The following is a 43,813-nucleotide window of genomic DNA, read 5'->3' on the forward strand; positions in this document are numbered from 1 at the left end:
GGTTCAAGCGCGCAAACGATGTCAGCCAGTTTTTCGGGATCGGATTCGTTCAACTCGATGTCGAAGCAGTCGATATTGGCGAATTTCTTGAACAGAACCGCCTTGCCTTCCATCACCGGCTTGGAGGCCAGCGCCCCAATATTGCCAAGGCCCAGCACCGCCGAACCATTTGTGACCACGGCCACCAGATTGCCGCGCGAGGTATAGTCGCGGGCGGTATCGGGGTTGGCCTTGATCTCAAGACAGGCTTCGGCGACGCCGGGGGAATAGGCGCGTGCCAGATCGCGGCCATTGGCCATCGGCTTGGTCGCGCGGATTTCGAGTTTTCCAGGTTTGGGGAACTTGTGATAATCCAGTGCGGCCTGTCTCAGGCTGGCTTTTGCGTCGTCTGACATGGCGTTTCTCCAATATGGTTTAATATTAAACCATTTTCCTTCCGTCAGGGAAAGTGCTGGCTGCCATTAATCATGCTTTGTCGGCTCTTGCAAATAATTCGGGGCAAAGACACTGTGACGGTCATGAATGATTTGCATGAAATACGGGCCGAAGTCTGCCTGTCCACAGCCGACCTGCGCGCCGACCTTGGCTTTTTCGGCGGGATACTAGGGATGCGGCTGGAAATGATCTATCCGGCTGATGATCCCGCGGTGGCGGTGTATGCGGGGCATGGGCTGCGGGTCAGGTTGCAGCAGGGTATCGGGGTAAACCCCGACTTGCGGATATTGACTGACGATCCGGGCTTTGCGGACGGCGCGACGGTGCTGACCTCGCCGGGTGGCACGCGGGTCGAGGTGCATCCGCTGAACCCGCCTTTGATCTTGCCCGAAACGGATCATGCTTTTGTCGTGCGCCGCCTTGCCGATCAGGCCCCTTGGGTGATCGGCCGTGCAGGGATGCAATACCGCGATCTGATCCCCAGCCGTCTGGGCGGATCGATCATCGCAAGCCACATCCGGATTCCCGATGGGGGCCCTGTCCCCGATATGGTGCATTTCCACAAGGTCGGGTTCCAGTTGATCTTTTGTTATCGCGGCTGGGTTGATGTGGTTTACGAGGATCAGGGTCCCCCGATCCGCCTGACCGCTGGCGATTGCTTTATCCAGCCGCCCGAAATCCGGCACCGCGTGCTCGAAGCCTCTGACGGGATCGAGGTGATCGAAATCGGTGTGCCTGCGGAACATATCACCGCGATTGATCACGATATGACCTTGCCGACCCCGCATCTGCGCCCGGATCGCGAATGGCACGGGCAGAAGTTTGTCTTTAACCAAGGGGCCAAGGCCGAGTGGCAGGCTGCTCGTCTGCCCGGCTTCATTTCGCGTGACACGACGATTGCGACCAATACCAAAGACGTCGCAGGTGTGAATGTGATCCGGCGCGGGGCGGGTGATCCGGTCTGGGCGCGTCATGATGCCGACATCCATTTTACCTTTGTGATGGAAGGCACGATGACGTTGGAGGGTGAAGGCAAAGACCCTTATGCCCTCGCCCCCGGAGATGCCTTCGTGATCCCGCCGGGAATGGCGACGCGCTATGCCGACCCTTCAGATGATCTGGAGTTGTTGGAGGTTGCTTTGCCCGGTGATTTCACGACAACCTGCTAGCCTCTTGCATCGGCGGGCGTCCCGTCACACTCTGGCAAGACACATTAGACGGAGCCCCAAATGTCCTTGATCGAAAGCGCCCGCGCTGTCCGTGAAAACGCCCATGCCCCCTATTCCAATTTCAAGGTGGGGGCCGCGTTGAAAGCGGCCTCTGGCGCGGTCTATGTGGGCTGCAACGTTGAAAACGTAGCCTATCCCGAAGGCACCTGCGCGGAAGCGGGTGCGATTGCAGCGATGGTGGCCGGTGGTGATACCACGATCACCGAAATGGCCGTGATCGCTGATAGTCCCAAGCCCGTCAGCCCTTGTGGAGGCTGCCGCCAGAAGATTGCGGAATTTGCCCAAGGCGATGTGGTTGTGACCCTGACAACCCTCGACGGTCTGACCTTGGAAACTACCGTGGCCGCGCTGCTGCCCGGAAGCTTTGACGCAGACTATATGGTCCGCAGCTAAGGTGGATGCCCGTGCGATCATAGCTCAGGTGCGGCGCAAGCAAACGCCCAGCCAGGATGCATTGGCGTGGTTTGCGCAGGGTCTTGCTTCGGGGGCCGTCAGCGACGCGCAGGCCGGGGCGTTTGCGATGGCTGTCGTGCTGAACGGCCTGACCGATGCGGGCCGCGTGGCGCTGACCCAAGGCATGCGCGACAGCGGCGATGTGCTGACATGGGATTTGCCGGGGGCTGTGGTCGACAAACACTCGACCGGCGGCGTAGGTGACTGCGTGTCACTGATCCTTGCACCGACCTTGGCCGCTTGCGGCGTTTATGTGCCGATGATCTCGGGTCGTGGCCTGGGCCATACCGGTGGAACCCTTGATAAACTCGAAGCGATCCCGGGGCTCAATATCAACGTCACCGAGGACCAGTTGCGGCAGGTAACGCGCGACGTGGGATGTGCCATCGTCAGTGCTACAGGACAGATTGCCCCCGCCGACCGCCGCCTTTATGCGATCCGCGATGTGACGGCGACGGTGGAAAGTGTCGATCTGATCACCGCCTCGATCTTGTCCAAGAAACTTGCTGCAGGGCTGGAAAGCCTGATTCTGGACGTCAAATGCGGGTCTGGTGCCTTTATGAAGACCCCCGACGAGGCGCGCGTCCTGGCGCATGCTTTGGTGGATGCGGCCAATGGGGCAGGCTGCAAGACTGCCGCGCTGATCACCGATATGAACGAACCGCTGGCCCCTGCGCTGGGCAATGCGGTCGAGGTTGCGGTCTGCATGGAGGTGCTTGCGGGCAATACCGTCGCGGCCCCCCGTCTTTATGATCTGACGGTGGCGCTTTGCGCGCAACTTCTTGTCATGCAGGGCCAAGACCCTGTGGATGCTGCCGACCGCGTGACTGTTGCCATCAGTTCCGGTGCCGCGATGGAACGCTTTGCGCGGATGATCACTGCGCTGGGCGGCCCTCCGGATATGGCCGAAGACTGGCATACCCATTTGCCCAAAGCCCCCGTTGTGGGCGAAGTGACGGCCCCAGCCGCCGGATACATCACGGCGATTGACGGCGAAGCCTTGGGGCTTGCCGTCGTCGGGCTTGGTGGCGGGCGCCGGGTTGAAACAGACCATGTCGATCCGTCTGTCGGTTTCACAGAAATGATCGGTCTGGGTGACAAGGTAGAGCGCGGTGCGCCACTTTGCGTCCTGCATGCCGCCACAGAGGATCAGGCGATGGAAGCAGCAATGGCTGTGCAGGCCGCGATCACGATTGGCGAGGCACCGGTCCTTGGCTCGCTGATCATTGAAGGGATCTCCTGATGCCGCGCGCATTCTTGATTGTGATCGACAGCGTTGGCATTGGCGGCGCGCCCGATGCGGATCAGTTCTTTAACGGTGATTTGCCCGATACCGGGGCCAATACGATCGCCCATATTGCGCGGGATGCGGGGCTGCATGTACCCACGCTTGACCGGCTTGGCTTGGGGGCGGCGGTAAAGCTCTCCTCTGGTGCAGAGGCACCGGGGCTGGGCGCTGTGCCGACAGGCGCATGGGGGGCCGCAACAGAGGTCTCGCCGGGCAAGGATACCCCATCGGGGCATTGGGAACTCTCTGGTGTGCCGGTGCCTTGGGATTGGCACGTCTTTCCTGACACGACCCCCGCCTTTCCCGCAGATCTGACAGCGCGCATCTGTGCGACCGCAGGCACAACCGGTATCTTGGGCAACTGCCATGCGTCCGGCACAGCGATTATCGCCGAACAGGGAGAGGCCCATCTGCAAACCGGCTGGCCGATTTGCTATACCTCGGCCGATAGCGTGTTGCAGATTGCCGCCCATGAAGAAAGCTTTGGCCTCGCGCGGTTGCTGGAGCTTTGCAAAACGCTTGCCCCCGCGCTGCATGAGATGAAGGTAGGGCGGGTGATTGCGCGTCCTTTCACGGGCGCTCCGGGGCATTTCACGCGCACGGCGAACCGCAAGGATTTCGCCATTGCCCCGCCAGCGCCAACGCTTTGCGACTATGTCCATGACGCGGGGCGCAAGGTTTATGCGGTCGGCAAGATCGGTGACATCTTCTCGATGCGCGGTATTGATGATCTGCGCAAAGGGCGCGATGCGGCCCTGATGGGCCATATCAATGATCTGGTGGAAGAGGCCGCGGATGGGTCTTTTGTCTTTGCCAATCTGGTCGAATTCGACAGCGAGTACGGGCACCGCCGCGATGCGGCTGGCTATGCCCGTCATCTGGAATGGTTCGATGCGGCCTTGGCCGACCTGCTGCCCAAGCTGCGGGAGGGTGATCTGTTGATCATCACGGCGGATCATGGCAATGACCCGACCTGGGCAGGGACCGACCACACCCGCGAAAGGGTGCCGGTGCTGGTACAGGGGATCGGGTCAAGACCGCTGGGCCAGCTTGCCTTTACCGATGTCGCTGCCAGTATCGCGGCCCATTTGAACGTGCCCTACGCGGGTGAAGGAAACAGTTTTCTATGACTTTCAAGAGCACACCCAAGATTGAACTGCATACCCATCTGGAGGGTTGCGCGCCCCCCGCCTTCATCAAGCAGCAGGCCCATGAAAAGCGGCTGGATATCAGCGGGATTTTCAACGCGGACGGCGGCTATGCCTTTCGGGATTTTGACCATTTCCTCAAGATTTACGAAACAGCCTGCACGGTGCTGCAATCGCCCGAGGATTTCTATCGTCTGACCTCTGCCGTCTTGGCTGAAACGGCCAGCCACGGCGTGATCTATATGGAGACCTTCGTCTCGCCGGATTTCTGCGGTGGTGGTGATCTGGCAGCGTGGAAAGACTATGTCGCCGCGATGGAGACAGCGGCAACCGAGGCAGAGGCGAAGTTCGGCATCACGCTAAAAGGGATCGTCACAGGCATCCGCCATTTCGGGCCAGAGGCCTGCAAGCCCGCCGCGAAATGCGCGGTTGAAACCTTTGGCGGGTTCATCACCGGCTACGGTATGGCGGGGGGTGAACTGGTGGGCCGTCCGCGCGATTACAGCTACAGTTTTGACATGGCCCGCGAGGCGGGGATGCCGCTGACCTGCCATGCAGGCGAATGGGGCGGGGCGGATATGGTCAAGGACACGATCCGCGATCTTGATGTTGTACGGATCGGGCACGGGATCGGGGCGATCAGCGACCCTGATCTGGTGTCTGAAATCGCCGAAAAAGGGATCGTGCTGGAAGTCTGTCCCGGATCGAATGTTGTCTTGAATGCCGTTAAGGGTTGGGGCGCGCATCCGATTGCAAAGCTGCGCGATGCGGGCGTGAAGGTCACAGTCTCGACAGACGATCCCCCGTTTTTCCACACAACGATGACCGCCGAATACGACATGCTGCATCGGACTTTCGGCTGGGATGATGCCGATTTCAAAGCCCTGAACGAAACCGCCCTTGCTGCCGCTTTTTGCGATGAAGAGACTCGCGCCCGCGTGGCCAAACGACTGGAGCCTGCCCAATGACCGAACACGTCACCCACGTCACCCATCCGCTGGTGCAACACAAGCTGACGCTGATGCGTCAGAAAGACACCTCGACCGCCGTCTTCCGGCAGTTGTTGCGCGAAATCAGCCAGCTTTTGGCCTATGAGGTCACGCGCGGGTTGCCGATGACAACCCGCCGGATCGAAACCCCGCTTCAGGCGATGGATGCCCCAGTGATCGACGGCAAGAAACTGGCGCTTGTCTCGATACTGCGGGCCGGCAACGGACTCTTGGACGGTGTGCTGGAACTGATCCCCTCGGCGCGTGTGGGGTTTGTGGGCCTCTATCGGGATGAGGAAACGCTGCAACCGGTCCAGTATTACTTCAAGGTGCCGACAGAGTTGGAGGATCGCCTTGTGATCGCCGTTGATCCGATGCTGGCGACCGGAAACTCTTCGGTTGCCGCGATTGATCTGCTCAAGAAAGCTGGTGCGACAAATATCCGGTTCCTGTGTCTTTTGGCGGCCCCCGAAGGGATCAAGCGGATGCAAGAGGCACATCCTGATGTGCCGATCGTGACGGCCGCGATTGACAGTCATCTGAACGCGCAGGGCTATATTGTGCCGGGTTTGGGCGATGCGGGCGACCGGATGTTTGGCACTAAGTAGCCGCCTTAAATGTTGCAGATGTTTTGCAGGCTGACCCAATCGCTGTCTGACAGGATCAGTGGCACGGGCTGGCCTTGCATGGGGTCATCGCCCAGTTCTGGCATGCTGCCGGTGCGGGCATCTGCCGCCGCCAGATAGGGGGACTGCGGGATACTCGCGGCCGCGAACAGGTTGCGCAGCAAATCCGGATCGGCCAAAGGCGCTTCTCCCTGCATCAGCGCTTGGGCGTTGTCCCGCAAGATGCTGCTTGGGATTTCGGCCGTCGTCAGCAAGCGGAATGTCACGCCAAGCCCCGCCTCTTGCAGAAGCCTTTCCAGCGGGTCCATGTGGATCACGGCGGCACGGCTGGCCAGAACAAAGCCTGCGGCGGCAGCAGGATCATCGGAGCCTTGCAAGACACCATAGTCCAGAACGATCAACCCACCGGGCAAAGCTACTGCCCCCTGTGCAAGCTGCGGCACCACAACAATTCGCATCGCTGTACCGGCCCCAAAAAGGCGCTGCGCCAAACGTGTCGCCGCTGCCGCAGCTTGGGGCGAGCGGCAAGGGGCACCCGTCTGGGCTTGCATATGCCCCAGCATCGCGGTGCCGATCTCTATCCGTTTGGGCAAGGGCACAACGGCGAGGGTCTGCCGGGTCAAGGCACCGGGTAGCCAGAAGATAGCAAGCGCAATTGTCGCCAGAATGACTCCGCCGGTCAGCCAATGACGCAGCTTTCCCGGTCGCGGGCGTGCTTTGGCTAGCGCTTTGCGAACTTCCTCGATGGCGTCGACCATCATCGTGTCGGCGATTTCCAGGACTTCGCTTGCTTCGTCATCCGGGGCATAGATTGCCGGAGATTCACCCGGATTTTGACGGATCAGCGCGGGGAGCGACCAATGGGCCAGAGGACGGCCCGCACCATCAGCAATCACCAAAGTCGCATCGCCAAAGGAAATCGTGACATCGCGCCGCTGTGCGTCGGTGCCAGCCCGCCACAGCGCATCGCTTTCCAATCGCACATATCGGTCGAGTGCTGTCATCTATTCCACTGCTCTTTTGGCGCAATGGTACCGCGCCCGTCGGCCAATGTCATGCCGGAAAGGAGGGGACACGCCTCTGGGCCGCTTGCCACGAAGATCTGTCAGAGCGTCTTGGCCAGCTTGCGCAACTCGAACTTCTGGATTTTTCCGGTCGATGTCTTGGGGAGTTCCTGAAACACAACCCGCTTGGGGCATTTGAAGCCGGCCAACCGCTCGCGGGTGAAGGCGATGATTTCGCTTTCATCGGCCACAGCACCATCCTTCAGTTCGATAAAGGCGCAGGGGACTTCGCCCCATTTGTCGTCAGGTTTGGCCACAACCGCGCAAAGGTTCACGGCCGCATGGTGCATCAATGCGCCTTCGACCTCGACCGAGCTGATGTTTTCGCCGCCCGATATGATGATGTCCTTTGCCCGATCCGAAATTTGTATGGACCCGTCAGGGTGCTGGATCGCAAGGTCTTCGGAATGGAAATAGCCACCGGCAAAGGCTTTTTCGGTGGCTTCAGGGTTCTTGAGGTAGCCCTTCATTACCGCATTGCCGCGCATGACAATCTCGCCTTGCGTCATGCCGTCGGGCGGCACTTGGCCCATCTGTTCATTGACGACGGTCACGTCTTCCATCATCGGCATGGCGACGCCCTGCCGCGCCTTGATCGCGGCCTGTTCCTCGTCGGGCAGCGCGTTCCACGCTGTATCCCAGATGCATTCGGTGACATGGCCGTATGTTTCGGTCAGACCGTAGACCTGTTTGACGTTGAAGCCCAGTTTGCCGATTGCGGCAAGTGTTGCAGGGGCAGGGGGTGCGCCTGCGGTAAAGACCTCGACCACATGGTCGAATGTGCGCCGCTCTTTGTCTTTGGCATTCACGATCAAATTCAGCACAATCGGTGCGCCGCCAAAGTGGGTGACGCCTTCGTCTGCGATGGCATTATAGATCGCCGCCGCCGAGATATCGCGGCAGCACACGACAGTCCCCCCCAAGGCAGGCATCATCCATGTGTGGTTCCAGCCGTTGCAGTGAAACAGCGGCACAATCTGCAAGTACCGCATGAACAGTGGCAGCTCCCAGCTGATCGGCGTGCCCATGGTCATCAGATAGGCGCCCCGATGATGGTAGACGACCCCTTTGGGTCGGCCCGTGGTGCCGGAGGTATAGTTCAGGGCAAGGCTTTCCCATTCGTCCTTTGGCAGAATCCACGCGAAATCAGGATCACCGGTTGCCAGAAAATCCTCGTAGTTTTGTTGCTCGCCCAAGGCATGCACACCGGCGGCATCATCGGGGACTTCGATGATCAGCGGCGCTGGTCCTTCCATGAGGTCAATCGCAGCCATCGCCAGCGGCAGGAATTGGCTGTCCACGAGCGCCAGCTTTGCTTCACCGTGATCAAAGATATAGGCCACCGTATCGGGATCGAGCCGTGTGTTGATCGTATTGAGGACCGCACCGCAGGCGGGCACGCCGAATGCGGCCTCTGACTGTGCGGGGACATTGGGCAGGAGCGTCGCGACAACGTCGCCCGGGCGAACGCCCACCTTGGCTATGGCCGAGGCCAGACGCGACACCCGCTGGTAATACTTGGCGTAGGAGTAGCGGGTCTTGCCATACACAACCGCCTCGCGATCCGCAAAGACAAGTGCAGCGCGTTGCAAATGCGACAAGGGCGTCAGGGGTACATAGTTTGCTGCCCGTTTGCCCAAACCCGTCTCATCGCGCATCCAACCCATAATGTTCCCCTTACGCAGCATCACTTTGAGGCTTGAGTATTGCGCCATGTTCGTGACTTTGGAAGCGAGAATTCTGTCCAAGGACCCATTGATGACACAAGACACAGCCCCGGGCCGCGCGGCCCTCTCAATTCTGGCTGGCATGGCCACATTGGGGTTAAGCGACAACTTCGTGCCTTATGTCTCGCATGACAGTTCCCTGTGGCAGTTCCACCTTCTGCGGGGGGCGATGGCGCTTTGTGCCTTGGCGATTATCGCGGCTTTGGGTTCCGGTGTGATCTGGCCCAAGCGACCCGTGGCGGTCTTGGGGCGCAGCGCATTGCAGGCCACGTCAATGCTGATCTATTTTGGCTGTCTGGCGATCCTGCCGATTGGTGTGGTCGTGGCCGGTCTGTTCACGTCTCCGCTGTTTGTGGCGCTGATTGCGGCGATCTTTCAGGGCAAACGTATCGGCGGCCTGCATGGTTTTGCCATCTGCGTTGGTTTCGTCGGCGCACTTTTGGTGATCCGCCCTGATCCTGCCGCACTCGACCTTGTGGCGTTCTTGCCGATCTTTGCCGGGTTGCTTTACGCAATCGGGGCTGTTGCCACCCGCGCGTGGTGCGAAGGCGAAGGGACACTGTCGCTGAGTGCTGGCTTTTTTCTGATGCTCACTGTTATGGGCGCGGTTGGCTGTCTGCTTTTGCCTGGCTCTGGATCGGGGCCTGATGGATTTGCGGCGCGAGGGTGGATGCCGCTCAATACCGATCTTCTGTTCTGGATTGCGGTCCAAGCGGTTGGGGCGCTCCTCGGGATTGTTTTTCTGTTTCGGGGCTACCAGATCGGCGAGGCAAGCCAGGTCGCCGTCTATGAGTATTCGTTGCTGATCTTCGCCAGCGGTTGGGCGTGGTATTTGTGGGGGCAGGCGGTGCCGCCGCTTGGGTTATTGGGGATGGGGCTGATCATCATGTCGGGTGCATTGATCGCAACGCGGCGCAAGATGTGATTGCCTTGCGTGAAATTGGTTAGCTTAAAAGCTAACTTTTGACTGCGCAGACCGTGTAAAGAAATCTCTTTGTGTACGCTGGGTAGTTTGCGGTGCAAGCATCTGATCTTGTTTGGAATATACGCAATCAGGGTTTGCTTTGCACTGCGTGCGTGGTGGCGCACCCCGTGACGGGATGCGCCGCTTTGGTTCAGGCCGCCTTTGCCGCTGGTCCGAAACGCTTGTAGAAATCTTGCCCTTTGTCGGCCATATCACGCAGCAGATCAGGGGTCGCGAAGCGCGCACCGAATTCTGCGGTCAACTGGTCACAGCGTTCGGCGGCATAGGGTGCGCCGATCATGTCCAGCCAGCTGAACGGCCCGCCGGACCACGGCGCAAAGCCCCAGCCAAGGATCGCGCCGACATCGCCTTCGCGGATGTCTTCCAGCACGCCTTCTTCCAAGGCGCGTACCGCCTCCAGGACTTGTGCAAAGAGCAGGCGATGCTGCACGGTGATCAGATCAGGCTGGGTATCGGCAACGGGGTATTGCGTGGCCAGTCCCTCCCAGAGCCCTTGCCGTTTGCCTTTGTCGTCATAGGCGTAAAAGCCTGCGTTCGATTTCCGGCCAAGACGTTTCTGGTCGTACATCCAGAACAGTACCTCATCCACTTCACCGTCAGGATAGGCGTCGCCCATCGCGGCCTTGGTCGCTTTGGCGATCTTGACGCCGAGATCGACCGAGGTTTCATCGACCAGTTGCAGTGGTCCCAGCGGCATGCCAACCAGCTTGGCTGCGTTTTCGATCAACGCGGGTTCGACCCCTTCCTTCACCATCCGGATTCCTTCGTTGATGTAGGGAATGATGCAGCGGTTGGCATAGAAGAACCGCGCGTCATTGACGACAATCGGCGTCTTGCGGATCTGGCGCACATAATCGAGCGCTTTGGCGACGGCCACATCGCCGGTCTTTTTGCCCTTGATGATTTCCACCAGCAGCATCTTGTCGACAGGCGAGAAGAAGTGGATTCCGATGAATTTTTCAGGGTCGTTCGACGCCTTCGCCAACTGTGTGATCGGCAGGGTCGAAGTATTGGTCGCAAAGATGCAGTCAGGGCCGGTAACGGCTTGTACCTTGGCCGTGACCTCTGCTTTGACGGCGGGGTCTTCAAAAACGGCCTCGACGATCAGATCGCAGCCCGCGAGGGCGGTATAGTCGGTCGTTGCGTTGATCAGCCCAAGCACGGCTTCTTTCTTGTCGGTTGTGGCTTTCTTGCGGGCGATGCCCTTGTCCATGTAATCAGCGGTATAGGATTTGCCCTTGTCGGCGGCCTCTTGTGTGCTGTCGATCAGGACGACATTGATCCCCGCCAAAGCAGAGACCAAAGAGATGCCCGCCCCCATCATGCCCGCGCCGATGACGCCGACCTTTTTCACCTTCTGGTCTGGTGCGTCGGGGCGGTTGGCACCCTTTTCCAGCGCCTCTTTGTTGATGAACAAGCTGCGGATCATTGCACTGGATGAAGGGTTCATCAGGACATTGGTGAACCAGCGCGCCTCGATCTTGATGGCGGTGTCGAAGGGGACCAGCGCGCCTTCATAGACAGCCGAGAGCAGCGCCTTGGCCGCAGGATAGACGCCTTGGGTCTTGCCATTGACCATGGCCGAAGCACCCACAAAGGTCATGAAGCCGGCAGGGTGATAGGGCGCGCCGCCGGGCATTTTGTAACCTTTCTCGTCCCACGGTTTGACGATTGCAGGGCTGGACAGAATCCATGTTTTGGCGGCTGCCAGCAGTTCATCGGCAGGAACGACCTCGTCAATCACGCCAGCGCGTTTGGCTGCTTGGGGATCGTTCAGCTTGCCTTCCAGCAACAAGGGCGAGGCCCCCATAGCGCCCAGTTTCCGCGCGAGCCGTGTTGTCCCGCCAGCGCCCGGAAAAATGCCCACAAGGATTTCCGGCAGACCGATTTTGGCCTTGGGATTGTCGGCGGCAAAGATGCGGTGGCAGGCCAGCGGAATTTCAAGGCCGATGCCAAGTGCTGTGCCCGGCAGGGCGGCTGCAATCGGTTTGCCGCCTTTGTTGGTCTTGGGGTCCATGCCTGCGCGTTCGATCTTGCGCAGAACAGCATGCATGCCCATCAATCCGTCAAACAGGCCACGGGCGGGATCGTCGCCTGCACTGTCTTTCATGCGGGCGATGATGTTAAGGTCCATGCCGCCGGCAAATGACCCGTCCTTGCCGGAAGTGATGATGACGCCCTTGATGGTCTCGTCTGCCAGTGCCTGATCAATCAGCGCATCCAGATCGGTAAAACCTTGCTGGTCCATCACGTTCATGGATTTGCCGATCGTGTCCCAGACAATCGTGGCAACGCCGTCGGCGTCTGTGGTCATTGTGAAATCGGTCATCGTCTTCTCCTAAATGGGGAGGTTATTGATCGGCGCGCCTCAGCGGGCCATTTTCAGTTGCGCACCTTGGCGAAAGGCGTAAGCCTGCCAAGACGTTCCGGACACTGCATTTTCGGACGAGGTCACTTTCCAGCGCCCATCCAGATATTCCAACGTGACCCAGACCTCGTACGGTTCGCGCAAGGGTCCGCCTTGCCCGATCAGTTCGGTGATATGACTGCCGATGATCTTGTTCGGGCCAAACACAACAGCCGACGTGCATGTCCGTTTGAATTCGGTCACGCCCAGGCTGGTCAGGTAGTCACAGACACAATTGAAAGTCTCTTGAAGTTGCTCTGGGGTGTCGATTTGTTCGGTTCCCCCGAAGGTCGAGCAGACTTGCGGGACATGCAGATGATGATTGTAGATACTGAAGTCCCGTTCAGCGTAGGAACGGCGAATGTCGTCCAGCATAGCCTGATAGATGGCTACAGCATGATCTTCGGTAACGCTGTCCTGCAAGAGTTATACCCTTTCTATAATTGTCGCCGCACCCATACCGGACGCAATGCAAAGCGTGGCAAGGCCAGTGCCCTTGCCGGACCGTTCTAATTCATCAAGTAACGTGCCGATAATAATGGCACCTGTTGCACCCAACGGGTGCCCCATAGCAATTGACCCACCGTTCACATTCACGCGGCTGTTGTCTACACCAAAGGCTTGCATAAAGCGCAAAACGACAGAGGCAAAAGCTTCGTTCACTTCAAAAAGGTCGATATCGCTGATCGACATGCCGCTGTCTTTCAGGATTTTTTCCGTCACGGGGACAGGACCGGTCAGCATGATGGTCGGATCGGTGCCGATCTTGGCGGTCGCTTTGATCCGCGCGCGTGGTTTCAGGCCCATCGCCTCGCCCCATTCCTTGGACGCGACCAGAACGCCAGCCGCCCCGTCCACGATCCCTGAAGAGTTGCCCGCGTGATGGATGTGGTTGATCCGTTCCAGATGCGGGTATTTCATCAAGGCGACTTTGTCGAAACCGGGCATCACTTCACCCATCGCCTGAAATGCGGGGTTCAATGATCCCAGCGTCTGCATATTCGTTTCGGGGCGCATGTATTCGTCGTGGTCAAGAATAGCCAAGCCGTTGATATCGCGCACGGTGACGATGGATTTCGCAAAACGTTTGTCATCCCAAGCAGCCTTGGCCCGCTTTTGGCTTTCTACCGCCAATTGGTCGGCGTCGTCGCGGCTGAACCCGTATTCGGTCGCAATGATATCGGCGGAAATGCCTTGCGGGACGAAATAGGTTTCCATCGCGATGGAAGGGTCGACCGCAATCGCCGCCCCGTCCGATCCCATCGCCACACGGCCCATCATTTCCACGCCGCCTGCGATATAGGCTTGGCCCGCGCCGCCTTTGACTTGGTTGGCCGCGAGGTTCACGGCCTCCATGCCGGAGGCACAGAAACGGTTGATCGCAAGGCCGGGGATGGATTGATCGAGATCAGAGGCCAGAACGGCCGTCCGCGCAAGGCACCCGCCCTGTTCGCCGACTTGCGTAACATTGCCCCAGATCACATCCTCGACCGCGTGTCCTTCCAGCCCGTTGCGGGCCTTGAGTTCATTCAACACGCCCGCAGAAAGGCGCGCCGAGGTCACTTCGTGCAGGCTGCCGTCACTGCGGCCTTTGCCGCGCGGGGTGCGGATGGCATCATAGATGTATGCTTCGGTCATAGGGTCCTCCGGTTACGCCGTCACGCCAAAGGCGCGGGGCATCATATCATAGGGGTGTTTCCAACCGGGTTGGGCGGCGATTGCGTCCAGCCAGCGGTTGATATTGGGGTAATCGGCGCGGTCAAATGTGAACGGCTCTGGATAAAACAGGTATCCTGCGCAGCTCAGGTCAGCGACGGTGATATCGTCACCGGCAAGCCAAGCGTGATTGGCCAGTTGATGGTCCAGCGTTTTGAGTGCGCCGGCCAGACGCGCCGCCAGGAAGGCAATGACATCAGCGTTGCGCTTGTCCTCGGGCAGGTAATTCATCTGGAATCGGACCATCCCAGCGATGCTGGACATCTTGTGGTTGTCAAAGAACATCCAGCGTAAAACTTCGCGGCGGGCATCGGCGGAGCGGCCACCCATTTTGCCGGTCTTGGAGCTAAGGTAGTCAAGGATCACGCCCGATTGCGTCAGGGTCAGGTCGCCGTCTTGCAGCACAGGCGCTTCGCCCATGATGTTCAGTTCGCGGTACTCCGGGCTGCGGCTTTCACCTTTGAAGAAGTCAACGAAAACCGGCTCCCACTCCACATCCATCATGGAAAGCGCCATCGCGACCTTATAGGAATGGCCGCTTTCACCAAAGCAGTGCAGTTTCATGGTCATCGTACAGGCCTCCCAACCTTTGCGGGGGATGTCGCTATGTGGACATCCGATAAGGGCGCGCCCGAACAGGCGCGCCGTCGGGCAGCTTAGAAGTTTGCAGCCTGAAGCGCCATGACAGTCTCTCCTCCGGTGTTGATGCGTGTCAGGTGCAGCGCGGTCGCTGGCAGTTGGCGGGCCATATAGTAACGGCCGGTGGCGATCTTGGTCTCGTAGAATTCGGTATCAGATGCGCCGGCCTCCAATGCCTCCATCGCCGCTTTGGCCATACGCGCCCACATCAGTCCCAGGCAGACATGCCCCATCATATGCATAAAGTCATAAGACCCAGACAGCGCGTTGTTCGGCTTGGTCGCGTTCTGCATGAAGTACATGCCAGCAGCTTGCAGGTCTTTGGACGCGGCCTTGAGCGGGATCAGGAAATCCTTGTTCAGCGCCTCGTTGCCTTCATTTTCCTTGATGAAGGTTTTGATCATCTCGAAGAAGGCCATGACGTGCTTGCCGCCATCCAGCGCCAGCTTGCGGCCCACGAGGTCGAGCGCCTGCACGCCGTTCGCACCCTCGTAGATCATCGCGATCCGTGCATCGCGGGCGTATTGGGACATGCCCCATTCTTCGATATAGCCGTGGCCGCCGTAAACCTGCTGGGCGGCTGTGGCGTATTCAAAGCCCTTGTCGGTCAAGAAGCCCTTGATAACCGGGGTCATCAGCGAGATCAGGCCATCGGCGTCTGCGTCTTGGTTCTTGTGCGCACGGTCGATCAGATAGGCCCCCCAAAAGGTAAAGGCCCGCGCGCCTTCGACGAATGATTTCTGGTCCATCAGGTTGCGGCGGATATCGGGGTGTACGATCAGCGGATCGGCAGGGCCGTCAGGGTTTTTCGCCCCTGTCACATCGCGCCCCTGCAGGCGGTCGTTGGCATAGGCCACGGCGTTCTGATAGGCGGCTTCGGCTTGGGCATAGCCTTGCAGGCCCACACCCAGACGCGCTTCGTTCATCATCGTGAACATTGCGCGCATGCCTTTGTGTTCTTCACCCACAAGGAAACCCGTCGCTTCGTCATAGTTCATCACGCAGGTCGAATTGCCGTGAATGCCCATTTTTTCTTCGATCTTGCCTACGGACACGCCGTTACGCTGACCCAGCGAGCCATCGTCGTTGACCATGAACTTTGGCACGATAAAGAGCGACACGCCCTTGATGCCTTCCGGCCCGCCCTGAATTTTGGCCAGAACAAGGTGGATGATGTTTTCGGCCATGTCGTGTTCACCGGCCGAAATAAAGATTTTCTGGCCAGAGATTTTGTAAGACCCATCACCATTCGGCACGGCTTTGGTGCGCATCAGGCCCAGATCAGTGCCGCAATGCGGTTCTGTCAGGTTCATGGTGCCGGTCCATTCGCACGTTGTGAGCTTGGGCAGGTAGGTCTGTTTTTGTTCGTCCGATCCATGCGCATAGATGGCGGAATAGGCCCCGTGGGTCAGGCCCTGATACATGTTAAAGGCCATGTTGGCCGAAACAAAAGGCTCCTGCGCCGCCGTGTGCATCACATAGGGCAGCCCTTGGCCGCCGTACTCGGGATCGCAATCCATCGCGGTCCAGCCGCCGTCTCTCATCTGCTGGAAGGCTTCTTTGAAACCTGTCGGTGTGCGCACGACGCCATTTTCCAGCACGCAGCCTTCTTTGTCGCCGACCACGTTCAACGGATGCAAGACTTCAGAGGCGACCTTGCCGGCTTCTTCAACCACGGCGCCAGTGAAATCCCGGTCGAGGTCTTCGAACCCCGGAATGTCCTGTTCGCTGACCTTCAACAGGTCATGCAGCACAAACTGGATGTCTTTGGTGGGTGCGTTGTAGATCGGCATCTGGTGTCTCTCCGTTATGTCGTGGTGCGGCCCGTTCAGGCCGCGGCAGTTTTCCGTTTGGCCAGTTGGGCGAGCTTGTCAGCACCCCAGGCCATCTGTTCTTTCAACTCGCCAATCGCTTCTTCCAACTCGGCCTTTTGGGCTTCCATGTCGGCAAGGTGGCGTTCAGCCAGTTCGTAGGTCTTGGACAGTTGCGCCTCTTGGCCGTCGCCCATGTGGTAAAGGTCAAGCAACTGGCGGATTTCTTCCAAGGAAAAGCCAAACCGCTTGCCGCGCAGGATCAGCTTGAGCCGCGCGCGGTCGCGCTTGGTGAAAAGGCGCTTTTGGCCTTCGCGGATCGGGAACAGCAGTTCCTTGGCTTCGTAAAAGCGCAGCGTGCGTGGCGTCACATCAAATGCCTCGCACATCTCGCGTATGTTCAATGTATCGATCTTCATCAGTCCATTCCTTTGAGCGTGTTTCAATTGGCACGCATCTGCGGATGTTGGAGCTACCTTACAAGCAAAGGTGACGTTAACGTAAACGTAACGTGGCGTCACAGTGAAGTTGACGAAAGGTCAGCAAAGATGACGCAGGGTCAGGCGCAACTTTTGAACTGGGAAGATCAGCGGATTTTTCCCCGTAACCGTTCAAAACAAGGGCATTGCCGCGATACTGTGGGGTCGAAAGATCAGCAAGATGATCGCTCTCACGCGCCCATTTTGCCCAGTGAGTCGCTCAATTTGACAGGAAAGTGATGTCCGGGGCGCTGCGCAATCGGCCCTAGCCGAGCGTTTTGGCTGTTACATCCCGCAGCGACTTGAGTTCCGCCATCGTGTCGTCGAGCTGTTTTCGCTGTTCGGCCAATTCGAGCATCTGCCGGTCGGCAAGGGCCACCCATTCGCGCATCTGTGCTTGGGTGCCTTCATGTTCATAGATCAAGAGCCACTGGCGGATGTCTTCAAGCGAGAACCCGAAACGCCGCCCGCGCAAGATCAGTGTCATCCGGGCCAATTCTTTGGGGCCATAGAACCGTGCGCGCCCTTCCTTCTCGGGGCTGAGCAGCTCGATATATTCGTAATACCGCAACGTCCGCGGTGTGACGTCGAATTTCGCGCACATCTCTTTAAATGACAAACGAGTGCCCGGCATCATTCTCTCCCTTCCAGTAAGCGTAACCCTAACCACGCAATGGGGCAACTGGCGGATGATGTCTGAGCGGTGTTCATCCTCATAAAGTGAAATGGTGGCCAATCTCGGAAAACGGATATACCCAAGCGCAAGACAGTTCAGGAGTGCGCATGTCCGACCTATCAAAGACCCAACGTGATGCCATTGCCCGCAAGTTTATCGAAGCAATCCCGCATGCGCGCGAATTGGGCATGGAACTGACCGAGATTGGCGATGGCAGGGCTGTCATCGGCATGGACTATGACGCCCGTTTGGTGGGTGACCCCGAAACAGGTGTGATCCACGGCGGGGCGGTCTCTGCTTTGATGGATACCTGCGCGGGGGCGGCGGTCATGGCGCATCCTGCGGCCCCGATTGCCACTGCGACACTCGACTTGCGCATTGACTACATGCGCCCCGCAACCCCCGGTGACCGCATTACGGCAACCGCGGAATGCTATCATGTCACCCGCTCGGTGGCCTTTATCCGTGCCACAGCCGTCGATGCCGATCCCACACGCCCCGTGGCCACGGCAACGGGTGCGTTCACGATTGAAAGTGCAAAACCATGAACCGCCAACCCGAGCCTGTTCAGGTGATCAAGCAACGCCGCGACGCGACCTTGCAAAAGCTGGTAGCGGGTGTGCCCTATATCCAGTTTCTGGGCATCCAGATTGACCGTCGCGGAGACGAGTTGACCGCGATCCTGCCCTATGCGGACAAGCTGATCGGCAACCCGATGTTGCCCGCGATCCACGGCGGTGTGACGGCAGCCTTTCTGGAGGTGACGGCCATTGTCGAACTGAGCTGGGCGATGATCTGGGAAGATATGGAGGCCGGCAAGGTCAGCGAAGACGCCCCGCGCATTCAACTGCCAAAGACGATTGATTTTACCGTGGATTACCTGCGCTCTGGCCTGCCCCGCGATGCCTATGCCCGCGCAAGGGTGAATAGGTCGGGTCGGCGCTATGCGTCAGTCCATGTGGAGACATGGCAGGACAACCGCAGCCGATTGATGGCCCAAGCGACAGGGCATTTCCTGATGCCAGACCGCGATGGCTGATGTCGCTTTGCTCACCCATCGGCGGGTGCTGGCCATTGCGATCCCGATCGTTCTGGCCAATGCGACCGTCCCGATCTTGGGCGTCGTCGATACCGCCGTTGTCGGGCAGTTGGGCGAAGCCGCCCCGATTGGCGCTGTGGGTATCGGCGCGATCATCCTGTCGGCGGTCTATTGGATATTCGGTTTTCTGCGGATGGGCACGACCGGGCTGACCTCGCAAGCTGCTGGGGCAGGGGATCAGGACGAGGTGCAGGCCCTCTTGTCGCGCGCCTTGCTGATCGGGATTGCTGCGGGGCTGGTCATCATTGCCGCGCAAGTGCCGATTTTTCTGGGTGCGTTCTGGGTTTCGCCCGCCAGTGCAGAGGTCGAGGATCTTGCCCGCGACTATATGACGATCCGCGTTTGGTCTGCACCGGCCACTATTGCTCTTTACGGCATCACAGGTTGGCTGATCGCGCAGGAACGGACGCGGGCGGTGCTTGTGCTGCAAGTCGCGATGAACGGAGCGAATATCGCGCTCAGTTTCTATCTGGGCTTGGCGTTGGAATGGGGCGTGCAGGGCGTGGCCTGGGCCACATTTGCGGCGGAATGGGCTGGGCTCGCGCTGGGCCTTTGGTTTTGCCGCGATGCCTTTGCCGGTACCGCCTGGCGCACGGCGGCGCGTGTGTTCGATATCGTCCGGCTCAAGCATATGGCGGTGGTGAATACCGATATCCTGATCCGGTCAGTGCTTTTGCAGGCGATCTTTGTCAGCTTTCTGCTTTACGGGTCCGATTTCGGCGATGTGCAACTGGCCGCGAACCAGATCCTGATGCAGTTTCTGAATGTCACCGCCTATGCGCTGGATGGGTTTGCCTTCGCAGCAGAGGCGATGGTGGGCCAGGCGCTTGGCGCGCGCGCGCGGGCGGCCTTGCGGCGCAGTGCTGTGCTCAGCAGCCTTTGGGGTGCGGGTATTTGTGCGGTGCTGGCGCTTTGCTTTGCGCTTTTTGGTGGCATCGTCATTGATCTGATGACAACAGCCCCAGAGGTCCGCGACGCCGCCCGCATCTATCTGCCCTATATGGTGGCAGCCCCGATTGTCGGGGTCGCGGCTTGGATGCTGGACGGGATTTTCATCGGGGCGACCCGCACCAAAGACATGCGCAACATGATGCTGATCTCGACCGTGATCTACTTTGCGTCGGTGATTCCGCTGATGGCAGCTTTTGGCAATCACGGTCTTTGGGTCGGTTTGCTGCTCAGCTTTGTGGTGCGCGGGGTGACTTTGGCGTGGAAATATCCGGCATTGGAAGCGCAGGCTGACAACGCCCGTTCAGGTCCAGTCGCTGCGGCCTGATCCGACGGCCTCGGCCACATTGGCGAACCCGTCGCGTTTCAGCAGGGCATCAAGGCCAGACGCGATATCGCCTGCCAAGGAGATGCCGCCATAGACAAGAGCGGTGTAAAGCTGCACCGCCGCCGCGCCCGCGCGGATTTTCTGATAGGCCTGTTCGGCAGTGCTGACGCCGCCAACCCCGATGATCGGCAAGGTGGTCAGGCCCGACACCTGTGCCAAGACGCGCGTTGATTTCTCGAAAAGCGGCTGACCGGATAGCCCGCCCTGTTCGGCTTTGTGCGGCCCGTGCAGCCCGTCACGATCAAGCGTCGTATTGGTCGCGATGATCGCCGCGATGCCAGAGGCATTGGCGACTTCGGCGACCTCTGCAATCTCGTCACTGGTCAGGTCCGGGGCGATCTTCAGGAAGATCGGGATCGGGTTGGCGAGGCGCGCTTGCGCCTCCATCACGCCAGCAAGCAATGCTGCAAGCGCTGCCTTGCCTTGCAGATCGCGCAGCTTTTCGGTGTTGGGTGAGGACACATTGACGGTCGCGAAATCCACCACTGCTCCGCAATGGGCAAGGACCGTCGCAAAATCCGCGGATTTATCAAGGCTGTCTTTGTTGGCGCCAAGGTTCAAGCCGATCGCGGCACCTTTGGGGCGGGCGGCGAGGCGGGTCGCAATTGCGTCCATCCCGTCGTTGTTGAAGCCAAAGCGATTGATCGCGGCCTTGTCTTGGGCCAGCCGGAAAAGCCGGGGTTTGGGGTTCCCGGGTTGCGGGCGAGGGGTCGCGGCACCGACCTCGAGAAAACCGAAACCGGTGCGGGACAGGGCGTGCAAGGCCGTCGCATTCTTGTCGAAACCGGCAGCAAGACCGACTGGGTTAGGCAGATCGAGACCCGCCAATTTAGTGCGCAAACGCGCAGAGGTCACAGGCCCGCTGCGGGGGCCAAGCCCTGCATTCAGCGCCCTGAGCGCGAGACCATGGGCAGTCTCGGGATCGATCCGGCGCAAGGCGGTCAGCCCGATCTGTTCGAGCGCTTTCATGTCAGGTCGGGGAACTGGTGGATGCCGCCCACAAGCGGCAGCGGCCTGCTCCAGAGCACATCATCCATCCGCAGCTTGCGATAAAGGTGCGGGAAAAGCACGCCTTCGCGGGCCGGTTCCCATTTCAACGGATCAAGCCCCTCGGCGTCAATCGCAAGCAAGACCAGCCCATCAACATGCGCAAAATACTTCGCCGCTGTTTCGGCCACGGTCTCGGCGGTCGAAAAATGGATATAGCCATCGCTGACGTCGATAGGCGCGCCGGTCGTTTCACCGTCGGCTTGCAGGGCGGCCCATTCGGCAGCACGGAATATCTTGTAGATCAACATAACCGCGTCATGGCCTTTGCGCAAAAAATGGTCAAGCGCCTGATGATTTGCGAATTGACGCAAGGGCGGGGGTAGAGAGGGGTTATTGGGTTTGACTCTCACAGGAGCGCTCGCCAAGCTGAGGGCATTCCAACCTTGGGGGACTTGATCCAATGAATTCACGTATAATGATGACCACCTGTGCACTGGCACTTTCGGCAAGCGCTGCATCAGCCGATTACACGCTGCACATCATCCACACCAACGACTTGCACAGCCGCATTGAGCCGATCAATGCCTTTGATTCGACCTGCAACGCGGAAGCCAACGCTGCTGGCGAATGCTTTGGCGGCGTGGCGCGCGTTGTAACGAAGATCAATGAGTTGCGCGAACAGCTCGCCGGGCAAAACGTGCTCGTCCTTGATGCCGGCGACCAGTATCAGGGCAGCCTGATGTACACGACCTACAAAGGCGATGTCGAAGCCGAGTTCATGAACGTGATCGGCTATGACGTGATGGCTGTCGGGAACCACGAGTTCGATGATGGCGACGAAGGCCTGCGTAAATTGACGGATGCGGTGTCGTTTCCGGTCATCTCTGGCAATATTGACGTGTCCCGTTCGAACGTGCTGGCCGGTCAGGTTGAGAACCATGTCATCCTAGAAGTCGGTGGCGAGAGGATCGCGATCATCTCCGCGCTTGCGGCGGATACCGTGGAAACTTCCAGCCCTTCGGATGCGGTCATCTTTACCAACGAGATCGAAAGCCTGAGCGCGGATGTCGCCACACTTGAAGCTGAGGGCGTGACAAAGATCATCGCCTTGACCCATGTTGGCGTGACCAAGGACATGGCGATTGCAGAGGCAGTTGACGGCATTGATGCCGTTGTCGGTGGCCACTCGCACACCCTGTTTTCGAACACAGAAGAAGGCGCCATGGCCTATCCGACGATGGTTGGCGATACGCCTGTCGTGCAGGCCTATGCCTATTCGAAATACGTCGGTCTGCTGACCTTGGTGTTTGATGACGCAGGCAACGTCACCTCTGCAACAGGTGATACGATCCTGCTGGACGCGAGCGTCGCAGAAGATGCTGCATCCGTTGCACGCGTTGCTGAACTGGCTGGCCCGATTGAAGAAATGAAAACACGGATCGTTGCCGACGCGGTTGAAGCGATTGAAGGTGACCGATCTGTTTGCCGCGCCATGGAATGTCCAATGGGCAACCTTGTTGCGGATGCGATGCTTGACCGCGTTGCAGATCAGGGCATTCAGATCGCAATCCAGAACGGTGGGGGCTTGCGCGCCTCGATCGACGCGGGCGAAGTCACCATGGGTGAGGTTCTGACCGTCCTGCCGTTCCAGAATACGCTGTCTACGTTCCAGGTCTCTGGTGCCGCGATGGTCGCCGCTCTTGAAAACGGTGTCAGCCAGATCGAAGAAGGCGCAGGCCGTTTCCCGCAGGTCGCAGGCATCAGCTTTTCGGTTGATGCAGCAGCGCCAGCCGGAGCCCGCGTTTCTGACGTGATGGTGGGTGGTGTCGCGATCGACCTGGATGCGATTTATGGTGTCGTTTCAAACAACTACGTGCGTAACGGTGGTGACGGTTACAGCATGTTCGAAGATGCGATGAATGCCTATGACTTCGGTCCCGATCTGGCGGATGTCACAGCAGAATACATCGCCGCGAATGCGCCGTACCAGCCATACACCGATGGTCGTATTACGATGAAGTAAGCCGATCTTTCACAGGCAAAAAAGACGCGCCGCGGGCACCCCGTGGCGCGTTTTTCCGTTCTTGATACCTCTGACGGGGATATTTCTGAGCAAAAGAGGCCAGCGGTTGCTTGACGCGCTGCCTGCGGTGCCATAATTCACCAAAACGGACGCGGGCGTTGTGTAATGGTAAGACCCTTGCCTTCCAAGCAAGAGACGCGGGTTCGATTCCCGCCGCCCGCTCCAAGACATCCATGCATATGAAAATACCTCAGATGCGATTGGTCGCCTTGTGAAACGCTCGGTTCAGTTTTAAGACACCCTGAGTGAATTTGAGGACTGTGCATGGCCGAGACCCAAAGACCGAAACCCGAAGACCGCCCTGTCGGCAAAAAAGTGGGCGCATTGCGCGCGCTTTGGCCTTTCATGAAGGTCTATCGGTGGAACATGATCGGCGCTTCGGTCGCACTGGTTTTCACCGCAATGGTTTCGCTCAGTCTGCCGATTGCGGCGGGGCGTGTTGTCGATACATTCGGGCTGGCCAGCGGCGAGATCAGCCAGCATTTCGTCACGATGCTGACCATCGCGGTGCTGCTCGCCTTTGGCACGGCGCTGCGTTATTTTCTTGTCACGCGGTTGGGTGAACGTGTGGTCGCGGATATCCGCAAAGCGGTGTTCAACCGCATGATCAGCATGAGCCCTGCGTTCTACGAAAAGATTATGACCGGCGAAGTACTCAGCCGGATCACGACCGATACGACGCTGATCCTTTCGGTGATCGGCAGTTCGGTTTCCATTGCTTTGCGCAACATCCTGATCTTCATCGGCGGTGTGATCCTGATGCTGCTGACATCGGTCAAGATGAGCGTCATGGTCCTTTGGCCGATCCCCGTAGTCTTGTTTCCGATCCTGTTTCTGGGCCGCCGCGTGCGGAGCCTGTCCAAGGAAAATCAGGACCTGATCGCGGAATCAAGCGGCGATGCCTCCGAGCAGTTGTTGTCGGCGCAAACAGTACAGGCCTTTACTCATGAGGCGCTAAGCCGCGCCAAATTCGACGAGGTCACAGAGCAAAGCTACAGGTCCGCCCGCAAGCGGATTCTGACGCGTGCGATGTTGACAGCCATCGTGATCTTTATGGTCTTTGCTGCGATCGTCCTGTTCCTGCAAATGGGATCGCAGGATGTGGTTGCCGGTGAAATCACCGAAGGCGGGCTGGTGCAGTTCATGATCTATACGATCATGGTGGGCGGCGCAGTCGCGGCCCTGTCCGAGGTATGGGGCGAGCTCCAGCGCGCTGCCGGTGCGACCGAGCGTTTGGTCGAACTACTGACCGCGGAAGATACGGTGCAAGACCCCGCAGAACCCAAGGTCTTGGCCGCACCTGTCAAAGGCGCGTTGCGCTTTGACAACGTCAAGTTCCACTACCCTTCGCGGCCGCAAATTTCGGCCCTTGCCGGGATCAATCTCGATATCACGCCCGGTGAAACTGTGGCCCTTGTCGGGCCGTCGGGGGCAGGCAAAAGCACGATCATCCAGATGGTCCAGCGGTTCTATGACCCGCAAGAGGGTGCCGTGCGGATCGACGGCATAGACCTGCGCGATCTCCACCGCGCTGATTTCCGCAAGTACATTGCCCTTGTGCCGCAAGATCCGGTCATCTTTGCAGATACCGCGCGCGAGAATATCCGTTTTGGCCGCCCGACAGCGACGGATGCTGAGGTGGAAGAGGCGGCAAAGGCTGCAGCAGCTTATGATTTCCTGAAGGCCCTGCCGGACGGTTTTGAAAGCTATGTCGGCGAACGCGGTGTCATGCTTTCGGGTGGGCAAAAGCAGCGGATTGCGATTGCCCGCGCGATCCTGCGAGATGCGCCGATCTTGTTGCTGGACGAAGCGACAAGTGCGCTGGATGCCGAAAGCGAATATGCCGTGCAGCGTGCTGTTGAAGAACTGGCCAAAAGCCGCACGACATTGATTGTGGCACACCGTCTGGCCACCGTGAAAAAAGCGGACCGGATCATTGTGTTGGAGGACGGGCAGATCGTCGCCCAAGGCACCCATGACGCGCTTGTGGCCCAAGGCGGGCTTTATGCGCGGCTGGCGCGTTTACAATTTACCGAAGGCGTCGCCGCCGAATAAATCCTTTTTTCGCAGCGTCAGGCTTGTGATTATCCGCGATTGTCCGCACCTTGCATCCACAGGGAGGCTACGCAGGTGTGTGGCAAAGGAACGGGGGAGGAGACGACATGGCGTTTGCAACTGTCGCAGATCGTGATGCAATCGAAAATGAAATGCCGTGGGCGGCGCGGGATGTACCCGTCACCACCTATGGCCTGATTACGCAGACCGCTGACAAACACGGCAGCCGCAAGGCTGTCAGCTTTAGCCTGTTTTCCGATCCAGAGGCGAAATGCGAAACGCTGAGCTGGAATGAAGTGCGCGGCAAGACCGGGCAGGCCGCCAATATGTTCCGCAAACTGGGTGTCGGTGAAACCGATGTCGTGGCTTATCTGATGCCGAACGCAACCGAAACGGTGCTGACCTATCTGGGCGGGCAGGTGGCAGGTATCGTCAATCCGATCAATCCACTGCTCGAGGCTGAACAGATCGCCGCAATCCTGCGCGAGACGAATGCAAAAGTGCTTGTCACGCTCAAAGCATTCCCCAAGACCGATGTGGCCCAAAAAGCGGCCGAGGCGGTAAGGCTGGCACCGAATGTGACCCATGTGCTCGAGGTTGATTTGCTGCGCTACCTGACCGGCCTGAAGCGCTTGATTGTGCCATTGATCCGCCCCAAGAACCCAGTTGCACACAAAGCGAAGGTTCTCGATTTCAATGCCGAACTGAACAAACAGCCCACAACGCTCCAGTTTCATGACAGCACGACCGACCGTGTGGCCGCCTACTTCCACACCGGAGGCACGACGGGGATGCCAAAGGTTGTGCAGCATCGCTATTCCGGGATCGTCTATAATGCCTGGCTGGGCGACAGGCTCTTGTTTACCGAACAGGATGTGCAAATCTGTCCATTGCCGCTTTTCCACGTCTTTGCGACCATCGTGTCTTTGGGGGCGTCTTTGGGGTCTGGCGCGCAGATCGTTTTCCCGACACCGCAAGGCTATCGCGGGGAGGGGGTCTTTGACAATTTCTGGAAGCTGATCGAGAAGCACAAGGTCACCTTTATGATCACCGTGCCCACGGCCATGTCGGCACTGATGCAGCGCAAGGTGGATGCGGATATCTCGACCCTGCGGCTGGCCTTTTGCGGTTCGGCCCCTTTGCCACTGGAACTTTACCGCCGTTTCGAAGCGGCGGCAGGTGTGACCATCTGCGAGGGCTATGGCCTGACAGAGGCGACCTGTCTGGTGTCGATCAACCCCCCGATCGGTGAAAAACGGGTGGGGTCCATCGGCGTGCCATTCCCCTATACGGACGTCAAGATCATGTCCCCTGCCACGGGGATGGAAATGGGTATCGACGAGATCGGGGAAATCTGCGTCAGCAGTCCGGGGGTATATGGCGGCAAGACCTACACCGAAGACGAAAAGAATAGCGGCCTCTTTTACTCTGGGGCACAGAGTGACGCGCAATACCTGCGGACGGGCGATCTGGGCCGAAAGGACGCAGACGGTTATCTTTGGATCACAGGCCGTGCAAAGGATCTGATCATTCGCGGTGGACACAACATTGACCCTGCCGAGATCGAAGAGGCCTTGGCCGGGCACGATGCCGTCGCTTTTGCAGGGGCCATCGGGCAGCCGGACTTGCATGCGGGTGAAGTGCCGTGTGCCTATGTCGAATTGGTCGAAGGGGCCAAGGTGACACCGGAAGAATTGATGGCTTTTGCCAAAGACCATATCCACGAACGTGCGGCACACCCCAAGAGTATAGAAATATTGGACGAGTTGCCAAAAACGGCTGTTGGCAAAATCTTCAAACCGGATTTGCGCAAGCGTGCCATCACACGGATCTACGATGCAGCCTTGCACGATCTTGCCGCCGAAGTCCGCGAGGTCAGCGAGGACAAGCGGCGCGGTTTGGTTGCGCAAATTGCCAAGACAGGCGATGTGACAGAAGCAGAAATCGGCAAAGCTTTGAATGCCTACACTATCCCTTGGGAATTGGCGGACTAAGTCACGCTCTGAGTAATGAATAAAGGAAGAACTGCGATGACAAAACTTGCGTTTTTGGGCCTTGGTGTCATGGGCTACCCGATGGCAGGGCACTTGCAAGCCGCGGGGCACGATGTGACGGTCTATAACCGCACTGCCGCCAAGGCTGAAAAATGGGTCGCGCAGCACGGCGGTGCAATGGGCGCCACTCCTGCCATCGCGGCCACTGGCGCAGAGGTTGTTCTGGCCTGTGTCGGGAATGATGATGACCTGCGTTCCGTCTGCCTTGGAGAGGATGGTGCATTTGCAACGATGGCACCGGGATCGATTTTTGTGGATCACACAACGGTGTCTGCCGCCGTCACCCAGGAATTGCACGCGATTGCCGCCGAAAAGGGAATCGCTTTTGTTGACGCCCCTGTTTCAGGCGGGCAGGCAGGCGCTGAAAACGGTGCGCTGTCGGTCATGTGTGGCGGCGCGGCAGAGAGCTATGACAAGGCCGAGGCCATCATAGCCGCCTATGCAAAGCTCTGCCGACGGTTGGGTGACAGTGGTGCGGGGCAAATGACAAAGATGTGCAACCAGATTGCGATTGCCGGACTGGTGCAAGGCCTGTCCGAAGCGCTGCATTTCGCCCAGAAAGCGGGGCTTGACGGGCGCGCTGTGGTCGAAGTGATTTCGCAAGGTGCGGCGGGAAGTTGGCAAATGTCGAACCGCTATCAGACCATGCTGGACGACAAATGGGACCATGGTTTCGCTGTCGACTGGATGCGCAAGGATTTGGGCATTTGCCTGGCCACGGCCAATGACAATGGTGCCAGCCTGCCGGTGACGGCTTTGGTCGATCAGTTTTACAAGGATGTGCAGAAACTCGGTGGTGGGCGCTGGGATACGTCGTCTTTGCTCAAGCGACTGCAGGCGATGGACTAGGGGCTATCCGCCCTGATCCCCTCCGACACTTTGGTCTGTGACCTGCCGCGCTGCAGATCATTTGTGCGCCTCATGCGCAAAATTGCTGATCTGCAAAAACCCTAGAAAAGCGTGATTGCTTCGGGTTTCGGCAGGACCTGTGCGATGGGTCTGATCTCGGGCGGCGGCCCGGAAACCTGAAGCTGCCGCGCGGCCCCGGTTGACGGGGTAAACTGGATACGGCGTGCTTTCTGGCCGCCCAAGCTTTGCGAGACGCAGGGGATACCCTCGCGCGCCAGAAATTCCAGCGCGAAGACAGCATTCGAGTGGCCGATATCCCGCGCGTGATCTGTCATGCGCGCGCCCCCAAACAGTTTTGCCTGCAATGCGCGTCGGTCACCGCCGGCGCGCAAGACCCGATTGATCAGGAGTTCCATGGCATTGACGCCATACTTCAGGTCGTCCCCCCGCGCCTGACCATCCCCGGCCAGCAAGAAATGGTTCATCCCACCAACATGCGCCCGCGGATCAAAAAGACAGACCGCGACACATGAACCCAGTACCGTGGACATAATCACATGCGGGTCCGATGAGACTGCATAATCGCCTTGAACAACGGTAATCGTTTTTTGTTGTACGGTCATGCGCGGGCCTTTGCATGGCATGCTTGTAGCAAAGCAGGGCCAATCTTCTGGATCGGCAATTGTTGGGTCACGGCACCCATTTCCATTGCCATGCGTGGCATGCCGTAGACGACGCTCGTGGCTTCGTCTTGGCCAAGCGTGACGGCACCCGCATGACGGAGTGCCAATAATCCTTGCGCGCCGTCGCGCCCCATGCCCGTCAAAAGCGCCGCCACAACATGCGGGGCATAGCCAATCGCAGAACTGAACAATGCGTCGATCGACGGTCGATGACCCGAGATAAGAGTGTCCTCAAGCAATTTGATCCGGAGCGTACCGGATATCGACAAGGCAAGATGAGTGGCATCACCTGGCGCAAGATAGATATGGCCCTTGCAAAGCGGTTTGCCGTCCTGTGCCGCTTCCACTCTTGCCTCGGTCGCCCCGTCAAGCAGCCGGATCAGGCTTTGTGCATAACGTCCACCTGTATGTTGAACGATCATTGTAGGTGGGCAGTTAGCACAAAAATGACCAATCACCTGACACAGCGCGTCGATCCCACCAGTCGACGCACCAATCAGCAGGATCTTTCTGGGATCATATCTGTCCGAGGTGAGCGGTGCAGATTTCTGCACAAACGGGTGCTTGCGGCGGGCAACGAAGGTCGCTTTGCGGATGGCATCACAGACCTCTACCGCAGAGCCGGCGGCACTCACGGTGATCGTGTCCTTTGCGGTAAAGTTGTGCGATCCAGGGTCGTCCTGCGTCATCATGACCACACATCCTGTGTGCATGATCCTGAAAAGCGACGCCAAGATTTCGAACTCCGGACAGTTGGCAAGCGCGTCCGCAATCAGGACGCAGTCGGGATTGTTGTGTTCAGCGTAATTGTAGGTTTCCGTGAGCGAGGATGTTGTGACGCAGGCAAAATCTACGGCATTTGATGTGATTTTTTCACGCAGTTTTTCCCGCGCGGTAGAACATGAATGAGCGATCAGTACATGCATATCGGGTGGTCCAATTTCTTGCTCTTTGGCGTGGGTTCTGGGGGCAAATCTTCGTCGCAAGCGTCGCTCTTTTGTCCCCGAAGATGTGCTTTGGTCCGCATTCTTGCTGATGACCCGCAGACCACATCGCTCTAGTCGCGCGCGGGTATGACGGTTCCCCGGTTTCACTCAGGGCGTGTCACTCAAAACAACTCCACATCAGCCTCCAGGGAATGATTGTAAATGTCGTATCCTTGCTTGGGCCGCGCCACGATCTGATCCCTCAATTTCTGAAGTTTGATTGGGGCAATCACCCGATCCAGATCGACCGACAAACCCGTTGGAAGATCATCCGCGATACGTTCAAGCAGTCGTTTTGTTTCTTCCAGGGACTGGGTCACAAAATCGACCGACTGCAACTTTGCGCCGGTTGCTTGACAAGGTTTTGACTGCGCATGGCTCAGCAATATCTCCTGTTCCAAAGTCTTGATTGCAACAACAATGCCCTCCAAGCAAAGCGAAGTGTTTTGCAGCACCTGCTTAAGACTTTGATGCGGGGTCTGTGCCTGATGGTCCGTCAATGTCATAGTTTTCCAACAACGCTTTCTATGCATTGCCGCATGCTGGCTGTTGAAAAGGGTTTCTTGATGATGTTGTTCAGCCCCAAGGCTTTCCCTTTTGCGACAAGATCCGGTGTCGGATTACCTGTCACAAGGATAAAACCAATCCGCGCTGTCGTTCGATTTTGACGCAAGGCCTGGAGCAGTTGCAAACCATCCATTCCGGGCATGTTGTAGTCTGACAAGACAAGATGAACCGGATCAGTGATCAGTTTCTTGAGCGCCGCTTGGCCGTCATTCTCAGCTTGGTTTTTCCAGATCCCCATTTCCTCAATCGCTTGGATCAAGAGCCCGCGACTGACACCCATGTCATCCACCACCATAACCCTCAAAGAATCTTTCAAGCTCATGTTCGGTCTCCTTCAGGTTTTTTGTTTGACTGCCGTCCGGGCATCTTGTTTTTTTGATAGCTGGTGATGCCAACGCTGCTGAATTGAGACATGGCCGGCCCACTGAGCCGCTCTGAGTGTCCGATCATCAGGTACCCGTCATCTGTCAGGACATCCGCAAACCTTTCCCAAAGGCGTGCCTGGGTGCCTTTGTCGAAGTAGATTGCGGCATTGCGACAGAAGATCACGTCGAATTTTCGACGCATGGGCCAGTCCGCGATCAGGTTGAGCTCGCCAAACGAGACCATTTTGCGCACCTTGTCATTTATGGCGATTTGCCCCTCATCTGTGGTCCTTTGCGCGATCAGGATTTGACGCCAACTGGGGGGAATGGCCTTGAGCTGATCTTTTGGGAACAACGCTTGCTTTGCTGCATGAACGACCTGCGGGTCGAGGTCCGTTGCCAGTACTTTGATGTCAAGGTTGCAAACATCTGGTGAGGCCGCGATCAGGGCTGCCGCCATGCAATAGGCCTCTTGCCCTGATGAACAGGCCGATGACCAAAGTCGGACACTTTGGCCCATCTTCGACTTTTCAATCAGCTTTGGTGCGATTGTCTCTTTGAGAAACTCAAAGTGGTGAAGTTCTCGGAAAAAATGTGTGACATTCGTCGTCAAAGCAGACAGGAACTGTCCGTGCTCTGCTGCACCATCTGGCCGTTGCAGGAGTGCGCAGTATTCTTCGAAGCTCTTCAACTGCAACGCCCGGAGGCGTTTTGCGAGGCGCGAATAGACCAGTGGTTTCTTTGAGGGCTGCAGGGACAAGCCATAGCGCTTGTTGGCCTGGTCCGCGATCATCTGGAAATCACGGTCGGAGAACTGATAGTCAAGTCCTTCAAAGTCGGCCTGTTTTGCAGCGGCAGTACTCATGCTGCGGCCTGCTCGCCGTCACGCAAAAGCGCCTCGAGGTCGATGATTTTGGTCATGTCATCGCCAACTGGGATGATGCCTTGAATGGACCGGGTTGTGAGGTCCTCGGTTCCGCTGGGTGTTTCGCGCACGACACCTGACTCGATTCCAAGAATTTCGGATACTGATTCAACCAACAGTCCAACAATCCGGTCTTCGATCGCTGTGATGATGATCACATGGCGCTGTGTCGGCGCAATCGCGGAAAACCCAAGTTTCGCGGCAAGATCAATGATCGGAATGACAGCACCCCGCAGGTTGATCACGCCAAGGATGTGCTTGGGCGAATGCGGCAGCAGCGTCACCGGAGACCAGCGCCTGATCTCGCGAATTTGGGTGATTTCGATGCAAAAGTTTTGTCCACCGGCAACGAGTGTAACAAATTCGATTTGCTTCGAGCCGGTGAGGTCAAGAACTGGTGACATAGGCTTCTTCTTTTTTGGAGTGAAATGGAGCGGTTTGCGTTTTCGGTTTGGTCGATGAAATCGCGTCGGGGTCGATAATCAGAGCGATTTTGCCATCGCCGAGAATTGTGGCGCCCGAGATCCCGAAAATTTCGCCATAGTTGCCTTGCATGCTTTTGACGACAACTTGGCGTTGGTCATGAATCTCGTCCACGGCCAGAGCGCATTGTGCGACTGTTTCGGTCTGCAGCAGCAAGAGAACGCGATCGGTCAGCAGGGATTTGGATGATGCGGTGCCAAGCCGGTCGGCGAGATCAATGATTGGCACATACTCACCTCTGACCCGCAGAAGTGTGTTGTTCAAACCAAGCTTTGACAGGTCCGCCTCGACCGGTCGGATCGTTTCCAGAATACTTGCAATCGGTACCACCATCGTCTGCCCTGCAACACTGATGATCATCCCATCCATGACAGCCAACGTAAGCGGAAGCGTGATCGAGAAAGTGGTGCCTTCTCCCGGGACGGTATTGATGGTCACGCGCCCACCAAGTGCCGTGATTGCCGTCTTCACAACATCCATCCCGACACCCCGGCCCGAGAGATTTGTGATCGCGTCCGCCGTCGAGAACCCGGGGGCAAAAAGCAGATTGTCGATCTCTTGATCTGACAGATGGTCATCAGACCGGATCAGCCCCTTCTTGATCGCAATTTCGCGGATCCGGGGCCGGTTCAGGCCTGCTCCATCGTCGATAATCTCAATCACGATACTGCCAGAGCGTTGACTGGCCGTAAGGCGCAGTGTGCCGGTCGTAGGCTTTCCCGCCTCTGCACGTACTTGCGGCTTTTCGATCCCGTGGTCGATTGCATTTCTGATCATATGGGTCAGCGGGTCGGCAAGTCGTTCCACCACGATCTTGTCAACCTCGGTCGCCTCGCCTTCTGTGATCAGGTCAACGCTTTTGCCTGTCGCATCTGCCGCTTCGCGCGCGATCCGCAGCATCCGCTGGAACAAGGGCTTTACCGGTTGCGCACGAATGGCCATCACGCCTTCCTGAATTTCGCGTGCGAGCAATTTATAGTCGTCAAGATCGCCGAAAAGCTCTGCGCTATTGGGCAGTGCTGCTTCTGCGATACGCTGCGAAATGACGGATTGATTGATGATCAACTCGCCCACTGCATTGATCAGGCGGTCAACCCTTTCCGGGTCAACGCGCAATGTGCTTGCTGTCCGCTTGCTCGATTTTTCGGTTTTTGCCAGCGATTGTGCTTCAGAATCAACGACATCCAAAACCGGACCTTCCGCTGCGAGACCGGTAGCTTCATCTGTCGCATCAAGAGGATCCGGACCCTGTTCATCAGGTGCGGGCAAATCTGTACCTGTCTCATCCAAGACCTCTTCTATCTTGAGATCACACAGATCGTCCACGAACTGAAAGATGTCCCGGATGGCAAAATCATCTAGAAGATCTTCGATCTCGACTTGCCAAAGAAGATAGCCTTCCGTCCAAGAGAAATCGGAAAATCTGTCGGGCAAGGCGTCAGTCTGAACCGTTGTCGTGCAGGTTCCGATTTTCTCTAGCGCTGCGAGGATGAGCGTGGGATCGTTACCGGTCGCATAGAATGCGTGATCTGGCCGAAATGTGACTTTGAAGCGCCGGTTTGTCTCTGGTGGGTCAAAGGCAAGTGAAAGCGCTTCGAAGACAAATTCTTCTTCCGGCTCCGCCTCTTTGCCAAGGAACGTCTGCAGTTCGGCAATGACAGGATCCACCTGATCGCGATTGGCGGGAAGTTCGTCGCGCGCCGCATCAACCAGATCCGCGAGGATATCACCAGCTCTTTGAAGGACACGCAGCAGGTTATCGTCCGCAGCAAGCCGATGCGCGCGCAACTCGTCCAGGACAGTTTCGAACTTATGGGCAAAGCCTACCAGATCTTCGAGTGCAAAGGCACCAGCGGCCCCTTTGATGGAGTGCACCGCCCGGAAAACGGCATTGACCGTTTCATCGTCAGCCTGCCCGTTGCACATATCGGTGAGCCCCTCGTTCAGGGCGACAAGCAAGTCTTCGCATTCTTCAAAGAAGGCTTCTAGGATGGCGCGGTCGATCATCAAACAGCCCCCGTCAGTCGTTTGATGACAGAGACCAAGGAGGCATCGTCGAACGGTTTGACGATCCAACCCGTGGCCCCCGCTTTGCGCGCCCGTTCCTTGAGGTCTGCCCCGCTTTCCGTTGTCAGAACAAGCACGGGCACCGCGCGATTCACGTCACCGTTTCGGATATCCTCGATCACACCAAAGCCGTCCTTGTTGGGCATGTTCACGTCGGTGATGACGAGGTCAGCATTGGATTGCTGAAATTTTGCGACGCCTTCAACACCGTCGACCGCGGTCGTCACTTTGAAGCCCGCATTTTCGAGTGTTGCTGTCAGCAGCGTGCGGATTGTGCGGGAATCGTCGATTGCAAGAATATGCGTCGTCATGCGCTGGCTCCGTCCACGGTTAGAAAATCGCTTAACCCAAGGCTTTTCAGATCGTCGTGCAACGCTTGCGATGCAGCGCAAAGATGAAAATCCCGGTCATTGGCTGCCCAAGCTTTCGCGCCCATCGTCAAGAGTTGGGCGCACAGGCCGCTGAGGCGGGTCACGTCCTGGCAATTGATTTGCACGTCTTGATCCTGTGCTGCGTTCAGAAAGTCAAAAAGGTGATGACAGTCTTCCATTCGCGTCACTGCGGGCAGGTCGTAAGTGGCGGGTGCGGTCGTCATATGCAAAAAATTCCAGAGCGATGAGGTCAGCTGCTTTGTTGCAGGCTCCGGACTTATGCGGGGCGATGGCTTAATTTCGCGTAAATGCTGTTGTGGATTTCTACACCGGTTCGCCAAACGCAGATCATCGCGCTGACCTGCGACAAACGCCGCCGGTTTTTCGGGTATCTGCTCGACATCTGATTTGGAACGCGAATATGCTGGTCAAAAGGCAAAAAGCAGATCGTCCGATGTTCGAAAGCCAAAGTGAATGAAGTCGTTTCACCGTGTACTCTGGGCAATATGTTGCGTTGCCATCCCCTCTTCGGCCGCACTTGCAGAGGGGCTTGGTGGACTGTCGCAAGCTGTCGACACTCCGCGCCCTGCATCAGGTATAGCCGAAGAACTGACAGTCATCTTCGACTACCGCGAAGATTACCGCGCACTTTCATTCGGGTTTCAACCCAGTGACCGCCTTGAGATCGGCATCAGCTTTCCAGCCTATGACACCGGCACCGGGTCATCGAGCGGGAATGAACTGAGTTTCGGTTTGCGCCTCCTGGATGAAGGCCCGTTTATTCCCAGCTTATCCGCCGGTATCGTGGGTTTCGGGAGCGATGACCGGGGCTCGGGAGAGTATATCGTTGCCGGCAAGACCTTTGGATCGCTTCATGCTGCGGTCGGGCTGGGCTGGGGGCGCTATGCCTTGCAGAACACGCCGGAACGCGGCAGCGACGAAGGGACGATCAGGACGGATCATCTGTTTGCTGGCGATACTGCACCTTTCGCAAGCCTTGTTTGGAACACCGGCATTGAAGGACTGGTTGTCGCGGCAGAATACAGTGGTTTGTCAGGCGACGCGGCCGAAGACACCTATGCGGCCAGCCTCAGCTACGAGGTTTTCGACGGCCTGACGGTGTCAGGTCTGGTCAACAATCAAGACAGCCTTGGCCTGCGTCTGTCTTTCCAAGCAAATCCGACGCGCGCTGTGCTTCAAGACAACATCGGGCGCGGGCCGCATCCTTATCTGGAAAACACTGCGGCGCGGGCGAACCGGCCGCAACCGAATGCGCAGCAAGTCTTTGACCTGCTCGAAGAACGGTTGGAAAAAGAGGATATCCAGATCTCCCGCTTTGCAATGGGGGATCAGACGATTGATATCACAGCTTCATCGCGCAGTGATGTGAACGTCGCACGCACAACGGGGCGCGTTCTCAGGGTCCTGTCTGCCGTTGCACCCGCACGGATCACGACATTCCGTGTGACGCAAAATACCGGAGCTTTCGATAGCGCGGTGATGGTTGTTGATCGTGCCGGGCTTGATCGCGCGATCGGTCAGCCGGACGCGGCGGAACAGGCATGGAATGCCACGAGCTTTGCGGCAAGCCCCATGGAAAGGCCTGACGCGCTTCATGAATCCGTATTCGAACCCGGCCTGACCTATGGCATTCTGCCTTCATTCAAGGCGGATTTCGTCACCTCCGACAGCCTTGAACTGACAGGGACCCTGACCGCGAATGCGCGCTACAGCTTTTCACCGCAGACCTTGATTGAAGGGGCGCTTGGCTATCGTTTCCTTAATCAATGGACACAGGCCGATCCACCCGCAGAGCCCGGCATCCGCTCTGATCTGACATCCTATACGCCCGACGAAATCTACCTGCAGTCCCTGACCACCCGCCACAGGTTCCGGCTTGCGCCACAGCTTTATAGCCGCGTGTCGGCGGGCCTGTTCGAGCGGGCCTATGGTGGCGTGAGTGGTGAAGTGATCTGGCGGGCTCCAGAGCAGAATTTTGCGCTTGGGTTGGAAGCAACCTATGTCCAAAAACGCGCCTATGAGGACTGGTTCGGGTTTGAAGATGCGGATGCAACGACAGTGATTGGCAGTCTTTACGCCAATGTCGGGCAGAATGGCGACTTCATCATTCTGGACGCGGGACAGCATCTTGCAGGCGACTTTGCGGTGGGGCTGACCGTCGGGCGCAACTATAGCAACGGATGGCGGATCGCCGCTTCGACAAGCTGGAGCGAGGAAACGGATGCACCGCTCAAGTTCGGGGCAGCCTTGGCCATTCCTTTGTCATGGACTACGCCGCAGGGTGGCAAAGGCACGACAGACTTGTCAGTCGGCGGCCCGTCCGGTGATTTCGGCTCTCGCGTCAGCGGAACCGGATTGCTTTACGATGAATTGCGCGCCTCTGACAGAAAACGCATCGAAGATGCCTGGGGGGAGTTCTGGAATTGATAAAGGCTCTTCTAGCTGGCGCGATGGCCTTGGCCCTGAGCGGTTGCATGGCAACACTCGGGCAGGTGGGTCAAGCGATCATGAACCCTGCCATAGATGAGGAAATGCGGATTCCGACCGTGAACCGCGCAGCGATCGAGGCTGCCGATTTGGCCGCCGTGATGATGATCAGCCCGTCCAGCAACATTGCAACGGTCGGTGTCGCAATCCAAATGCGGGAAGGGCGGATCAACTATAGTTCCAACGATAACCGGGGTGTGACGCTGCAGGGTGGACTTGTTTATGCGACGCTTGGATTAGGCACAAATCTTCAGGCGGTCCGGACACAAGCGGATGATCCTTTGGTCACCGAGGCTGCCGCAGGGGCATGGCCAACCGAAGTCACACGGACCTACGTGCTGTCGCAACGGGGTACGGTGTATCGCGAGATCGAGACCCGCTGCACGCATGTGCAAGGTGCGCGCGCGCAGATCGACGTCGTCGGGGTGATGCGTGATGTGGTCGAGGTCGGTGAAATCTGCAAGACTGCGGAAGGGCTGCGCTTTGCCAATGTGCACTACCTCGATGTCCGGTCCGGTCGGATCTGGAGAACCAGCCAGTGGACCGGTCCGATCCAAGGCAACGTGCAAGTTGATGTGATCGATCAATTCGACCCTGATGCGTGACCCGTCAGCGCGTTTGATGCGGACCATTTGCGCGTGCCATGAGGATCGTTTTCGGGGGTAAGCGGCGTACAGATTGCACTGGGTCCGTCCGGTATTGCAAAGGGTGACGCCAAGCGCCTGTTTCCTGCGGCACACCTGACGGGTGCAGCTGGCTGTTAGTCGGAATACATCTGCCGCAGGATGTTCTTTTGCACTTTACCCATCGCATTGCGGGGGAGACTGTCGTGAATGACATAGCGTTTGGGTCGCTTGAATGCGGCCAGCGCGCTTGCAACATGCGCCTGCACGCCAGCCAGATCGAAAGCCTCATGCTCGGTGACAAGCGCTGCCACCACTTGTTCGCCCAGATCGGGATCGGGAATGCCGAAAACGGCGCTTTCCTCGATACCGTCTATCGCGTTCAGCAGGTCCTCTACCTCTTTGGGGTAAATGTTGTAGCCCCCTGAAATAACGAGATCTTTTTGGCGTCCCACAATGCTGACGCGGCCTTCGGAATCGATCACGCCCAGATCGCCTGTGATGAAAAAGCCATTTGTCCGCAAGTCTTCACGGGTCTTGTCCGGCATGTTCCAATAGCCTTGAAACACGTTGTCACCGCGCACTTCGATCATCCCAACCTCGCCATGCGGGAGCGGATGCCCGTCTTGGGTGACCACAACCTCAATGCCCGGCAGGGCAAATCCGACGGTGCCCGCGATGCGTGCGCCAGCGTAGGGGTTTGAGGTGATCATATTGGTTTCCGTCATGCCGTAGCGTTCCAGAATCTGGTGGCCTGTTCGTGCCGCAAAGGCGGTATGTGTCTCGGCCAGAAGCGGCGCGCTGCCTGAAATGAAAAGACGCATCTTGGCGCAGGTTTCTGCCGAGAAACGATGGTCATTCAGCAGGCGGGTGTAGAAGGTCGGTACCCCCATGACCAAAGTGGCCTCTGGAAGTGCGGCTATGAAACCGTCGAGGTCAAAGCGCGCCATAAAGCGGACACAGGCGCCCGAAAGCAGGCTGGTATTCATCGCCACAAAAAGCCCGTGGGTATGAAAGATGGGCAGCGCATGGAGCAGGTTGTCCTTGTCTGTGATTTGCCAAAGTGCGGTCAGTGCACTGGCATTGGACAACAGATTGCGATGGGACATCATCGCGCCTTTGGCGCGACCGGTCGTGCCCGACGTATAAAGCAGCCCCGCCAAGTCATCAGGCCCGCGCGGCACGGGATCGCAGTGCGGCTTTGCACCACTTGCTGCAAGGGAAAGAGTACCTGTTTCCCCATCATCCAAGGTCATAACGCGCGCCGCGATTGGCTGGCACAGGCGGCGCATCATCTCTTCTGTGGCGGCGGCACAAACCACAAGCTTTGGCGTGGCATCTGCCAGAAAATAGCCCAGCTCGGCTTCGGTATAAGCGTTGTTGAGCGGCAGATAGACGGCACCAGCCTGCAAGCTGCCTGCATAGAGCGCCATCGCATCAGCGGTTTTTGGAACCTGAGCAACAACGCGGTCGCCCGGCTGAACACCCGCATCCAGCAGGACGTTTGCCATTTGCGCTGCGCGGCGCACAAACGCATCATATGTGGTCGTGACGCCATGATCATCAACGAGAAAAGGTGCCGGATTCCCGGCATGCGGTGCAATCAGCGCATCATAAAGGACATTTGTCACGAGAGCGGCCTTCTTGGATGTTACTTGCGTCATGGCATCGCCGAAGGCAGCGCTGCAGTCAAGCGACGCAAGGGGCCAATTGTGCCAAACGCGGCACAGGGCAGGGAGGCTAACCCTTTCAAAGGGCTTCAAATACTTTTGGAGTGCCCTATATGTAGGGATGAGTTTTCACAGTATGACATGCGCGAGAGGCGCAATATTCTGGATGGGCCTGTGCGCAAGACGATGACGGATGATACCTCCCCGGGACTGCCACGCCGCTTGGTGTTGGCCGGATTGGGTGCGGCTGTGCTTGCGGGTGGATCGGTGGCCTTGGCTACCTTGGGGCAAGTGACGGCACCGGGCACAGACAGTTTTCGGTTTGCCCGTGGCACGGCCTTTGCGGCAGGCGAAGAGGACCGGCTGCGCGCCTTTTTGTTGCAAGCTGCGCGTGATGAGCGGATCCACGTTGTCGCGACTGGCCACAGTGGCACAACGGGTGATCCCGAGGCCAATCGCGCATTGAGCGTCGCCCGCGCTGATATGGCCCGCGCAATCGCGGTCGAAATGGGGATCGGGCCTGAACGGATTGCCTCTGCGGGCGTGGGTGGTGCAGCACCTTTTGCACAGCCCCAAGATGTCACCGATCGGGCATGGCAGGCCCAATTGGCACGGGTCGATGTGAGCTTGCAGGTGCGGCGATGAAACCATCGGTCTTGCCTTGGGCAGCCTTGATCGTCTCGGTCATACTCGCTGTGGGGTTTGCGCTTTTGGTGCGGCTCCCCTTGCCTTTTGACGGATTTGCGACAGCGACGGCTGCTGTGCTGGCCTTTGGTCTGACCCTTGTTCTGGGGATGCTGGCCCCTGCACATTGGATCTGGACTGACGCGGAACGGTTGCGCCATGCCTTTGGCTTGCGCCATGGTTTGTCCGATTTGCGGTCCGGCAATGTGTTGAGTGCCATCACAACGGCACATGGCCGTGCTGACGCACTGCGGCGCGCGGCCGCGAATTTTCAACCGCCCCTAGATGCCCGCACCCGCGCGGTGGCGGATCGTATGGATGCTGTCGCACGCGAGCTGTTCTACGACCCGGATGCCCTGTCGGTGCACCGTGAAAGCCTGATCCGGACCGAACTGATCGAAGAAGCGGTCATCACCCATGCCAGTTTGCGGCTGCGTGGGCAATCAGACATCAACGCGACCCAGATTGCGGAAAGCCGGGCCAAGGTCGACACAGCCCTTGCCGCCCTTGAAGAGGCATTTGACCGCAACGAAAACCGGTTGGCAGATCAGTTGCTACACAAGGTTGATATCTCCTCTGCCACCGCTGAATTGCTGCTGCGACGGCGGAGTGTTTAGGACATGAAAGGACGATACATGATACGCAGAACCCTCTCGATCGCGGCACTGGCCGTCTTTGGGATCAATGGGGCGGCACATGCGGCTCCCGGCGATTTGCTGGCCGAAACCGTCACAACAGATGTGCGGGATTGCCGATCAGGCTGGAATCCGCAGATGCCACTGATTGCATGGGGTGCTGACGGTGTCGTGGCATGGGCCAATGGCGCATCACTCGCGCCCAACGGCGGGTTGTTGGGTGATGCTGATCTGTCCTTGTCACTCAGCGTAAAAGACAATTTCGAGACGCAGCTTGAAGATTACCTGCAATGTCAAACGCCTTTCCTGCGCGGGACCTTGGGCATGTTGGCGGCCGCAGCGCCAGTGACGCAAGATGATCCGCGCACCGAGCAGATTGTCATCTTCAAGCATTCGTTTTCCGCCGGAGACGGCATTGTCGGTGGCGCGGGCATTGGCCAGATCGCGGATCTTGCAGGCAAGCGGATCGCAATTCAGGCCAATGGACCGCATGTCGATTTTGTGGGCCGGATCCTTGCCGACGGCGGGCTGAGCTTTGACGATGTCGAGATCGTCTGGACAGCGGACCTGACAGGCGAAGGCGATACACCCTCTGCTGCCTTGGCAGACGGGCGTGCTGACGCGGCTGCCGTGATTTTGCCCGATGCGCGGTTCCTCACATCTGACGGAACAGTGGGCACGGGCGCGGAAGGCTCTGTGCGGGGCGCGAGCATCCTGATCTCAACCCAGGAAGCCGCCTCTGTGATCGGTGACTATATCTCGGTGCGGGCCGACTATTTTGACGCCAACCGCGATCAGATCGCACAGATGGTCAACATCCTGTTTCGCGCAGAAGAGCAGATGCGAAGCTTTATGGCCGCAGAAGGCGATCCGCGTCGTGCGCAAATGGCGGCGCTGATGGCACGGGAGTTTCTGGGCGGCCTGCCGGATGAAGAAGGGGTGTTCCTCTGGCTGGACGCGATCACAGACGGCTGGTCCGGCAATGCCCGCCACTTTGCCGACCCCAATGAACCACGCCGCTATGACGTGCTCCTGGAAGAAGTGAATATTGCTTTGCGCGGAGCAGGGCGGCTCAGCGCGCCTGCGCGGCTGGCGATTGCTGACTGGGACTATACTGCGCTGACTGCTGGGCTAAGCAATCTGGATGAACGCCAGATTGCGGCCTTTGATCCCGAGGCGGCGGCCGCCGCCGTGCGCACCCTGCGCCGGACCGGGCAGTTGGACGCAAACACGCGGATCGACTTTGAGGTCTTCTTTGCCCCCGATTCAACGGCTTTCCCTGTCGCCCTTTACGAGGCCGATTTCCAAGAGATTTTGCGGCTTGCATCAACCTATTCGGGGGCCATCATCACCGTAGAAGGGCATTCTGATCCGCTTTACTTCTTGCAGCGCGAACAAGATGGGGCTGACAACACCGAGCTGCGCGCCATTCGGACATCGGCGCAAAACCTGTCGCTTGATCGCGCCATCGCTGTGGTTGATGCCCTTGACGGCTATGCAAGCGATACCGGTTTGCGGATGAACCGTGACCAGTTCACCGTTGACGGGGTGGGCATCACAAGCCCGCGCCACAATCCGCCCCAAACCGAAGCGCAATGGCGTGAAAACATGCGCGTCGTCTTCCGGGTTCTGACTGTTCAGGCGGAGGCTACAACCTTCGCTCCGCTCCAGTAGGGGGTGCATGCGCATGGCCAGTCCAACCAAGAACATAGGCTATATCGCTGCTGGCTTGATCGTGCTTTATGCGATTGGGCAATTCACCCAGTTTGGCAGCAACGATGAAGCGGCAAACACGCCTGTCATGCCGAACTGGGCCGCGATCGCGTCATGGCCCGGGATAGATGCTGCCGAGGTAGAGGCCTTGCCCGATCCTAACCGCGTCTACACGGCGATTGTCCTCGACGATTCAGGGTCGATGGGTCAGGACATGGAAGCGGCCAAAACTGCTGTCCTTGCCTCTTTGGAGGCGATGAAAGACACAGATGCAGTCGCGGTCATCGCACTGAATGACGGATTGATCCTGCCGTTCATGGCGGTTGCCGATGCGCGTACAGCCTTGCCTGCGCCCTTGTCACGGGTGTTCAGCGACGGCTCGACGCCGCTGACCCGCGCGCTGAAAACGGCCCGTCAGGGCTTGGCAGAGGAAGCGGCAAAGGTGGGCGGCTTCGGGACATATCGGATTCTTGTGACAACGGATGGCGTCGCCGACAACGGTGATCTCTTGCGCGCGGAAATCGAGGATATTGCCCGCCAGACCCCCATTCAGATCGCCACAATCGGAGTGGGCCTTACCGGGCAACATGTCTTGCGGCGGCCAGACCTTGCCGCCTTTGTTTCGGTCAGCGATGTCTCTGGCCTTGCCGATGCACTGCGGACAGCCATTGCTGAAGAACAGGTGTTTTCAGCCATCACCAGCTTTGGGAGCGAATAATGGGACGCCGCGTCGATCTGACATGGGAAGAATGGAACCCCGGCCTTGATACCGACGACATGACAATCGCTGAGGTTCTGGCCACACTGCCTGCGGCCAATGCCGATGATGTCCCAGAGATCATCAAGAAATATGAAAACCCCGAAAGCCCTGATGCCTTGCCCGGTGCGATCCATCTCAACCGGCATGATTGCATTCATGTCTTGCTGGGGCGGGGCCTGCATGTGCAGGACGAAGCCTTTATCATCGGTGTCACGATGGGCGCTGCCTCGGAGATCACGCAAGAACACATTGATACGTTCATCCGTGTGTCGACACAGGATTATCCCAAGCACTGGCGTTTCGAAGAGGCGCATATCGCCTCTTACCTGCTGGGCATCGGCTATGCGCAGGACAACCTACCGGGCAAGAACCTGCATCTGATCCCGCTTGAGAAGGAGCCTTGGCAATCCATGACCGTCAAAGCGGCACGCAAGGCGCTGGATATGTCCAAACACGAGCTTCGCGCCTATTATCGCAAAGCTGAAATTCTGGTTCCCGGCACGCCCGCCACCCGCAGGCTTGACACCTCCGCGCACCGCACCGACCGCAGCCTCAATCGGCCAGAGGACTGAACAGGGCAAAAGACGTGGGTCTGGGTGGTCACGGTTTCTGCGTCAAAGCGAAAACCATTGGCA

The 43,813-nt window shown here is 58.2% G+C and carries 42 protein-coding genes, 1 tRNA gene and 1 pseudogene; 22 read left to right on the top strand and 22 right to left on the bottom strand.

From position 1 onward, the window contains the following. Positions 1 to 395: pseudogene (locus NWQ23_RS08185) on the bottom strand (NADP-dependent malic enzyme); the annotation flags it as partial. A 123-nt stretch (positions 396 to 518) separates the two neighbouring features. Here NWQ23_RS08185 and NWQ23_RS08190 point away from each other — a divergent pair. The 6 genes from NWQ23_RS08190 to upp are packed head-to-tail and all read left to right on the top strand — an operon-like array spanning position 519 to position 6,150. After that, complete coding sequence (locus NWQ23_RS08190) at positions 519 to 1,604, top strand: cupin domain-containing protein (RefSeq protein ID WP_306165791.1); 1,086 nt, start codon at positions 519 to 521, stop codon at positions 1,602 to 1,604. A gap of 60 nt (positions 1,605 to 1,664) precedes the next feature. Then, positions 1,665 to 2,057, top strand: coding sequence for a cytidine deaminase (locus tag NWQ23_RS08195; RefSeq protein ID WP_306165792.1), 393 nt, complete (start codon positions 1,665 to 1,667; stop codon positions 2,055 to 2,057). Position 2,058: 1 nt separating this feature from the next. Further along, entirely contained in the window at positions 2,059 to 3,360 is a 1,302-nt protein-coding gene (locus NWQ23_RS08200) for a thymidine phosphorylase (protein WP_306165793.1), read from the top strand. Continuing rightward, on the top strand, positions 3,360 to 4,535 hold the full coding sequence (locus tag NWQ23_RS08205; RefSeq protein WP_306165794.1) for a phosphopentomutase: 1,176 nt from the start codon (positions 3,360 to 3,362) through the stop codon (positions 4,533 to 4,535). The genes NWQ23_RS08200 and NWQ23_RS08205 overlap by 1 nt, the downstream gene beginning before the upstream one ends. Then, positions 4,532 to 5,521 carry an adenosine deaminase gene (locus NWQ23_RS08210; RefSeq protein ID WP_306165795.1) on the top strand — a complete coding sequence of 330 codons (990 nt, stop codon included), beginning with the start codon at positions 4,532 to 4,534 and terminating at the stop codon, positions 5,519 to 5,521. Before NWQ23_RS08205 ends, NWQ23_RS08210 begins: the two co-directional genes overlap by 4 nt. After that, positions 5,518 to 6,150, top strand: a complete 633-nt coding sequence (gene upp / locus NWQ23_RS08215) for a uracil phosphoribosyltransferase (RefSeq protein ID WP_306165797.1) — start codon at positions 5,518 to 5,520, stop codon at positions 6,148 to 6,150. Before NWQ23_RS08210 ends, upp begins: the two co-directional genes overlap by 4 nt. A 5-nt stretch (positions 6,151 to 6,155) precedes the next feature. On the opposite strand, the gene NWQ23_RS08220 is transcribed toward upp, so the two are convergent. Both NWQ23_RS08220 and NWQ23_RS08225 read right to left on the bottom strand, forming a co-directional pair. After that, entirely contained in the window at positions 6,156 to 7,172 is a 1,017-nt protein-coding gene (locus NWQ23_RS08220) for a hypothetical protein (RefSeq protein WP_306165798.1), read from the bottom strand. Positions 7,173 to 7,273: 101 nt separating this feature from the next. Continuing rightward, entirely contained in the window at positions 7,274 to 8,899 is a 1,626-nt protein-coding gene (locus tag NWQ23_RS08225) for an AMP-binding protein (RefSeq protein WP_306165832.1), read from the bottom strand. Positions 8,900 to 8,990: 91 nt separating this feature from the next. Between NWQ23_RS08225 and NWQ23_RS08230 the strand changes: the two genes are divergently transcribed. Next, positions 8,991 to 9,884 carry a DMT family transporter gene (locus NWQ23_RS08230; RefSeq protein WP_306165799.1) on the top strand — a complete coding sequence of 298 codons (894 nt, stop codon included), beginning with the start codon at positions 8,991 to 8,993 and terminating at the stop codon, positions 9,882 to 9,884. A 190-nt stretch (positions 9,885 to 10,074) separates the two neighbouring features. Here NWQ23_RS08230 and NWQ23_RS08235 read toward each other — a convergent pair whose 3' ends face one another. From NWQ23_RS08235 to NWQ23_RS08265, 7 genes are all read right to left on the bottom strand, one after another. Continuing rightward, the gene (locus tag NWQ23_RS08235) at positions 10,075 to 12,273 is read right to left on the bottom strand and encodes a 3-hydroxyacyl-CoA dehydrogenase NAD-binding domain-containing protein (RefSeq protein ID WP_306165800.1); all 2,199 of its coding nucleotides are present in this window, start codon (positions 12,271 to 12,273) and stop codon (positions 10,075 to 10,077) included. A 39-nt stretch (positions 12,274 to 12,312) separates the two neighbouring features. Then, positions 12,313 to 12,774, bottom strand: coding sequence for a hypothetical protein (locus tag NWQ23_RS08240; RefSeq protein WP_306165801.1), 462 nt, complete (start codon positions 12,772 to 12,774; stop codon positions 12,313 to 12,315). Between the two features lie 3 nt (positions 12,775 to 12,777). Then, the gene (locus NWQ23_RS08245; RefSeq protein WP_306165802.1) at positions 12,778 to 13,989 is read right to left on the bottom strand and encodes an acetyl-CoA C-acetyltransferase; all 1,212 of its coding nucleotides are present in this window, start codon (positions 13,987 to 13,989) and stop codon (positions 12,778 to 12,780) included. A 12-nt stretch (positions 13,990 to 14,001) separates the two neighbouring features. Then, positions 14,002 to 14,637, bottom strand: coding sequence for a glutathione S-transferase family protein (locus NWQ23_RS08250; protein ID WP_306165803.1), 636 nt, complete (start codon positions 14,635 to 14,637; stop codon positions 14,002 to 14,004). Positions 14,638 to 14,723: 86 nt separating this feature from the next. Then, positions 14,724 to 16,499, bottom strand: a complete 1,776-nt coding sequence (locus NWQ23_RS08255) for an acyl-CoA dehydrogenase C-terminal domain-containing protein (protein ID WP_306165804.1) — start codon at positions 16,497 to 16,499, stop codon at positions 14,724 to 14,726. A 35-nt stretch (positions 16,500 to 16,534) separates the two neighbouring features. Then, positions 16,535 to 16,936: a MerR family DNA-binding transcriptional regulator gene (locus tag NWQ23_RS08260; RefSeq protein ID WP_306165805.1), complete on the bottom strand. Its 402-nt coding sequence runs from the start codon at positions 16,934 to 16,936 to the stop codon at positions 16,535 to 16,537. A gap of 325 nt (positions 16,937 to 17,261) precedes the next feature. Beyond that, positions 17,262 to 17,630 carry a MerR family DNA-binding transcriptional regulator gene (locus NWQ23_RS08265; RefSeq protein WP_306165806.1) on the bottom strand — a complete coding sequence of 123 codons (369 nt, stop codon included), beginning with the start codon at positions 17,628 to 17,630 and terminating at the stop codon, positions 17,262 to 17,264. Between the two features lie 149 nt (positions 17,631 to 17,779). Here NWQ23_RS08265 and NWQ23_RS08270 point away from each other — a divergent pair, with 149 nt between their 5' ends. From NWQ23_RS08270 to NWQ23_RS08280, 3 genes are read left to right on the top strand one after another with little or no spacing between them, the layout of a single operon-like run. After that, complete coding sequence (locus NWQ23_RS08270) at positions 17,780 to 18,220, top strand: PaaI family thioesterase (RefSeq protein ID WP_306165807.1); 441 nt, start codon at positions 17,780 to 17,782, stop codon at positions 18,218 to 18,220. Beyond that, a complete protein-coding gene (locus NWQ23_RS08275) occupies positions 18,217 to 18,711 on the top strand; it encodes a PaaI family thioesterase (protein ID WP_306165808.1) in 495 nt (164 codons plus the stop codon). The genes NWQ23_RS08270 and NWQ23_RS08275 overlap by 4 nt, the downstream gene beginning before the upstream one ends. Next, complete coding sequence (locus tag NWQ23_RS08280; protein ID WP_306165809.1) at positions 18,704 to 20,047, top strand: MATE family efflux transporter; 1,344 nt, start codon at positions 18,704 to 18,706, stop codon at positions 20,045 to 20,047. Before NWQ23_RS08275 ends, NWQ23_RS08280 begins: the two co-directional genes overlap by 8 nt. On the opposite strand, the gene NWQ23_RS08285 is transcribed toward NWQ23_RS08280, so the two are convergent. Next, the gene (locus NWQ23_RS08285; RefSeq protein ID WP_306165810.1) at positions 20,024 to 21,076 is read right to left on the bottom strand and encodes a quinone-dependent dihydroorotate dehydrogenase; all 1,053 of its coding nucleotides are present in this window, start codon (positions 21,074 to 21,076) and stop codon (positions 20,024 to 20,026) included. The genes NWQ23_RS08280 and NWQ23_RS08285 overlap by 24 nt on opposite strands. Beyond that, the gene (locus NWQ23_RS08290; protein WP_306165811.1) at positions 21,073 to 21,405 is read right to left on the bottom strand and encodes a DUF952 domain-containing protein; all 333 of its coding nucleotides are present in this window, start codon (positions 21,403 to 21,405) and stop codon (positions 21,073 to 21,075) included. The genes NWQ23_RS08285 and NWQ23_RS08290 overlap by 4 nt, the downstream gene beginning before the upstream one ends. 152 nt (positions 21,406 to 21,557) lie before the next feature. On the opposite strand from NWQ23_RS08290, the gene NWQ23_RS08295 reads away from it, so the two are divergent. The 5 genes from NWQ23_RS08295 (at position 21,558) to NWQ23_RS08315 (ending at position 28,138) form a co-directional block, all read left to right on the top strand. After that, positions 21,558 to 23,120, top strand: coding sequence for a bifunctional UDP-sugar hydrolase/5'-nucleotidase (locus NWQ23_RS08295; protein WP_306165812.1), 1,563 nt, complete (start codon positions 21,558 to 21,560; stop codon positions 23,118 to 23,120). Positions 23,121 to 23,271: 151 nt separating this feature from the next. Further along, positions 23,272 to 23,345, top strand: a tRNA-Gly gene (locus NWQ23_RS08300). Between the two features lie 99 nt (positions 23,346 to 23,444). Beyond that, the gene (locus NWQ23_RS08305) at positions 23,445 to 25,235 is read left to right on the top strand and encodes an ABC transporter transmembrane domain-containing protein (protein ID WP_306165813.1); all 1,791 of its coding nucleotides are present in this window, start codon (positions 23,445 to 23,447) and stop codon (positions 25,233 to 25,235) included. A 107-nt stretch (positions 25,236 to 25,342) separates the two neighbouring features. After that, complete coding sequence (locus tag NWQ23_RS08310; protein WP_306165814.1) at positions 25,343 to 27,229, top strand: acyl-CoA synthetase; 1,887 nt, start codon at positions 25,343 to 25,345, stop codon at positions 27,227 to 27,229. A 36-nt stretch (positions 27,230 to 27,265) separates the two neighbouring features. After that, positions 27,266 to 28,138, top strand: coding sequence for an NAD(P)-dependent oxidoreductase (locus NWQ23_RS08315; protein WP_306165815.1), 873 nt, complete (start codon positions 27,266 to 27,268; stop codon positions 28,136 to 28,138). A 101-nt stretch (positions 28,139 to 28,239) separates the two neighbouring features. Here the strand turns inward: NWQ23_RS08315 and NWQ23_RS08320 are convergent, their stop codons facing one another. The 9 genes from NWQ23_RS08320 to NWQ23_RS08360 all read right to left on the bottom strand — a co-directional run bounded on the left by NWQ23_RS08320 (position 28,240) and on the right by NWQ23_RS08360 (position 34,809). Beyond that, positions 28,240 to 28,761 carry a chemotaxis protein CheD gene (locus NWQ23_RS08320; RefSeq protein WP_306165816.1) on the bottom strand — a complete coding sequence of 174 codons (522 nt, stop codon included), beginning with the start codon at positions 28,759 to 28,761 and terminating at the stop codon, positions 28,240 to 28,242. Beyond that, the gene (locus tag NWQ23_RS08325; RefSeq protein WP_306165817.1) at positions 28,758 to 29,747 is read right to left on the bottom strand and encodes a CheB methylesterase domain-containing protein; all 990 of its coding nucleotides are present in this window, start codon (positions 29,745 to 29,747) and stop codon (positions 28,758 to 28,760) included. Before NWQ23_RS08325 ends, NWQ23_RS08320 begins: the two co-directional genes overlap by 4 nt. Positions 29,748 to 29,929: 182 nt before the next feature. Further along, positions 29,930 to 30,313 carry a hypothetical protein gene (locus NWQ23_RS08330; protein ID WP_306165818.1) on the bottom strand — a complete coding sequence of 128 codons (384 nt, stop codon included), beginning with the start codon at positions 30,311 to 30,313 and terminating at the stop codon, positions 29,930 to 29,932. Beyond that, the gene (locus tag NWQ23_RS08335) at positions 30,310 to 30,696 is read right to left on the bottom strand and encodes a response regulator (protein ID WP_306165819.1); all 387 of its coding nucleotides are present in this window, start codon (positions 30,694 to 30,696) and stop codon (positions 30,310 to 30,312) included. The genes NWQ23_RS08330 and NWQ23_RS08335 overlap by 4 nt, the downstream gene beginning before the upstream one ends. Further along, the gene (locus tag NWQ23_RS08340; protein WP_306165820.1) at positions 30,693 to 31,604 is read right to left on the bottom strand and encodes a protein-glutamate O-methyltransferase CheR; all 912 of its coding nucleotides are present in this window, start codon (positions 31,602 to 31,604) and stop codon (positions 30,693 to 30,695) included. Before NWQ23_RS08340 ends, NWQ23_RS08335 begins: the two co-directional genes overlap by 4 nt. Next, on the bottom strand, positions 31,601 to 32,068 hold the full coding sequence (locus NWQ23_RS08345; RefSeq protein ID WP_306165821.1) for a chemotaxis protein CheW: 468 nt from the start codon (positions 32,066 to 32,068) through the stop codon (positions 31,601 to 31,603). The genes NWQ23_RS08340 and NWQ23_RS08345 overlap by 4 nt, the downstream gene beginning before the upstream one ends. Next, positions 32,052 to 34,154 (bottom strand): chemotaxis protein CheA, encoded by a 2,103-nt coding sequence (locus NWQ23_RS08350; protein ID WP_306165822.1) that lies wholly within the window; start codon positions 34,152 to 34,154, stop codon positions 32,052 to 32,054. Before NWQ23_RS08350 ends, NWQ23_RS08345 begins: the two co-directional genes overlap by 17 nt. Beyond that, positions 34,154 to 34,525 (bottom strand): response regulator, encoded by a 372-nt coding sequence (locus NWQ23_RS08355; protein WP_306165823.1) that lies wholly within the window; start codon positions 34,523 to 34,525, stop codon positions 34,154 to 34,156. The genes NWQ23_RS08350 and NWQ23_RS08355 overlap by 1 nt, the downstream gene beginning before the upstream one ends. After that, the gene (locus NWQ23_RS08360; RefSeq protein WP_306165824.1) at positions 34,522 to 34,809 is read right to left on the bottom strand and encodes an STAS domain-containing protein; all 288 of its coding nucleotides are present in this window, start codon (positions 34,807 to 34,809) and stop codon (positions 34,522 to 34,524) included. The genes NWQ23_RS08355 and NWQ23_RS08360 overlap by 4 nt, the downstream gene beginning before the upstream one ends. Positions 34,810 to 35,059: 250 nt before the next feature. Here NWQ23_RS08360 and NWQ23_RS08365 point away from each other — a divergent pair, with 250 nt between their 5' ends. After that, positions 35,060 to 37,033, top strand: a complete 1,974-nt coding sequence (locus tag NWQ23_RS08365; protein WP_306165825.1) for a YjbH domain-containing protein — start codon at positions 35,060 to 35,062, stop codon at positions 37,031 to 37,033. A gap of 47 nt (positions 37,034 to 37,080) precedes the next feature. Further along, positions 37,081 to 37,698 carry a YjbF family lipoprotein gene (locus tag NWQ23_RS08370; protein WP_306165826.1) on the top strand — a complete coding sequence of 206 codons (618 nt, stop codon included), beginning with the start codon at positions 37,081 to 37,083 and terminating at the stop codon, positions 37,696 to 37,698. 155 nt (positions 37,699 to 37,853) lie between these two features. On the opposite strand, the gene NWQ23_RS08375 is transcribed toward NWQ23_RS08370, so the two are convergent. Then, a complete protein-coding gene (locus NWQ23_RS08375) occupies positions 37,854 to 39,347 on the bottom strand; it encodes an AMP-binding protein (protein WP_306165833.1) in 1,494 nt (497 codons plus the stop codon). Between the two features lie 180 nt (positions 39,348 to 39,527). Here NWQ23_RS08375 and NWQ23_RS08380 point away from each other — a divergent pair, with 180 nt between their 5' ends. From NWQ23_RS08380 to NWQ23_RS08400, 5 genes are read left to right on the top strand one after another with little or no spacing between them, the layout of a single operon-like run. After that, complete coding sequence (locus NWQ23_RS08380; RefSeq protein WP_306165827.1) at positions 39,528 to 40,031, top strand: OmpA family protein; 504 nt, start codon at positions 39,528 to 39,530, stop codon at positions 40,029 to 40,031. After that, positions 40,028 to 40,687, top strand: a complete 660-nt coding sequence (locus NWQ23_RS08385; protein ID WP_306165828.1) for a hypothetical protein — start codon at positions 40,028 to 40,030, stop codon at positions 40,685 to 40,687. Before NWQ23_RS08380 ends, NWQ23_RS08385 begins: the two co-directional genes overlap by 4 nt. Positions 40,688 to 40,705: 18 nt before the next feature. Further along, positions 40,706 to 42,379 (top strand): ABC transporter substrate-binding protein, encoded by a 1,674-nt coding sequence (locus tag NWQ23_RS08390; protein ID WP_306165829.1) that lies wholly within the window; start codon positions 40,706 to 40,708, stop codon positions 42,377 to 42,379. Between the two features lie 13 nt (positions 42,380 to 42,392). Next, a complete protein-coding gene (locus NWQ23_RS08395; RefSeq protein ID WP_306165830.1) occupies positions 42,393 to 43,136 on the top strand; it encodes a vWA domain-containing protein in 744 nt (247 codons plus the stop codon). After that, positions 43,136 to 43,750 carry a hypothetical protein gene (locus tag NWQ23_RS08400; protein WP_306165831.1) on the top strand — a complete coding sequence of 205 codons (615 nt, stop codon included), beginning with the start codon at positions 43,136 to 43,138 and terminating at the stop codon, positions 43,748 to 43,750. Before NWQ23_RS08395 ends, NWQ23_RS08400 begins: the two co-directional genes overlap by 1 nt. Positions 43,751 to 43,813: the final 63 nt, after the last annotated feature.

This window comes from Yoonia sp. (genome assembly GCF_030731595.1).
Lineage (GTDB): Bacteria > Pseudomonadota > Alphaproteobacteria > Rhodobacterales > Rhodobacteraceae > Yoonia.

What these genes read in the sequence shown, in the direction of transcription:
- NWQ23_RS08190 (WP_306165791.1), top strand. Translation starts at nt 519, where the DNA reads ATGAATGATTTGCATGAAATACGGGCCGAAGTCTGCCTGTCCACAGCC.
- NWQ23_RS08195 (WP_306165792.1), top strand. Translation starts at nt 1,665, where the DNA reads ATGTCCTTGATCGAAAGCGCCCGCGCTGTCCGTGAAAACGCCCATGCC.
- NWQ23_RS08205 (WP_306165794.1), top strand. Translation starts at nt 3,360, where the DNA reads ATGCCGCGCGCATTCTTGATTGTGATCGACAGCGTTGGCATTGGCGGC.
- NWQ23_RS08210 (WP_306165795.1), top strand. Translation starts at nt 4,532, where the DNA reads ATGACTTTCAAGAGCACACCCAAGATTGAACTGCATACCCATCTGGAG.
- upp (WP_306165797.1), top strand. Translation starts at nt 5,518, where the DNA reads ATGACCGAACACGTCACCCACGTCACCCATCCGCTGGTGCAACACAAG.
- NWQ23_RS08220 (WP_306165798.1), bottom strand. Translation starts at nt 7,172, where the DNA reads ATGACAGCACTCGACCGATATGTGCGATTGGAAAGCGATGCGCTGTGG.
- NWQ23_RS08225 (WP_306165832.1), bottom strand. Translation starts at nt 8,899, where the DNA reads ATGGGTTGGATGCGCGATGAGACGGGTTTGGGCAAACGGGCAGCAAAC.
- NWQ23_RS08230 (WP_306165799.1), top strand. Translation starts at nt 8,991, where the DNA reads ATGACACAAGACACAGCCCCGGGCCGCGCGGCCCTCTCAATTCTGGCT.
- NWQ23_RS08235 (WP_306165800.1), bottom strand. Translation starts at nt 12,273, where the DNA reads ATGACCGATTTCACAATGACCACAGACGCCGACGGCGTTGCCACGATT.
- NWQ23_RS08245 (WP_306165802.1), bottom strand. Translation starts at nt 13,989, where the DNA reads ATGACCGAAGCATACATCTATGATGCCATCCGCACCCCGCGCGGCAAA.
- NWQ23_RS08250 (WP_306165803.1), bottom strand. Translation starts at nt 14,637, where the DNA reads ATGACCATGAAACTGCACTGCTTTGGTGAAAGCGGCCATTCCTATAAG.
- NWQ23_RS08255 (WP_306165804.1), bottom strand. Translation starts at nt 16,499, where the DNA reads ATGCCGATCTACAACGCACCCACCAAAGACATCCAGTTTGTGCTGCAT.
- NWQ23_RS08260 (WP_306165805.1), bottom strand. Translation starts at nt 16,936, where the DNA reads ATGAAGATCGATACATTGAACATACGCGAGATGTGCGAGGCATTTGAT.
- NWQ23_RS08265 (WP_306165806.1), bottom strand. Translation starts at nt 17,630, where the DNA reads ATGCCGGGCACTCGTTTGTCATTTAAAGAGATGTGCGCGAAATTCGAC.
- NWQ23_RS08270 (WP_306165807.1), top strand. Translation starts at nt 17,780, where the DNA reads ATGTCCGACCTATCAAAGACCCAACGTGATGCCATTGCCCGCAAGTTT.
- NWQ23_RS08275 (WP_306165808.1), top strand. Translation starts at nt 18,217, where the DNA reads ATGAACCGCCAACCCGAGCCTGTTCAGGTGATCAAGCAACGCCGCGAC.
- NWQ23_RS08280 (WP_306165809.1), top strand. Translation starts at nt 18,704, where the DNA reads ATGGCTGATGTCGCTTTGCTCACCCATCGGCGGGTGCTGGCCATTGCG.
- NWQ23_RS08285 (WP_306165810.1), bottom strand. Translation starts at nt 21,076, where the DNA reads ATGAAAGCGCTCGAACAGATCGGGCTGACCGCCTTGCGCCGGATCGAT.
- NWQ23_RS08290 (WP_306165811.1), bottom strand. Translation starts at nt 21,405, where the DNA reads ATGTTGATCTACAAGATATTCCGTGCTGCCGAATGGGCCGCCCTGCAA.
- NWQ23_RS08295 (WP_306165812.1), top strand. Translation starts at nt 21,558, where the DNA reads ATGAATTCACGTATAATGATGACCACCTGTGCACTGGCACTTTCGGCA.
- NWQ23_RS08305 (WP_306165813.1), top strand. Translation starts at nt 23,445, where the DNA reads ATGGCCGAGACCCAAAGACCGAAACCCGAAGACCGCCCTGTCGGCAAA.
- NWQ23_RS08310 (WP_306165814.1), top strand. Translation starts at nt 25,343, where the DNA reads ATGGCGTTTGCAACTGTCGCAGATCGTGATGCAATCGAAAATGAAATG.
- NWQ23_RS08315 (WP_306165815.1), top strand. Translation starts at nt 27,266, where the DNA reads ATGACAAAACTTGCGTTTTTGGGCCTTGGTGTCATGGGCTACCCGATG.
- NWQ23_RS08320 (WP_306165816.1), bottom strand. Translation starts at nt 28,761, where the DNA reads ATGACCGTACAACAAAAAACGATTACCGTTGTTCAAGGCGATTATGCA.
- NWQ23_RS08325 (WP_306165817.1), bottom strand. Translation starts at nt 29,747, where the DNA reads ATGCATGTACTGATCGCTCATTCATGTTCTACCGCGCGGGAAAAACTG.
- NWQ23_RS08330 (WP_306165818.1), bottom strand. Translation starts at nt 30,313, where the DNA reads ATGACATTGACGGACCATCAGGCACAGACCCCGCATCAAAGTCTTAAG.
- NWQ23_RS08335 (WP_306165819.1), bottom strand. Translation starts at nt 30,696, where the DNA reads ATGAGCTTGAAAGATTCTTTGAGGGTTATGGTGGTGGATGACATGGGT.
- NWQ23_RS08340 (WP_306165820.1), bottom strand. Translation starts at nt 31,604, where the DNA reads ATGAGTACTGCCGCTGCAAAACAGGCCGACTTTGAAGGACTTGACTAT.
- NWQ23_RS08345 (WP_306165821.1), bottom strand. Translation starts at nt 32,068, where the DNA reads ATGTCACCAGTTCTTGACCTCACCGGCTCGAAGCAAATCGAATTTGTT.
- NWQ23_RS08350 (WP_306165822.1), bottom strand. Translation starts at nt 34,154, where the DNA reads ATGATCGACCGCGCCATCCTAGAAGCCTTCTTTGAAGAATGCGAAGAC.
- NWQ23_RS08355 (WP_306165823.1), bottom strand. Translation starts at nt 34,525, where the DNA reads ATGACGACGCATATTCTTGCAATCGACGATTCCCGCACAATCCGCACG.
- NWQ23_RS08360 (WP_306165824.1), bottom strand. Translation starts at nt 34,809, where the DNA reads ATGACGACCGCACCCGCCACTTACGACCTGCCCGCAGTGACGCGAATG.
- NWQ23_RS08365 (WP_306165825.1), top strand. Translation starts at nt 35,060, where the DNA reads ATGAAGTCGTTTCACCGTGTACTCTGGGCAATATGTTGCGTTGCCATC.
- NWQ23_RS08370 (WP_306165826.1), top strand. Translation starts at nt 37,081, where the DNA reads ATGGCAACACTCGGGCAGGTGGGTCAAGCGATCATGAACCCTGCCATA.
- NWQ23_RS08380 (WP_306165827.1), top strand. Translation starts at nt 39,528, where the DNA reads ATGCGCGAGAGGCGCAATATTCTGGATGGGCCTGTGCGCAAGACGATG.
- NWQ23_RS08385 (WP_306165828.1), top strand. Translation starts at nt 40,028, where the DNA reads ATGAAACCATCGGTCTTGCCTTGGGCAGCCTTGATCGTCTCGGTCATA.
- NWQ23_RS08390 (WP_306165829.1), top strand. Translation starts at nt 40,706, where the DNA reads ATGATACGCAGAACCCTCTCGATCGCGGCACTGGCCGTCTTTGGGATC.
- NWQ23_RS08395 (WP_306165830.1), top strand. Translation starts at nt 42,393, where the DNA reads ATGGCCAGTCCAACCAAGAACATAGGCTATATCGCTGCTGGCTTGATC.
- NWQ23_RS08400 (WP_306165831.1), top strand. Translation starts at nt 43,136, where the DNA reads ATGGGACGCCGCGTCGATCTGACATGGGAAGAATGGAACCCCGGCCTT.